We start from the raw sequence: 57,671 nt of genomic DNA on the forward strand, positions 1-57,671 counted from the left end.
AGTTACCTGTACTGATAATGGATCAAGTAGATAAGCAGTTTTCACCAACACTTTTGATTGCTCATCAAGGGCAGCAAGTGAACTTTCCTAATAGCGATAATATTCGCCACCACGTGTATTCTTTCTCTGAAGCTAAACCATTTCAGTTAAAGTTATATTCAGGGCAACCAGAAAATCCGATTACATTTGAAAATCAAGGGGTTGTGGTGCTTGGCTGTAATATCCATGACTCTATGCTAGGGTATATTTATGTTGCAAAAAGCGCTGATGTTTATCAAAGTGATGAGCGTGGAAATGTGCAACTAAGTGGCCTAACTTTGCCAGTACAGCTAACTCTTTGGCATTCTTTACAAAAGAACACACTTGAAGAAAAGCAGTCGCTAACGTTAGCTGTAAATTCGCCTCATAGTTTACAAGTAACACTGCAAACAACTGAGCCTAAGCCACGTAATACTTTTGGTAGTAAGTTTAAGGGTGGGAATGACTAATAGTTTAAAAAATCGCATAACTATTTTATGTGTAGGCTTAGTGTTATTAACTACAGTTATGAGCTTATTTAGTTTCTGGTGGTCGACTAGTCAATTTAATGAAAAAAAGGTCACCCAAGATATTAATGTGGCTGAAAATGTCTATAAGCAGTACTTAGCGTCGAAAGAAAGTTTATTGCTCACAGCTGCAAAAGTATTGACTGCTGATTTTGGTTTTAAACAAGCGGTTGCCACTAAGGATGCAAATACGATTAGTAGCGTATTGTATAATCATAGTCAGCGAATTAATGCTGATTTAATGTTGTTATTGGACTTATCAGGTAAGTTGGTATCAACTAATCGACAACAAGACTTTGATAATAATTTACAAGCGTTAATGAGTGAGTTGCTCAACAATACCGAGCAATCTAGCTTTGTTGTGCTAAATAATGAGCTATATCAGGTTATTTTATTACCTATTAAAGCCCCACGTACTATCGCGCACAGTTTAGTCGGCTTTAAAATTGATGATGAGGTTGCGGTTGAGCTAAAAAACTTAACCGGTATGGATGTAAGCTTTATTGCTAACAGCGATAATTTGGTTAAAAGCTCTTTGTTAGAGCGCCCGACGCCGTTTATTCCGACTGAATATTTTCATAAAACAACCACGCAACGAATTTTTGGTGAACAACTGGTATATCGCAATCGCGATGTACACCTACCTTCCCTTGACGATCATCCCGTTAATGTATTACTGAGTGCTGATCTAACGCAGAGTTACAGTGAATTTGAGCGATTGTTTTACACGCTAGTCATTCTTGCGTCTTTAACGATTTTTATCGGTGTTATTACCAGTAGTTTATTGGCCAAAAACTTAACCATGCCATTATCACAATTAGTGACTTTAGCGCGGCAGTTTGCCCGAGGAAACTACAGTGTTGACGCGATGAGCAAAAAGCAAAGCAATGAAATAGCTACATTAATAGATGCTTTTAAAAACATGGGTAATGATATTAAAGAGCGTGAACAACAAATTAGCTTTGCTGCAAAGCATGATTCTTTAACTGGTTTTTATAATCGTTCTGCAATGCTGGAAGTGTTGAGCGAAAATCTTCAACAAGACCAAGAATATACCTTAGTGGCAATTGATATTCGTGGCCTTAGGCATATTAACGATAAGCTAGGAGCTCGTATTGGCGATGACTGCTTAAAAGCTGTAGCTTTACGTATTGCTGAGTTTTCAGATGAGTTTGGTGGTTTACATGCACGTATTGGTGGGGATGAATTTTTAACCGCTTTTCCTAGTAGTGCGGGGCGTAATCTTAAAAGTGGTATAGTCGGATTAATGGCGCAGTTACAAGCGGGTTATACTATTCAAAAGCTTAAAATCAACTTACGCTTTAGTGCTGGTGTGGTGGAGTATCCTTCGCAAGGGTTACAAGCGGATGATTTAATGCGTCGGGTATTGATTGCTGTGGATAGTGCCGCCAGTGCTCATGAAAATATTCATTACTACCTGCCCGGAGAAGATGAAGCACATCTTGAAAGGCTCATCATGATCGATGAGCTCAAGCAAGCGATTCATGATGATGATGGTCAACTGTTTATGACCTATCAGCCTAAACTACATATCGCTACACAACAAATCAATAAAGTGGAATCGCTCATTCGTTGGCAACGCAAGGATGGTAGTTGGGTATCGCCGGAGCTATTTATTGATCTAGCTGAGCAATCGGGATTGATTGTTGACCTTACCGGTTGGGTGGTAAAAACAGTAATAGCACAGGTCGGACTTTGGCAACAGCAAGGCATTTATATGCAAGCTGCAATTAATGTTTCAGCCCAAGATATCGCTTATCCCGGCTTTCACTCCAATTTAATTCGTACTTTAAAACAGTTTTCAGTTGCACCTGCGCTTATCACGATTGAATTAACAGAGCGCGATATGATTGAAAATGAAGAAAAGGGCATTCACGCGCTGGAGAATCTTAAAGCGATCGGTGTCAAAATATCTCTTGATGATTATGGGGTTGGGCAAACATCGCTAGGGCGCTTGAAAATGTTACCTATTGACGAGCTGAAATTAGATAAATGTTTTATTCTTAAACTTGATGAATCTGAAAAGGATCAGTTTATTGTTGAATCCACAATTACCTTAGGTCATCAGCTTGGCTTCTCTGTCGTAGCCGAAGGGGTTGAAACATTAGGATCGCTAGAGCTGTTACAAAAAATGCAGTGTGATCATGTGCAAGGGTATTATCTAAGTCGTCCACTCAAAGCCGATGCGTTTGAGCAATGGTTGGAGCAGTATAATGAAAAAGCTTAAATTATTATTTTTAGCTGTTATCGCATTATCTGCATTTAATAGCTTTGCCTCAAAAGGCAAGCTGCTAGCAACGCCTGGAGTATCGCAAGTAGAAGGTAGTGGTGGTGGTGGTATCGTGCCTTGGGCGCAGCTTGCGGGTTATGCCAGCGAAGATGAGTTTTCTATTAATGGCTTTTGTAGTCGGGCTGATGTTACCGATTACAGCTTAGATGTATGCGGTGCCCAAGTTAACTTGTTTAATCGCGTTGAGCTTAGCTATGCACAGCAAAACTTTGCTGTGCCGGCGCTAAATACCGAGATAGAACAAGAAATCACCGGTGTTAAGATTAGGCTCTATGGTGATATTATTTATAGTGACTGGCCTCAAGTTACCTTGGGAGTACAACATAAATCACTTGATGATGGTGCAGTCGCTACATTAGTAGGGGCTAAGGATACCTCCGGTACTGATATCTACCTTGCTGCAAGCAAGCTACATTTAGGGGCCATTGCAGGTTATAACTGGTTTTGGAATGTTACCACGCGTTATAGTGAAGCAAATCAGCTTGGCTTACTTGGATACGGTGGAGCGAATAGCAATGAAAAACTCTTATTTGAAGCTAGTACTGCCATTTTTCTTAGTCGAGAAGTTGCTGTTGGAATAGAGTATCGTCAAAAATCAAATAATCTCGGATTGGGTGAGCAAGATTGGCAAGATGTATTTGTTGCTTGGATGCCAAATAAATACGTAAGTGTCACTGCCGCATACCTTGATTTAGGTAGTATTGCTGGAGCAAAAGACCAAACCGGTTGGTACTTATCGGTAACAGGATATTGGTAATGGAAAAAATACTAACAACGATAGTGTTAATAGCCAGCTTAGCTGGTTGTTCATCGGCTTCAAATCTAACGTTTTATCAGCAACTTGATGGTAAAGCAGGGCTACAAAGACTGGTTGATAGTTTCATTAATCAAATCGGTAATGACGAACAAATTATTCATTACTTTGAGCATGCAAATATTAGCCATTTCCGCGAAGGCTTTATTAATCATTTGTGTGTATTAACTGATGGGCCCTGTGAGTACACGCGTGATAGTATGGTTGATATTCATACTGGCATGCACATCACGGAGGCTGACTTTAATCATGTGGTTGATTTGTTAATCAATGCCATGAATGAACAAAATATTAGTCATACAGTGCAAAATAAAATACTCGCGAAAATGGCACCACTGAGAGCTGAAATTATTAAGATTTAGTGATCCAGTAACTTTAAAGCAGCTTCACTGACGTGATGTGGCTTTATTTCGTTAATAATATCTTTTTCAAGTAGCTGATCGCCATTTGCAATTAACGTAATGGCATTAGTTACTTTGGGTGCCACAACACTCCATGGCGAAGTTCCTAAGCCCACAACAGCAACAAAAGGAATATTGAATGCAGCTGCAATATGCATGGGACCAGAATCGATTGTCAGTAATAAATCAAGCTCACCGATAGCGTCTATCATAGTAATAATCGAGGTTTTCCCAGCAAGGACGACAGAGTCAATTTTTTGCTGGTTTAGCCGCTCCTGTAATTGTTGGGTATCTTCAAGCTCACCGTTATCACCAAAAATATAAAATGTGCAGTCAATATTTTTAGCTATATCAACCATTGCAACAAATGAAAGCTCATTAGGGTAATGACGCAAGCCTTTATTTTTTCCGCCAAAATAAACCCCGATAGATTTTTTGTTCTGTTTAGGGATTAACAGGCTCGGCTCTTTTACGATTGCTGTTTTTGGTATAGAGCTAAACGGATTACCATGTGGCTCATTCACAAGTCGGCAGTAGCGAAATATATAGTGGTGATTTTCGTCTAATTTCAGTTTGTGTGTTAACAGTGGTGAGCGACCATTTTTTGCATAACCTACTCGGTATTTGATACTTGCTAAAAAGCAAAGTATTGCTTCAGACAATGAGTTGCGCATAATTACTGCAAGCTCAATGTTAGCATTTTTGAGTATTTTTGCTTGTGCCCACATAGAGATGGGTTTGTTATTATCAAAGCGTTCATCCACGATAACACAGTAGTCAGTCTCGCGTTTAAACATCTCAGCTAAGTGAGGTCTAACAAATAAGATAATGCTTTTAGTTGGATAAAGGTCTTTAAGTAGTTGTAAAGCCGGTGTGCAATTGACTGCATCACCAATAAATTTTGGTAGTACTACTAAAATATTGCCTGCTATTTGGCTGCTTACTATTTGTTGATTATTTTTTTTCATCTAAGTTTAGCCTTTAGAACTGTCAATATTAAGATATTTTAAAATCATCTTTGTATCACATTGTTTGCAATATAATGCCTAGTATAAATGTATATAATTGTAGAAAAAATATTTTTTAGTTTATTCTTGATAATTTAAGTAATTTACAGTGTATATAGAAACTGGCAAAATTATTGTGCAAAATGTACCGTAACTATTTTAATAATAGGCTCTGGTAGAGAAGGCTTAGTAATATGTAACAGAAGTAAAGGAACACAATGAAAAACATAGTAACTTGCCAATGGCTAAACGAGCACTTAAACGACCCAAAGCTGGTTATCTTTGATGCTGGCATGGTGCGCCCAGGTAAGCTGGGTGAGTATAAACCGCAGGCTAAGTTGCCAAATGCACAGCGTTTTGACTTTAAAAAGCAATTAGCCGATCAAGACAATCCGCTACCGCATACCATGTGCAGTGCGGAGCAATTTACTCAGCAGATGCAGTTAATGGGGGTTGATAAAGATTCCTTAGTTATCATCTACGAAGACCAAGGCTTATTTAGTGCTGCAAGAGGTTGGTGGATGTTTAAAGCCATGGGCTTTGATAATGTCAAAGTACTCAGTGGTGGCCTTGCTAAGTGGCAGTCGTTGGGTTATTTAACGCAAATTGAATATAGTCGCCATTATCATAAAGGTAACTTTGTTGCCAAACCGCGAGTTGGTTACTTTATTGATGCGGCTGCAGTCTTTCAGGGCATAGATGATGAACATACCGTACTACTTGATGCACGAGGTTATCAGCGTTATTTAGGTGAAATGGCAGAGCCGAGAGCTGGGATGCGCAGCGGCCATATTCCTAATAGCCGCGCTTTACCTTTTGTTGAATTATTGGATGATGGCGAAGCAAAACCATTCGTTGACATTAAAGCTGCTTTCGAGGCTGTACTTGGCGATCAAGCAGATCTGCAAACTACCTTGCAATTTAGTTGTGGCTCCGGCGTTACTGCATGTATCTTGGCGTTATTTGCCGATGAGTGTGGATATGAAAATCTGCATGTTTATGACGGCTCATGGAGTGAGTGGGGCGGCCGAGACGAACTACCTATCGAAACGGGTCCCTGTCCTTCGCGTTAAACGCAAATCCGTAGTGCTGCCAGTAATCAATGGCTTTTTTATTGATAGGCTGGCGTACTTGTACTTTGCTTGCTGTTGCCGACGGGCTATGTTGTTTATGAAAATCCAGACACTTAACTTGCCAAGGTAAATCACAAAAATCATAGAGCTGTTGCGTGCTTGTGATTGGCTCTGATACTAATGTTTCGTATTGCATAATCATCACATTATCCGGGTGTTTTGCTGCAAAATGATTTATCAAAGAGCTGTAATCTTGATAAAAACTATCGATGTCTTGCAGGTTATAGCTATAGTGATGAAACGCACTGGCTGGGCTGTACAGTTGGCGGTAATTAGCTATACAGCTAGCTTTTCGGCCTCGTTGCATGCAAATGATTTTAGCCTTCGGGAAAGCCGCTAAAATTAAATCGATATAGTAAAAATTAAATGGCTGTTTGTCGCAGCTGCGTAGCTGTGGTGCTACTAGTTGACTAATACGCTGTTTATACTGACTCAACTGCGCCATTAACGCAGCATTTTTATATGCATCATTGAGCACCACGCTATTTAATGCCTGAGCATTATTACCTTGGCAAAGCTGGGCAATATCATTGAGTTCACCAACACCTTGCACCAAATCTGATTGATTCATTATTTTTTCTAGCAAAGTAGTCCCTGAGCGCGGCATACCAACAATAAATATCGGGGTAAAATCGCTGTCGCTTAAGGGCGGCGTATACTCGTGACTTAAGGTTATTAGTTGCTGGCAAAATGCTTTGTGAGCTTGCGCATCATATTTTACATGCTGACAGATCGCTTGCTTACTTGTAGTAAAGTGGGCAAAGGCTTGCTTATAATCAGCGCAGTGCTCGTAATTGAGTGCAATCGCATGGTGCAGAAATTGTTGCTGCATCGGCGTTTTAGCGTATTCGGTTAAAGTTAACAGCTGTTGTAAATGCTGCTTAGCCTGCTTGTTATTGTTAAGTTCAGCGAGCGAGTAGTGAGCTTGAAGATGCTGCGGATGTAACTCTGTAAGTGTACGCAGTAGCTGTATAGCATCATTCAATTGCCCCATGATTTTATAGGCCACAGCTAAGTTATAACTTATTTGCGGATTGTTAGGGGCTTGTTGATAGGCCCGTAATTGCCACTCGAGCGCCAGTGGATAATGGCCTAAACGAGTCAGTACATTAGCAATTAAATCGCATTCAATAACTTCATAATATGGATGTTTTATTGCTTCAGTTATATATTGCTGCGCATCTAACAGCTGCCCGCGCAGTACGGCAAACTTGGCTGAGTGAGCAAAATATAAAGGTAGGGGCGTAATACTAATCGCTTTGTTTAAGAGTTTATTTGCTTTGCTTATATCATTTGCTGCAACATTTACTTGCGCCAGCAAAAAATAGCTAAAGTGATCATCTGGTGTGTTTTTAATATTACTGATCAGTAATAAATGCGCGTCATTAAGCTTGCTATGATTAATAGCGTGCTCAATTTGTTGTTGTAGGTTTTTTTGTATCGATGTCAGCATGGCAATAAGCATAAAAGCCTTGGCGTAAAACACCAAGGCTTTTTTAATTTATAGATAACCGTTATTACAGTTCAAAGTTATACGTAAACTTCATGCCGATAGTACGCGGTGTTGTAGTGTAGTGACCATACACACGTTGTAGTTCAGGAAGTTCTTTCGAATCAATCCAAGACTTATCTCGACGTACAGAGGTGAACGCGTACTTATCGAATAAGTTATCAACATAGAGAGTGGCCGACCACATATCACCGGTTAGCTTGGCAGATAAGTTACTCAAGGCATAGCCTGCAAGCGTTTCACCATCAGCTTTTAAGCCAATTTTAGTGATCGTATCGCTCTGTGCTGTTATACCGTAATTTACGCTTAAAAGTTTATTATCTAATACATCTTGTTCGTAACGCAGACCAAACGAGAATTGATGCTCAGGCGCACCTGGCAAGCGGTCGCCATCTTCACCGCCTTGTACTCCTGCACCAAATACATCAGGAGAATCTTCAGTTAATTGCGCTTTGGCATAAGCGTATGTGGCATAAGCAGTCCAGTTATCCGCGATGATTGCACGGCTTGAAACTTCAACCCCTTTAGAGTTAGCAGTAGCTGCATTTGAGGTAATCAACTCCTGACCATTTACGGTTGTGCTACCGATTTGCGCGTCTTTCCAATCAACATTAAATAATGCCGCGTTAAAGTGTAGGCGGTTTTTAAACCAGCTCGATTTAAAACCAAGTTCATAATTTACAGTGGTATCAGGTTCATAACCAATTTCATTTGGTAGAGCACAGACAATTTGTTGTTCAGGTAACACATCAGGGCAAGGAGCTAGGCCGTTGCCACCACCAATCCTAAAGCCTTCACTAACGGTAAAATAGGCCAGTACACCAGTTTCAAAAGTGTAATTAGCGTTAAATTTAAATAAGTTACCGTTATCACTGGCGCTCGTATTCACCATTGCAAGTTGATCTAATGATGAAAAATCACCTGAATACAACGGTGTGGCTGAGCCTGAAGTAGTGGATACATCATATTCGTAAAAACGCGCACCAAGGGTTACATTGAATTGATCGGTAAACGCATAACCTACTTCACCAAATAGTGCTTTTTCAGTGGTTTCAGAGTCACTGACTAAAATATACTCGAGATCTTGTTGTAGATTAGGAATATCATCGCCCCAAAACTCAGTTAATCCGGGTGTGTATTCGCGATCGTCTGAGTGAGTTTCAAGCTTGTTGTAGTAACCACCGACAATCCAGTTAAAAGCACTATCAGAGCTAGACACTAAACGAATTTCTTGAGTGAAACTATCACGTTTTGATGTATCCAAGGTTTGCGCAACAAACGCTGGAAATTCTGCATAACCAGTCCATATGTCGTAAAGCAAATCAGTTTGATCACGTTGTCCAGATTGCTCATAGCTTGACCAACCAGAGGCAGATACAAGTTCAGCAAAACCTAAATCCGCTTTAATTTCCAAGCTTAATAAGTCGTTTTCTTCTTCACCAGGCTCAAGTATCCGCGCGGCATTTTCATACTGGCCAACCATCCCTTGTAGGCCACTGCTGTCACTTAATGAATTATATTGCGATGTAGAATTACCGCCATTTTCTTGTTTTTGATAAAAATAGTTTAGCGTTGCTTCTACTGCTTCGCTGGCTTGCCAACGAAGTGATACACGACCTGTGGTAATTTGCTCATCATTTACATCACTGACACTGCGCAAGTTAGCACTGACATCTTGTGGGTTGGTAAAATCAGGGTTTGGGTTTGATACGCCTGGGTTTTGTACTACGAAGTTATAATCGATATAACCTGGGTTGGTGTAGTAATTGACGCTAGCGCGGATTGCCAATACATCGTCAATTAATGGCGTATTAAATACTAAACCAAACTCACCGCCAGTGCCGTCACTTTCGTTTAAGCTAAACACATCACCAGTGACTTGGCCTTCGGTAATATCGAGCTGAGGTTGTTTTAATAAGTAACGAATTGCACCACCTAATGTTCCAGCTCCGTATAAAGTACCCTGTGGGCCAATAAGTACTTCAACACGGTCTACGTCAGTTAAGCGTAAATCAATATTTAGTGGAATTTCACCCACGTAAGTGGCAACTGTACCGCCATCAGAAATACGATCAGAAGTATTAGTATTTAAGCCACGGACAATAATCGGTGAACCTTCACGGCCACCTTGATCAGAAATAGTTAAACCTGGCACCCAGCGTGCCACATCTTCAAGATCACCAATGTTTTGATCTTTGATCACATCACCATCAAGGGCGGTAATATTAAGTGGTGCCTCTTGCACTGAGCCCGCACGACGAGTCGCGGTAATTTGAATTGTTTCTATTGCTTTTTCTGCTTGGGTTGTTGACTGCGCAGCAGCAAGATGGTGGCTATTAAATAAAATAGCAGAAACAGCTGATGCAAGAAGTGCTGGCCTAAAGGTGTTCATGTTCATTTTCCGAATAAGTTACAGTGATTTTATGCTTAAAAATCAAGCCAAGTTGATTATTTAAACAAAATACATTGGATATTTAGTGAATTTATATCCAATTATAGTGTATTTTTATTCTTTTCGTCATGCTTTATTTGTATGTTTATGCCGTTATTTTGAATAAATATCTAAGTGTTTTTGTAAGGACAGTTTTTACAGTTGTTTTTACAGCACTTTCCGCGCTTTAAGAAAAACCAACGACTGAATACCATATAACTATTTTGCATTTCATAATCGAGGTGTTCGATTAAATTATCGTTACTGTGAAAAGGCTTTGCGAAAGTAAGTTGTTCTTTGAGAGGGCGTTTATAGAGAGTATTTAGAAATTGGTTCATTTTCGCCAAGATACAATCTCTGCATAAACAGCTGGTGGTTGTACTATCAAGCGGTAAAATAGCAGGCAGCTCATTGCACCAACAGGCATTGATATCATCAACATTGCAGTTAAGAGTCGCTTGGCATTGCGAGCAGGCTAAAATAGTCATTAGATATATTTTAATCTTCAATGAAATAGTCAGTTACAGGATAACAGATAATTAAAAATGAACAGAGCACAAGCGTTAGCAGAATTCGTCACTTTTGGTAAACACAAAGACGAAGCCATAAGTATTATTGTTGCATCAACAATAGATAACCAGGGCCCAATTTACGTATTGACGCTTGCAACTGTTTTGGATGTGCTCACTCGCTGCCAAGCAGATGAGATTGATTTAGATGACCTGGAGTTGTGGGCGAATGTTATAGAATCTAGAACCGATATCGACTATAGCGCCGTCGAAGGGGTTATCTATGCCCTCAGCAACAGCGAACAAATGGGCGAGCTTGATAAGAGTAAAGTGGCGAAGTTGGTTGAATTATTAGCAAGTTAGTAGGGGCTTGGTTCTAGGGATATTGCGGCTAACTTCGCTTTGATATGGCTGAAAATAAAAAACGCGGCATAAAGCCGCGCCTACCATGCGATTGTTACCTGAGGAAATCACTTGCCTAGAGCCTTTTACCTAGCTCCTTTATCCTGCAGTCTATTACTTATGATATCCCAAGCAGGTTTCTACTTCGTTTTTCGAACCTAAAATTACCGCTACGCGTTGGTGGATAGCGTCGGGTTGAATATCCATAATGCGTTCTGTGCCAGTTGAAGCGATGCCGCCGGCTTGCTCGATCAGCATAGCCATTGGGTTTGCTTCGTAAAGTAGGCGTAGCTTATTTGGTTTGTTTGGATCTTTAGTGTCGGTTGGGTAGGTAAAAATACCACCGCGACATAACACGCGATGAACATCACCGACCATGGCGGCAATCCAGCGCATGTTAAAGTTACGCGCTCGTGGGCCTGTTTCGCCAGCCATTAAGTCATTTATGTAGTTTTGCATCGCAGGCTGCCAATGGCGTTGATTTGACGCATTGATGGCGTATTCGTTGGTCTCTTCTGGTACTTGGGCAAAATCTTGAGTTAATAAGAAGCTGCCGTGTGTTTTATCTAGCGTGAAGAAACGTGTACCTTTGCCAGTCGTTAATGCAAGCACTGTAGATGGGCCATATAATACATATCCCGCAGCGACTTGGCTTTTACCCGGTTGCATAAAGATACTTTGATCTGCAGGATCTGAGCCTTCAGGCGCTTTCATTACTGAGAAAATAGTACCAACCAATGAATTGATATCGGTATTTGATGAGCCATCAAGTGGGTCAAACGCAACGATATATTCTGCATTCGGGTTGCCAGCTACGGTGTAGTCTTCTTCTTCTGAGGCTATCGCTTTTACGTAGCCTGACTCCAGTAAAATATCTTTAAGTAGTTGGTTGGTCAGAACATCGAGTTTCTTTTGTGTTTCGCCTTGAATGTTTTCATCAAGCGTTGAACCTAGTACACCGGACAGGGCACCTTGGCCGACGCGGAACGAAATTTCTTTACAGGCCGCTAAAATCGTTCTGATCAATGAGATTAACTCTCTAGGGCAACCGTCTTCAAGTAATACCGGAGGTAGTCTACGCATTCTATTTTCCTGATAACGTTATGGGCCATGATAATCATAGGGTGAGAGGGATCATCACAGCAAGCGCTGAATTTCGTCTTAAATAACTGTATTTTAGGTGCAACATCCTATACTGGACACACCTTAACCGTATTTAAAACGCGAATAACAAAGATAAGATTATGCAAAAAATACCATTGATACGTTACATACTCTTTACTGTGTTGCTAACTATGATAACCCAAGCGCACGCAGCAATTAAGTCTATTAATGATTTTACTGAACAAATGAATCATTTTCCGGGCTACTTCTCTTTTTATTACGACACTCAAAACGGTAAAATTTATTTAAAAGTTGATAAACTCAAGCAGCAATTTTTATTACAGCAAAGCTTGCCTTATGGTGTCGGCTCTAACGATATTGGCCTTGATCGCGGCCAGTTAGGCAATACGCATCTAGTACAGTTTGAGCGCTTTGGCGATAAAGTGATGTTACGGGCTATTAATACCTACTACCGTGCAAATACCAGCAATAAAGCCGAACAAAAAAGTATTCAAGAAGCCTTTGCATCAAGTATTTTAGCGGGTTTTAAAGTGGTTGCACAAAGCCCGCAAGCTGTATTGATTGATTACACGCCCTATTTACTGAGCGATGTACATGGTGTGGGTCGAACGCTTGCTGCACGTAAACAAGGCAATTTTAGCCTTGATGAAAGTCGCAGTGCAGTAAATATGGATCGCTCAAAAGCGTTTATGAAAAATACTGAACTTGAAGCTGTGCTGACATTTAATGGCACTCAACCGGGTGAGTATATTCGTCAGGTCAGTGCTGACCCTTACGCATTAACCGTGCATATGCATCACTCTTTAATACAGTTACCTGATGATAATTACACGCCACGTGCGTTTCATCCGCAATCAGGTTATTGGAGTATTGAACATAAAGATTATGCCGCGCCATTAAGTGAATCAATGTTGGTACGTTATATCCCGCGTCATCGTCTAGCGAAAAAAGACCCAAGCTTACCTATTAGCGAACCCGTTGAGCCGATTATTTATTATTTAGATCCTGGTGCACCAGAGCCGGTAAAAACAGCGTTACTCGATGGCGCAAAATGGTGGGATGATGCGTTTTCTCAAGCGGGTTATAAAAATGCATTTATTGTTAAAGTGTTACCAGATAACGCCGATCCTATGGATGTGCGTTATAACGTGATCCAGTGGGTGCATCGTGCAACGCGCGGTTGGTCTTATGGCAGCTCGGTGATCGATCCGCGTACAGGTGAGATTTTAAAAGGTCACGTTACATTAGGCTCACTGCGTGTGCGCCAAGATATTTTAATTGCTGAAGCACTTGCAGCGCCTTATTTAAAAGGTAATGAAGTGGCAAAAACGTTACAAGCAATGGCACTTGATCGTATTCGCCAGCTCAGTGCTCACGAAATTGGTCACACACTTGGTATAGCGCATAATTTCTCTGCATCAGTGGCTGATCGTGCTTCGGTGATGGATTATCCGCACCCACTAGTGGGCTTTAATGACCAAGGTGAACTCGATGTGAGCCGAGGTTATGCACAAGGTATGGGGCAGTGGGATACGCAAGTTATAAAGTACGGTTACAGTGATTTTCGTAACCTTGATGAAGATGCAGAACTAAGTGCAATTTTAGCGGATAACCAAGCTAAAGGGCTGGAGTTTATTTCTGATAGTGATGCACGAGCGCAAGGTGGCGCGCATCCAACAGCACATTTATGGGATAACGGCAGTTCGCCAAGTGAAGAGCTATTAAGAGTGCTTGACGTAAGACAACAAGCACTCGCTAAATTTGGTATTAACAATATCAAAGAAGGAACCTCACTATCTCAGCTAGAAGAGATGCTGGTGCCGCTGTATTTATTCCATCGTTATCAGGTCGAGTCTGCTGTAAAACTGATTGCAGGTGTTGATTATGATTACGAAGTACGTGGTCAAGGTATGGTAAAAGGTGCACAAGTTGTTGCAAAGGCAACTCAACAGCTCGCTTTAAAGGCCATCTTAGCGACCCTAAATGCTGACAATTTAGTATTACCAGAATCAGTGTTAGCGCTAATTCCACCCAAGGCCTATGGCGAATCTAAAAGTCGAGAAAGCATTGTTGGCCGCACTGGCTTAACCTTAGATGCAATGGCGCTACCCGAAGTGGCTGCACAACATAGTTTAGCGTTATTGCTAAATAGCCAACGATTAAATCGTTTAGCACAGCAACAAGCGCGCAGTAATGCATTTTTTAGCTTAGATGAACTGCTTGCAAAAGTTTATCAGCAGGTGTTTTTGATTCAGAGCAAAAAAGGCATGGCAGGTAAAATCACTCAGCGGGTGCAGTTATTAACAGCAAAGCAGTTTGCTGATTTAGTCGCCAGTGATAAAGTTGCTCCAGAGGTGCAAGCTCAGTTGCGTTATTACTTAGTAAAACTGAGTAAGGCGTATCAGCAAGAGTCTTTACTTAGCAGTGCTGATGTTGGTGAAAGTGCGTTTAAGCAATACTTAGCCGATCAAATTAAACAGTTTCTGGCTACCGGCAATTGGCCTACAAATTTTACTGCATTACCAATTCCACCAGGATCACCAATTTAAATGTTAACTACAAGGCCCTAGAAGCTAGGGCCTAGTTTCTCTTGCATAAAACTGGTTTTTTGTTAACCTAGCCGCCTTCCATTTTTAGTCTTTTTGAGGTGTTTATGGCGTTTTTATCTCGTTCGATATTGGCGATGTCCATAGCACTATCAAGTCTTAATGTCAGCGCTAAAGCCGTGTGTGAAGTAGAGCTAAGGCATGGTTTGATCATCACTGATGATGTCATTCGTATTGTTGATAAGGGCCAAACCCGCGTACAAATAAATAATGATAATCAACTATTTATCCGTGGCTATTGGATTGATCTAACGTCAGATGAAACCCTAGTGTTAAAACAGTTTAGCGCGGGTATTCGCGATACGGTGCCTGAGTTGGTAGAGTTGGCAACTGACGGTGTTAATCTTGGCTTAAGTGCGATAGAGCAAGTTGTTGAAGGTATGTCGGACAAAGAGTCGGAAGTGCTAAAAACGCAACTGCAATATGTTGAGCGCGCTTTAATGGATAAATTTAAACGCGGTGATGATTTCTTTTTTATTGCCCCACAATCACTATCTAAAATTGATGATTTTTTTACCGAAGAGATCAGTCAAAAAATTCACTCTGCCGTTCATGGCTCTCTCGGCGCTATTTTAGTTTCTCTAGGTGATGCATTTAAGTCCCGCGAAGGTAATATTGAAGATCGTATTAATGACATGGGACAGCGCATGGATATTATTTCAAAAGAAATCGATAAGTCACTGCAGAAAAAAGCTCAACAGTTAGAGTTAAAAGCCTCAGAATACTGTGAATGTTTAAACTCGCTTGATGTCACCGAATCACGATTACAAATGATAGTACCAAGTATGGCTGATTTTGATTTAGTACAAATTAAATCTTAACTTAATCAATTCAATTAAAAAGCCCGCGTAATTAACGCGGGCTTTTTAATTTTAGGTAACCAATTACTAGGATCTAAACTTGCCTGTTTCAGCTTCTAAATCGCTCGTCAGTCCTTTTATCAAGTCCGTTGCAGCATGGGCTTGATGCGATAGGTCTGCGGTCTGTGAGGCGGTGTCAGAGATGGTCACAATGCGTCTTGCTGTGTCTTCCCCTGCATCGAGCTGCTCTTTAGCTGCAATGGCTATTTGATGGCTCATTTGTGCGATGGCACTCAAAGATGCAGCAACACGCTGCAACTCTTCACTGGCATCTTTAGATTTCGCTACGGTTTGTTCACTGGTGGCAATACTTAAGTTAACTGAAGTTTTTGCATCTTTCGTGGCGGATTGTAATTTACCGATCATAGTACGAATTTCTTCTGTGCTAGTTTGCGTGCGCTGCGCTAGTTGACGTACTTCATCCGCAACGACCGCAAAGCCTCTTCCTTGTTCACCAGCACGGGCAGCTTCAATGGCTGCATTGAGTGCTAACAGGTTAGTTTGCTCGGCAATACTTTGAATAACAGTAAGCACATTTGCAATATTATTTACTTCATCATCAAGGAGTTGGATGTTATTACCAGCGCTGTCAATTTGTTGCTCTAAAAGAGCTATGGTATTTGCTGCCTCAGCAGTTAAATGACTGGCATTTTGTCCTTGGCTTTCGGCTTCTTGTACTGAAAAGGCGGCTTGCTCGGCATGCTCAACCACTGTTTGCGCAGAGGCTGTTAGCTCAGTGATAGCTGATGCGACCATATGGGTTTCTTCGTTTAGGCTGCGGGTCAGTTTATCAAGCTCAGTTGAGCGGGATTCGTTATCTAAACTCTGATTTTTTAGACTATCAGTAACATCTTTAATACTGCCAACTACACCCCGTAGCCCTTGTTGCATATAGTGCATGGCAGCAATAATGCTTTCAGGTTGGGCGTCAGTACGAATATGCGAATTTAAGTTACCACGAGAAACTTGCTTAACAATACCAATTACCTCAGTGACTTCACCGCCTAACGCGTTGCTTAAAGAAATACCAAAGCGAGCAATTGCAGCAGTTAAAGCAAGGGCAATAAGTAGTGACAAGCCTAGTAACCACTTAGCGGTATTCCAGTAACGCTCATCAACTTCTTTTTCGCTGATCCCGGTACCAACATACCAACCAAAGTAAGGGGTTTTTTGCACCACAGAGGTTAGGTCAACGGTTTCACCATCACGGACAGAATCCCAATGATAGGTAATAATTTTGTTGGTTTGATTACCGACTAATTGTTCAACCATACGACCAATACTGTTACCGCTGGCATCTTTGAAATCATTAAAACTGGTGTTGTGTAGCTGCGGATCGTGAGGTGTAGCAATAAAGTCGAGTTTATCATTCACTACGTAGACATATTCACTGTCGTGGTATTTGTTTTCACGCAACATTTGCGTGGCAAAGTCACGCGCTTGTTGCTCGGTTAGTTGCCCATTTTTAGCAAGTAACTCAAATTGCTCGACAATATTTGTCGTGCTTTTCATGAGTTGATTGATACGGGCAATATTATCGTTTTCACTAGCGTGACGAAGAGATTGTAAGCCCAGTAATGCTATAGCATTGAGTGCTATAAACATTGCTCCAGCGAACAAGATTATTTTAGTTCTTAATGCTAAACCTGACAGCACATCGAGCCCCTTATTATTGTTATGACCATGATTTTCTACCATGTTTGTCGGCTAGATGTTAGCTTTAATTAACAATAATAACGGAATTAGACGTGATTTTTACTCAAGTTTCCACTGTAGGTAATTTAAAGTAAAATTTCTGCTGCGCTTAAGAGTCGATATTCTCCGCTGGCAAGGGTCTCATCAAGCTCGATATTTGCTACTTTTTCTCTATGTAATTCAACTACCTTATTACCGACTGCGGCGAGCATACGTTTAACCTGATGATATTTACCTTCGCAGATCGACAAACGCATACGGTATGTGGCAAGTTGCTCAGCAATTGCGGGTCTGGTTAGCTCTTTTTCGTTGTGTAATTGCACCCCTTGGCGCAGTTTTTCCAGCGCATCATCCGTTAGAGGTTCTTGCGTTTCAATTAGGTAAGTCTTGAATTTGTTATGTTTTGGGGAGGTGATTTTATGTGACCAATCGCCATCATTGGTAATGATCACAAGTCCAGTCGTATCGAGATCAAGCCGACCTGCAACATGAAAATCACTCATGTTAGGTTCATCGAGTAAATCAAATACCGTTGGGTGTAACTCGTCACTGTTAGCGCATACATAACCGACCGGTTTATTCAGCATATAATAACGTTTACCTAAAAAAACTAGCGGCTTACCTTGCCACAATACGTCATCAGTTGCTGTGATTGGATGATCATAAGCGCAGATCACCTCGCCATTTACGCTGGCATCTTTACGCTTTATTCCTGCCCTCGCTTTGGTGCGTGGCGTTTCTGCTAGATGGCTAATAAATTTATCTAGGCGGCAAGGGAATTTCATTGGGTTCACACTTCTAGTCGACTACAATGGCGGCGAGTATAACGGATCGTGATAACGCATGACAGTACACAGCGGACAAATATTAGCATATTATCAACAGCAAATAGCCACCGGTAAATTGCAATTTGATGATGCCCAATTAGCGGCGGTGAATGCACTAGACAATCTCGCAATTGCCATTGATAAACCGCATCATTGGTGGCAAAAATCGATATCTTTGCAGGGCATTTATTTGTATGGACCTGTTGGACGGGGTAAATCGATGCTAATGGATGTGTTTTTTGAGACTGTAGCTATTAAACAAAAAACACGGTTACACTTCCATCATTTTATTGCTCAAGTACATACTCGCCTAGGACAGTTGCAAGGGGTTAAAAACCCGCTGGATAAAATAGCCAATGAGTGGTCAGAAACGCTGAAACTAATTTGTTTTGATGAGTTTTTTGTCTCTGATATTGGCGATGCTATGATCATGGCTGGGTTATTTAAAGCCTTGTTTGCCAAAGGCATCGTTTTGGTTGCTACGTCAAATTGTCAACCTGAGCAGCTTTATTATAACGGCTTGCAGCGAGCGCGCTTTTTACCCACCATAGCGTTAATTAAAGCGCATTGTCATATTATTAATGTCACTGGCACTGTTGACCACCGATTTCGTTTTGGAAAGCACGCGACTCATTATTTTAACAGCTCGGCTAACTCTGAACTGGATGCTGATTTTTTGGCTTTTGCAGATAACTTACAAACAGCAACTGATATTACTATTTACGGGCGTAAACTAGCGTGTTTAAGGCTCAGCAATAATGCCATTATGTTTGATTTTATGGCGTTGTGCTCAGGCCCGCGTAGTACCGCTGATTATATTCATTTAGCAAAGTACTATCAGCGTGTATATATTTGTAATGTACCAGTAATGGGCGCTGCGGCGACAGGTAAGCAAATAGTGCATGGTATTGAAGATAGCTATCAGCGTGAAAAACAAGATTTAAAAGAACATACACTAGACGATGAAGCGCGACGCTTTATTGCCTTAGTGGATGAATTTTACGACCGTGGCAAGTTATTGATACTGAGTAGCGAGGTTGGCATTGCTGATTTATATCAAGGTCAAAAGTTAGCATTTGAATATGCCCGTACAGAATCTCGGCTAATAGAAATGCAAAACTGGTAGTCACTCTATTAATTATAAACCTTTACTATCTACTTATAAGTGAGAGTTGCATTCTCTTTATCTGTAGTAGCTCATATCTGATTTTGCAGTTTTGACGAATAGGTTTAGATTTAATCTGACAGGCAGCTATGAGCGAACAGCGGTCATTCAGGAGACTTGCCGTCAGCTAATTAAGACTAAGAGGGTACTTTCCCCTTTTTTACATATTTAAATAAGTTACATTAAGCATAATATTTATATGTGGCAATAACTTATAGTTTTTGTTATTAATAAAAGCTCATAAAATAAGAATGTTTTCGCGCTAAAATAGGGAAAGAGTCCTTTGATAAAGAATGTTATAAGTTATAGGAAGTAAAGCAGATGTCAAAAGAGCCTGTATCTCATCATTATTTGCCACAGTTTTATCTTAAGTCGTTTGCTTTTGAGTTCACAAAAAAGAAAAAATTATATCGTGTGTACTCCTATGATAAAGAGTTTCACCGTGTTGTAATACCAAAAACAACTAAGGAAATATGTTGCGAAAGGCACAGAAATACTTTAGACATGCTTGGTGAAAAGGACTTTTTTATTGAAAAGTCTTTTTCAGAGCTAGAATCAATAATGTCGGAGTTCTTTAAAGTTACTACGAGTTACTGTAATAAGTTAGAAGAAATAAAAAAAAGAAAGTTAAAAATTAGGGATAAAGACAAATTAAAAGAAACAAGGTATTTATGTAGTCTGGATAAATTAATGGATGAGCCTTATTATTTTAGGCTGTTTAACTACTTTATTTCAGTTTTCTATTGGCGATTGACTATACATGACGGATATTTTGAATTAAACACAACAGAAAGCTACCTATCTGAATCTATTAGCTCTTTTTTGCAAAAGTCTAACCAAATTGAAATCATAGACTTTAACCTTGTTCCTGAGTTTTTGAATGAAATAAAGCATGACATTTATCTTCCATTTGTATTTGGCGAAGAAAAAAATCTCATGAAAGTCTATAAGAGTCTTATTTTTCCATTGTCGGGCGTTTACATTAATAAAAAAAAATACCACAAGTTGTGCCAAGTTTACCTTCCAGAACAAATAATTGTCAGCTCTGATGCTCCATTTATCACTAGTGGTCGCGGGGTAAGCTTGGAACAAGAGTTTATTTTTACTTGGTCACCTAACTTAGCTTATATTAATTTTAATTACCAAGCGCAGTTAAAGATTACGAATGTAGCTGATTGGGCATTTAAGTTATCAGTACTAAATTATTTACAAGCAAAAAGATTTGTATTTTGCAATGATAAGCCAACATTAGAAAATGTGATTAATTATGCGAATCTGAGGTATGGAAATCAAGGGCTTAGTGACTTAAAGAAAGAGTTGTGGGCTCTGATGGAGTAACTTATAACAAACGCTTTAAGACGGATTCTCAACGCTCGGCGGTTTTGGTCTGATTGAGCTTTTGTGTTTACGATGTAACAGTCGAGTGTTGTGGTAGCGTTGCTCACACTTAAGTAGGCGTTAAGCATTTTTCAGGGCATTGAGATAATAAATGAACATTAATTTTTTTTCGGATTTGTCAGATGAGCTTCAAGCAGCTCTTAAGGAATGCGGCTTAAATGTCCCTTCGCCAGAACAATTACGTCAACAAGATAAACGTTCTGATGAATTAAAAGATAAGATCGAAAACTACGACTTACACAATCTATTGCATCACTTTTTTACTGTTTATACTCGGCGTATATCTGTACGCAAATGGAATGTCCATGTATCAGACAAACTGTCGGAGTCGAGTGAAATTATCGAGATAGTTAACAAGCTGTCACATGGTAATGACATAAATATTTTGTCAAGTAATAGAATAAGGAAATTGAATCAATCTAAGTTTGCTGATTTACTTCTCTCAGAGTGGGGAATACATCATTTGCACTTTGATGAGAGTAGAAGTAATGAGCTGCTTTTTATTTACTTTAGTGAAAGTGATGCTTATCTGATCGACATCTTGCAGCATGAAAAAGCTGATGGTTCGGTGGTGACTTGGACTAATACTGATTTAATTCAGGTGATGCATGATAATTGGCCAAGTGTGTTGAAGCCATATGTTTTGAAAACAAACTCTCAATCGCCAGTTTTAACAACTAAGGAAAGAAGAGCCTTAAGGAATAAAGCTGCAAACACTACCATAGTGGTAAACGATGGTACTGAGTATATGCCTATGGGAGGTGGTTACTCAGCAAGTAATCACCCAACCAGTGCTATTGTGCAGTCTGATTCTTTGTATCTAACAGTCAAGCAGTTACAAAAGACTGTTGAAGAAAATTACCCTGCTATTCAACAAGCTCTTTCTCCATATACATCCAGTCCGAATTTGGAGCTAAAACTCGGTACCAACCTAGAAGCAATAGTGGTAGAAGTTGTTCATAAAGTTCAGCTTAATTTGCAATAGGGAAAAACGCATAACAAGCGAGTCAATAAGGGTGTTAGCAAGCTCGCGGCTATTACGTGAGCGTTACCAATGACCGCAATTGGCACATATGCGACTGTCAGATTTGATTGAGTCCTGTTAATCGAATCTGACAGATCAAGTTAAGATTTATTCACTTTTATCTGACGCGACCAAGGAAGGCATTTAAGACCACCTTCTTTCGAAGATGGTGCTGTTATTGCAAATTGATTAGAGATTGAAATTTACTTTAAATATTTAACACTTTCGGTAAATTTCGTGTTCCATATCGTGAACATTAACACTTAAGCTGTCTGATTCTCGGCAGTATATTTTTAAACAGTCTAACAACTGCTCGCTGAGTTGTTGCTTTTGTTTAATCGTACGCCCTTGCATAATGTGTGCGCCAATATGGATAAAACCTTCCTTACCATCGCCCAATTGATAATGTGTATAGGCTATAGCGCGAGTTTTAATCGTTGCTAATTCAAACAAGCCACTGTTAAACGTTGCTTGATGAATTTTTTCAACCAATACCTGCGGTAATACCGGTAAATCTTCAGAATGTTCAATGATGATATGTGGCATGTTATCTATTTGCTCCCCTAAAAACGATATGTGAAACCTAAGCTGGTTTGAAACTGATTGAGTACATCACCATCAAAATGCCACAAGCATTGCTTGTTTTCGTCTGTTGGTAATGCACATGAAACGTTACTGGCATTATTGACGATCGTTGCAAGCCAGCGAGTTTCAAATAAGATGCGAGCTTGATCGCTAAATAAGTATTCTAAACCGCCATACAGGCCGCTGGCAAAGAAAGTATCAGAGCTGGTGAAGTTAGGACTTATGTAATTTGCACCAATTTGTGCGCCGACATAACTATTAATGTGGTTGCTTAAAGGGACTTCAACAGCACTTTGAAACATAAAATACTGCATTTCAACGTTTTTATCAGGGGAGGATTGAAAGTCACTTTCGGTGTTTGAAAAGTAAAAACCATAACGAGCTGAGTCAATTGTTCTATCAATACTAAAAGCAAGATGGTTACTATCTTTGAGCTCTATAGCTAAACCGTTTTTAGTTTCTAATGATTGATTAAAGCTTTTACCAGTATAAAGACTCAGTGAATAACCAGCTAACGCACTCTGACTTACTAACAGTAAGCACAGTAAAACAAATACTTTTTTCATGGTGTCGTGCTCGTTGTTGTGATTAATTTAAGTTAGTATTGAAACATAGCTGAATATTAAATGTAAGCCACGAATCGTTTACCCCTACATGGAGCAAGTAATATATGAAACCTATAATGATAGGCGTATTGACAGGTTTATTGATCACCTTAGCGGGCTGCTCTGATGATGTTGCATCAGTTAGTTTGGGATTATTTACCACTAAAGATATTAAAGTTAACTCGCAACAAGACCCTCTAGTAAAAGGCGTAACCTGTCATATTAGCCATATCGAAGCGAACTTAGATTTTGCTGATCCTTCTGATATGTCTATTTCGTGTCGCCAAACTGGACCAATTACTGCCGACCAATTACAAGCGATTGACCGTAGTAAGTCGGGTGAGGTGGTATTTAAATCATCAAAAAGTATTTTATTTAAATCATTAAAAGTGCGTCGAATTTATGATGCGCAAACGCGAACTCTGTTATATCTGTCGTATTCAACTAAAGAGTCAACCGGCAGTCATCATCATGCGTTATCCACTGTGCCATTGTATAACACCCAAGCATGGGCATGGGCACAAGAGCAAGAATAAGCAAAAGAGCAAACTATGTTAGCGTTATTTAAAAGCAAACCTTTATTAGATGAACAAGAGCAGCAATGGCTGATTGATACTTTTGTGTGGGCGGTGGAAAATTTTGACAGCGATTATTTCATTAATAACTCGCAATTAGTTTTGCCAAACCACCAATGCTTTCCCGATGCAGTTTCAAGCATTGAAGAAATGGCCAGTAAAGTGTTTGAGCGAGTGGTTGGCTATGCGGGGCTGCAAGCTTGGCCAATTACGCTGGTGGCTCCACAGCAATTGCAGCCGCAAGTATTTCCTCATTTTGCTTTTAGTAATCAGTTACGTGGTGATAATAGCCAATTAATTGTGCCGCCAAGCCATACGGTTAATGTGTCATTTAATCCAAATCAAATTAATCAGCCACAAGATTTAGTGGCCAGCTTTGCCGGTACTTTAGCGACAATTATGATCCACCATGTGGGCGTGTTACCACCAGGCGGTAAAGAGTTTTTACCACAAGCCGCCGATGCCGTGGCATGTTTTTTAGGTTTTGGGGTAATGATGAGCAATACGGTGTATCAGTTTAAAGGGGGCTGTGGCTCGTGTTACAACCCCTATGCGAACAGGCAAGCTGCACTTAGTGAACCGCAAACCTTATTTATGCATGCCCTTATTTGCCACTTTAAAGGCTATAAAGATTCTAAAAAGCATTTAAAGCCGCACTTACGCAGCCAATTCAAAAAGGCGCAAAAAGAAATAAAAGCCTTAGTTAATAGTACTGCTAATCCGTTGTTGTTAGCGCTTGATGATAAAAAAGCGGGGTAATCGTGGCTTATTTAGATGAGTTTTTATTGATTGCACTGGCACACTTTTTTGCTGTAGCAAGCCCTGGCCCAGATTTTGCCATTGTGCTTAAACAAAGTGTTCAGCAGGGGCGTCGTAATGCATTGTGGACCAGCTTTGGGGTAGGCCTGGCTATTTTATTACATGTTAGTTATTGCTTACTCGGGGTTGCGGTTTTATTAACGCAATCGCCAAACGTATTTATGGCATTAAAATATTTAGCGGGTGCATACTTGGCCTACATTGGTGTGCAAGCGCTTAGAAGTGCTAGACCGGCGCCAGCGCAGCAAGAAACTGTTCTTCAATCTCAAGGTGTTGAATCCAGTTGGATTGCATTTCGTCGCGGCTTTTTAACCAATGCGTTAAACCCAAAAGCCACGTTATTTTTTATGTCGTTGTTTACTTTAGTGATCAGCCAGTCAACGCCATTAATTGTGCAAGCAGGCTATGGGCTGTATATGGCATTGGCAACGTGGGCGTGGTTTTCGTTTCTATCCTTGGTGCTATCAAAGCCTAGTGTTCGCGGTTTTTTTCAAAAAAGTGGCTATTGGTTTGACCGTGGTATTGGCGTGATTTTGATCGCTCTAGCAATAAGAATTGTAGTGTAAGTGTTGTTTTAACAGAAATCTGTAGTAGGTGAATATGGCTGTATATAATTTTTCGTTTGGTTCAAATATGTCGTCGAGTCGTTTATTGGCGCGTTTACCAAACGCTACTCGTATTGGTACGGCAATACTAGCCGGTTACGAGTTAACCTTTGATATGGTAAGTACTGATGGCTCAGGAAAAGGCAATGTACGCCCATCAAATGATAAGAACGCGCAAGTATATGGCGTGGTATATCAACTCAATGACGCAGAAAAAACGATTTTAGACGCCATCGAAGGGCCCCGTTATGACTGCGTGGATATTCAAGTAACATTACTTGATGGGCAACAAGTAGCGGCGCATTGTTATATTGCCAACACCACTGATGCGCAGATACTGCCTTACGATTGGTATATGCAGCACGTTCATCGCGGTGCGCTTGAAGCTGGTGTGCCAAATGCGTACAGTGATGCCATAAAGTCTCGGCCAACCTGCCAAGATAGTGACAGTGCGCGTGCAGCCATTGAGTTTGCTGTACATCAAAAATAAAAACTAAAATGATAACTCCAAGGATTGTTATGAAATTAACTAAACTAGCGATTGCGGCCACCTTATTAGCAGGCTGTGCATTTAATAGCTATGCCGATATTGATACCAAGCACATCAATCAAGTGATTGAAAATTCAATGGCGCGCTTTGATGTGCCGGGTATGGCCGTGGCGATTGTTGAAAACGATAAGGTTATTTTTGCTAAAGGCTTTGGTGTTAGTAACTTAGATACTGGTAGCAAGGTGAATAAAGACACCTTATTTGGTATTGCATCAAATACTAAAGCATTTACGGTTGCGGCATTGGCAAAATTAGTTGATGAAGAAAAGCTTAGTTGGGATGACAAGGTAATTGATCACCTTCCTGAATTTCGTTTATACGACCCTTATGTAACCCGCGAAATGACGATCCGTGATTTATTAAGTCACCGTAGTGGTTTAGGGTTAGGCCAAGGGGATTTAATGATTTGGCCTGACACCGATAAATCAATCGAAGAAATTCTCGCAGGCCTTAAATATTTAAAACCAGCTAGTAGCTTTCGCAGCACATACGCTTATAACAACTTGATGTTTGTGACCGCTGGCGAGGTAGTCGCGCGGGTCTCAGGTATGAGCTGGAATGATTATATTGAAAAGAATATTCTCCAGCCTTTGCACATGGATAACTCACGCGCTGGTTTTTCGCGTATTCCAAAAAGTAATAATAACTGGGCAACGGGTCATATTCCTATGGATGGTCAATTACATCCATTTTTCGTTAATTACTTAGAGGATTTTCGTGGTGCCGGCGCGATTGCATCCAGTGTGAATGATATGAGCCAATGGCTACGTACACAATTAGCCCATGGTAAAATGCCAAATGGCGAGCAGTTGTTTAGTGAAAAACAACAAGAGCAAATGTGGCATCCACATATTACCTCACTGGCGTCAAAAAGCGCTTATGAGGCTTATCATCAGCAATTTAGAGGTTATGGTTTAGGTTGGAGCATTGAAGACTACCACGGTATTAAAAAATTAGGCCATGGTGGTGGTATTTTAGGAATGGTATCGCAGGTGACGTTATTGCCTGAGAAAAACCTCGGGATTGTTATTTTATCTAATCAGCAAGCATTCGGTGCGCTCTCTGCTATTACTCATGAAGTGCTTGAAGACGCCCTTGAACTTGAAGATAAAGACTGGGTAGCAGAGTTGGCTAAAAAGCATTTTGAAGGTAAGCAAAAAGCGTATGCTAATGCTAAGCCGGACGCTCCTGCAGACTATCAACCACAGTTACCAAATATTAGCTACACCGGCACTTTGCATGATGATTGGTATGGTGATGTTATTATTGAAGAGCTGGACGGTAAGCTACGTATTGATTTCACGCATACTAAACGTTTAAAAGGGCAGCTTGAGCATTACACGGGCAACACATTTATCGTCAAGTGGGATGAAAAGCTACTCGAAGCTGATGCGTATATTAGCTTTGATATGAGCACTAAAAATCGTGTGAATGAAGCGACAATGCGTGCAGTATCAACAGCGGTGACTGATTTCAGTTTTGATTTTAGAAATCTTCATTTGCAAGCTAAATAGTAAACCAAAGTCGCAAAGCCACCAAAGGGTGGCTTTGTTATAGTTACAGTCGTTAACTCATTTGGAGCATTTATGCGTACTGCGATTATTTCTCATCCTTTTTGCCGTAAACACAAAATGATCGCGGATCATCCAGAGTGTCCTGAGCGCTTAGATGCTATTACCGATCGTCTTTTGGCCAGTGGCTTGGATATTGCCGTGCAGCAAAAGCAAGCGCCTAAAGCATTACGTGAGCATTACTTATTAGCCCATGATGAGGCCCTTGTATCGCTGGTGGAAAACACCCTCCCGGAACAAGGTTTAGTATCACTTGATGGCGACACTTGGTTATGCCCAGAGTCATTTTTGGCAATTGAGCGGGCAGTAGGGGCAGGGCTATTAGCCGTCGATGAAATATTAGCGGATAATCTCGATGCCGCATTTTGCTCCGTACGGCCACCGGGTCATCATGCAAACCGTACAACCTCTGCCGGCTTTTGTGTGTTTAATAACTTAGCAATCTCGGTGAAGTACGCGCAAAGTAAAGGGATTAAGCGCATTGCGATTGTCGATTTTGATGTTCACCACGGTAATGGCACGCAAGACATTTTTATCGATGATGACAATGTGTTGCTTTGCTCATTATTTCAGCATCCTTTTTACCCTAATACCGCCGTTGAAAATAACGATACATTGGTTAATTCACCGTTGCCCATAGCCAGCGATGGCAATGATTTAAAAACGTTGTATAACCAACAGTGGTTACCTAAATTAACAGAGTTTAAGCCAGAGTTATTGTTTATCAGCGCAGGGTTTGATGCGCATTTTGAAGATGATATGGCAAGTCTCAAATTTGTTGAGGCCGATTATGCCTGGTTGACACAACAGCTGTGTGACATGGTAAAAAGTACTGGCTGTAGAGGGATTATCTCTTATTTAGAAGGAGGATATAATTTATCAGCGCTAGGGCGCAGTGCTATAGAACATATTAGAGTGTTTACACAAGCAGAAGAGTAGCTTTATATTCATTCTACAATTAAGTAAAAATATTGGTTGTTGTATGATACCAATACCACTAATTAAACAAGGAAGATAATGTCTGTAGTAATTAATATCTTAGTCACGTTGGCACTGTGCTTTTGGGGAAGCATGATGATGATGTCGCCGATGATGTTCGGTGCCCCTGGCGCGACGAATAATAAGCAAAAAGTGTTCTCTGCCATACTCATATTAAGTTTTCCAGTACCATTATTTTTGCTTATTGGTTTATTTGGCGGCAGTTATTTTGGTATTGATAGTTATAAAATGGCGCTGATAAGTGCTGTTGTTATTGGGTTTTTCTTTGTGATATTTGGCTATACGGGTATGATCAGTAATCTGCTTCGAGGTATTGCCAATGCGGGTTATTGCGTTGTTGACCAGCATGTTTACTTTAATGCTAAGTTAATAGAAAACGCTGACGCTGAAAGCTTTACTACTTACAGTTTAGCCAATTTGAATACCTATGACGCTGCATTATACGCCAAAGATAAACAGCACCTTTACTATTGTGGTAACGCCATTAGCGGTGTTAACTCTAATAATCTAAAGGCTAAGATTATTGGTACTGATCTTTATTGGATTAATGATTCGCAAGTGGTTAAAGGCGAGCGTATTGTTGCAGGAGCTGATCCTAAAAGTTATAAGGCCTATTCTTATAGCTTTTGGAATATCTCTGGAAGGAAAGGCCGACAAGTCATTTACCATAACGATGAGCCAGTGCCTGAAATAGATGCGCAGTCATTTAAACCTATCGATGATAGTTACGGTAAAGACCAGCAACATATCTTTTACGCAAATATAGCCATCTTAACTGACATTGATGTAGATACCGCTAGTTTTACACGATTAGACGAGAACTTTGCTAGCGATAATCAGCATATTTTTTACTTAAATGGTGAAGATAGTCATGTATTGATGGGGGCTGATCCCAGCAATTTTGAAATTTTTCAACGCGACTACTATCGCAGTGGTGAGACTGTTTATTACGTAACTCAATATAAGTCGGCAAAGCCGATGACACAAGTCGATGCTGACAGCTTTAAAGTCACTCAATATGATGAACAAACTCATTCGGATGCTTACGATAAATATCATTATTATTTTCGCGGTGAGATTGTTGCAACGCGCTAAGTTTAGAAAAATATAGGACCTGTTAGGGCGTTGCGATGAACGAGGTAATTTGCTGTTGAAAATGATTAAACAGAAGGAAGTTTATTCATACTCTTTGGTAACTTGCCTACGTTTGTTTGCGTTGCATCAACTTGGTTTATATCGATAAAATTAAGCTCCCCGTTAGCGATGATCTGCTCACCATTACTCAGTTTTAATCGTGTAGGGGCAAAACCCATGCGGATCTCCCGACTCCAATTACAAGCATGCGTACCGTTTTGGCAGCGCGAAAGTGCTTACTGTTATACTCAATAATACTCCCTAAAAAAATGCATAATATAGCTGAACTTTAATCAGCACTTAGTTTTGCAGCTCATTGAACTTTACAGGTTTAAGACTGCTTAACTGTAGTAGCTGCTCGGCGCAGTAAGCTGCTTTTAAACGATGTTCTGGCCCAGAATTACTTAAAAAATGGCTCAACGTGCGCAGTCCTAATTTTTGCGCCATTTCACTGTGTGATTGCTGAGGCATGCTATGGCTTTGCGCTAATTCATCGAGCACTTTTAGCAAAAATTGCTGCACTTTATCTCGTCTTGGCGATGACAGTTGCGGCTGTGGAGATTGTTTTGCAAGCCAGTTGCTAAATATATTAGTTGTTTTGTTGTCGGTTAAATCATCAAAATAGAGATTAATCCAACGATCCAGTTTTACAGCAATCGGACGTAGCTGCCACTGCGTACTATCGCGCTCAATACGTGCCACAATAAGTTGTGGTAATTGCTGCTTAAATAGCATCATATTATTGATCGCATGGTGTGTCAGCTTAGTGTAGGGCTGGCTAAAAAAGAGCGTATTGCGTTGCGTATCTTGGTAACTGAGCAACATGCATTGCGTGGCTTCATCAAATGTGTGTTGGTGAACATGACTAGGAGCAAAGCATATATAGTCGCTTTGCCAATCAATTTCGGTTATATCACTAATAGCCTGTGGCTTTAGTGGCTGTTCGCTTGGTTCAACATAGGTCTTTTTAAGTTGGCGAAGACGTTGCCAACCATTGAGCTGAGCGTTTGAAATACGTTGTGTTTGCCCAAACCAATTGCTGCCAGAAGGCGCACCTTCAAGTAATTGGTTTGCTTGCCAGATTTGGCTATAGTTAAGTGTTTGCTCGGTTGTTGTGCGACTTTCGGCAAGCGTAATAAAGCGGCCGTATTCGTCTTGTAAAACCAACGTCAATCCATGTGCGCCACTGCTACGACGCCACGGATAACCGCCTAAACATAACAACTGCTGTGGAGGACAAATATGTTCAACATCTTGCGTTTGTGTTTGCTCTTGGCGTTCAAGCATCACCAAAACGTGTGCTAGTTCAAGCAAAACAGTGCGTTTGTCTCGCAGATGTTCACCACTAAGATAGCGTGCGAGTGTGCCGCATAAACGTTTTAGTGGTGCAATGTTAAAGCCTGCCTTTTCCATCGGGATCTGCAGTAATTCAATAGTGAGCAGTGATTCACTGCGCAGTTGCGCTAAGGGTACTCCTGCAAGCATAATGAGCTCAGCGTAGCATGCCTGCTTAAGCTGCGTTTGTGTTTGGTTTAATAGTGTTTTTTGGTGCTCTTGTTCTAGTTGCAACCAGTCGGGCCATTGCAGCATTTCACCTTGTTGCTCAAGCCACAAGTAAACGCCCAGTAGTGCGTATGCTTGGCTATCTTCATTGCAGATAATATCATTAATTGTGTTTACGTTAGTAAAATGGAGCGTGTGCTCCTTGATAGTAATGCAAACCTGCGCACCTTGTTGCACGATGTCAGCTTGCCAACGACGCTGAACTTGACGATAAAGCTGGCGTATTTTTACTTTGCCAGCACTGGCTAATAACGTATTAGTATCGATTTGCGGCACTTCATTTTCTTCAATCGTTGCTGCAGATACTGGCGCTTGTTGCCAAGTAAATATGCTGGCTGCAATGATATGCTTACAAATACCATTTGCGGCGCAATCACATTGGCTATTATTAGGATTATGTAAATCCAGTACACCTTGCTGACCTTCGAATGTAAACTGAATTGGCGAAGCGTCACTTATATGTGGGCTGGATTTATCGAGCGCTTTTTGTGCTCGGCGGACTAACCCCGCACTGGCGAGGGTTTCAAAAATACTGATATCCATTATTGTTTTATGCTCATGCTGCTCATTTTTGTAATCCCATCGTGGATGCTAGCCAATTTGCAAAGTGGTCAGGCGTTAATGAAGCAATCTGCATTTTCATACGGCTAAGTTTGGCTGTTGCGTTAGTATCATAAAAAGGTATTGATTCAGGGCTCAATGCGGTCATGCCTAACATTGTCACCCCACTATCAATAAGATGCTGAGCTTGTTGAAACATTGCTTGCTCAGGGCCACCTTCACAAAAGTCAGACACGGTAGCAATAATGGTACGCGAAGGAGTCTCGATTAGCTGCTCACAGTATTGCCATGCTTTAGCAATTAAAGTGCCACCACCAAGTTGAGTCGAGAGCAATACTTTCACTGGGTCGTCAGCTTGCTCGGTCAGATCTACGACTTGTGTATCGAATACCACCAGCGAGAGTTTAATACACGGTAGTTGTTTTAAAATACCAGCGATCACCGCTGAATACACCATAGAACTGGACATAGAGCCTGATTGGTCGATACATAAAACAACGTGCCAAGGCAATTGTGGTTGCTGGCGAGCATGAAAGTAAATGCGCTCAAATAGCACGCGTTTGCCATCAAAGTGTTTAAGGTTCTTGCGAATACTTGTTTGCCAATCTAAGTTAGCAAGTCGTTTTTGTGGACTGTGCGCTTGGCGATTTAGCTTACCATTGAGCTTGTTATTAAACAGTGGTCGTAATTGCTTTAGCAAATCCTCTACTACAGTTGTAATGATTTGTTGCACTTGCTGCTGTAATTTAGGGTTGGTATGCGCTGAAATACTCATTAATTGCTTTAACAACCCCATAGAGGGTGAAATATTTTGTAGTACTCGTGGTTCTTCTAACAGCTGCTTAAGATTAAAGCGCTCTAATGCTTGATGTTGCAAGGTGTCATTAACACTTTTAGGAAACAGCTTTTCAGCGTTATCGAGCCACTGTACTACCGATGGCTGGCTTGCTTCTAAGCCGCCAGAGATTTGAAGGCCGCGCTCTTTTAAACCCTGTTGGTAGAGTTGCTCAAGGACTTGGTCTTGTTGATTTTGCTCACTTGATAAACTGGTATCGAGTGATTCAGCATAGCGCCCTAATACTAGACGCCAGCGCTGTTTTAGCGAGTAGTCCATGCACTTAATCCTTGTTCAAGCAGTTGCTGTTGTAATTGTTTATCTAATAACATTGCTTGGTTTACATCATGCTCGCTGATATCTTCATTGAGCCAATTTAATTGCTGTTGCCATTGATTAAGTGTACCGAGTTGCTGGCTAATACCATCAATTTCCCGTGCATCTTTATCGCAAAATAGCCCACGTAATTGTGGTAACTGCTCAACAAACTGCTCATCATCGAGTTGCTCAATACTGTGATTGAGTAATGACAATAGCCCGTTTTGATGATTGAGCCAATGGGGCACAACCGTCAGCAGTGTGTGCAAAATAGTGAAACGGTCGCCGCTATAGCGTTGTAGTTCATTTAATAAAGAGGCAGGGTCTAACTCATCTAAGTCTACAGCCAACGCTTTAAGCGCAAACCAAAGGGTAGGGGTGTGTTCATTGTGTTCTATTAGCCAGTGTAAACGCTCACGCCAAGGTTGTTTAAGTACATCCATTTGTTGGCGTGCAATAGCTTGTAATGACAACAGTACTTGTAGCGCTTCATCTTCAGGTAGTTGATTTAACGAGGGCAAGTGAAAGCTTAATTGACGCCACAACGGTGTAATTAATGCGTCGAGTTGCTGGTGGTAGTCATTGAAAAGCGGGTGCTTACTGGTGCGATATAACTTAATGAAGCTATCTGATAGTATTTTTATGGTACTGCAATCGTTTATTTCACGGGTTATTGCAACCGAGTTAAATTGATATTGCACGCCTAATTGAAGTGACAGTATTAATTTATCAAGCATTTGTGGCAAATCGCTTTCACTTTGTTGCGCCAAGCGATGCTGTACAACTGTTTTGAGAGTGCCGCCTAAAGTACTTAATTCAATTAACGCCACTTCTACTGAAGGGGTCCAATGGTAGCGCCAGCTTTCGTGCTTTGCGGCTGTATGTACATTATAAAAGGCATGCATGCTTTGTTCGTATTGGCAAAAGCCGATGTCTAAAAATAGTAATTGGCTCAATAGTTGGCGGCGCTGGCGTTGCCGCTCGGTTAATTCATATAAAGAGAAATGACTGCGATTAACAGTGCCGATTGTCAGCTGCACACGTTTGCAATGGGCTAATACATCATCGACTAATGGCAAATTACGTTGATTTGCTGGTAGTTGTCCCATGTTTTCGCCACGCAACAGCTGCTGCCAAGGTCGATAGTCGCGCGAGCTACTTTGTTGTTTAAATTGGCAACTTCCTAAAGAATCGAGTAGATCATAGCAACCAGCGCGCACAATTCCCCGCAACTGAGAGAGTTGACTTAGATGCTCAAAAACATTTTGTTTAGCTATAAGCGTTAACTTAGGCATTTGTGCTAATAAATACAGTAGCCAATCACTGGCTGATAATGAACGTTGTTCAAACAGCCAACGGCAAAACGCAGGGTAGGGCATTCCCGCCTGGTAGCCTTGATGAGCATCAAGTAAAGAATCGCTGTAACGGATCACAAAACTATCCTCAGTACTTTTACGAATAGAAGTTGATTCTTGCTCGTAATCAAACAGTGCACTGGTATGGAAACCGCCGGTCATTACCGCGATGCGTTGATAATCATGACTAGCTGCGCGAATGCAGGCACGCATTTGTTTCTCGCGGTCTAGATCGCCTAGTTGCTGCAAACTTTTTTGATCATAATAAAGGCGGCTAGCAGCACAAAATAGTAATACTTGCTCAAAAAAATCATTCGCACTTTCAAAATTTTGTAGCTCAAATAAGCGCAGCCAAAGCTCATCGGCATCACGGCAACCCATGGTTTGTTGTAGCTGACGACTATAGCTTGAGCTTAAAATACGGGCATCGCTGTAGCGATCAAGTGGTTCTTCTTGCTGCTCGTCAGTGCTGTCTAAGTCAATAAATTGTACTGGCACGTGGTTGTCGCCAGCCCAGCGCAGTGCTTGCCACTCAGGGCTATTTTCAGCGAAAGGAAAATAGCTTTGCTGTTGATAAACTGCAATCGGTGGCACCACCTGCTTGTTTTGCAATAGGCCAAGGTGTTGCCCAAAACTGTGCGGTGCTTCAATCAATACAACATCTGGTTGCCAAGCGTTTAATTGAGCTAAAGCAAAATGCGCACAAGCAGGACTGTGATGGCGCACAGGTAACCAACGTACTTTTTCATCATGTAAATAACGTTGGCTGAACTTTGCTAATGCTTGGCTAAAGCCGTTGTTATCTGGTGTTATTTCATCCACAACGCTTTACCTGCATCAAAAAAAGCACGCCACTCTTTGCGTTCACGTACAACAGCATCAAGATAGTGAGCCAATTTTTTAATGTCATCGGGTTTATCTTTAATCAAGGTGCCGTGCATCTGTTGTACTAACTGCTCAGCACTCATGGGTTGATGCCAATAGAGGCTATGTAAGGCACAAGAATGCACAATATTGACCGCTTCGGCAGTTGATAAAGTAGCATCTAAAGATTGTGCACCAAGGTTGTTACGCAAGTCATGAAATACCTGTACTAATAACTGTACTAACTCTTCATTAATTTGTGGTTGCTGTGCTTCGTTAATAAAGCGGGCATTGACCTGAGATAAAATAAGCTCTTGCTCTAGTTTTACATCATTAAGTACTGGCACTGTTTCAAAATTAAAGCGACGTTTAAGGGCGCTCGACATCTCATTTACGCCGCGGTCGAGTAAGTTGGCGGTGGCAATTACATTAAATCCCGGTTTGGCTTGAATGGCGATCCCCAGCTCTGGGATCGTGAGTGTTTTTTCCGACATTAAGGAAATAAGCACATCTTGGATTTCCTGCGGGCAGCGAGTGATCTCTTCAATACGCACTAATTTACCTTGCTCCATAGCAGTATAAATAGGACTTTTTAGTAGCGCATCAAAGCTTGGGCCATTGGCTAGCAGCATGGCAAAATTCCAACTATATTTAACTTGCTCCTCAGTCGTCCCCGCAGTACCTTGGATCAATAACTCGCTGGTGCCACTTATCGCCGCCGCGAGTAGCTCTGACAACATTGATTTTGCAGTACCTGGTTCGCCAACCATCATTAGGCCATTGTTGCCCATTAGGCTGACAATCGCACGTTCAACAAGTGCATCATCACCATAATATTTACGGCTGATATTGTGCTGTTTATCGCCACAAATAAAGCGTTTTACGGCACTTGCTGAAAGCTGCCAGCCGCTCGGGTGAGCACCACTATCAGTGGCAATGAGCTGTGCTAATTCAACTTGATAGCGTTGTTCGGCGCGAGCACGAATAATCTGTTCATTCATTAGGTACGTCCTTTACTACAGTTCTGACTGTATATAGCGTTCTTTACCGGAGTCAGGGCAAACAACGAAGTATAAATAACTTTATTACCACGGTAGTTTTGATAGCCAATTAGGATCTGCATGGCATTTTTTTGCAACATGTTGATAATCCAGTGCGATAGCGTTGAGTAGATTTGCTGGCGCTTGCGCAAGTGGTATCGTTTTATAGCGATTACGCGTGCTAGAACCTTGAATTTGCTGCAATATTTTGCAGCCATAAATGGCAACGGGTTCATTTTCCTCTGGTAAATAGTTACCACTAAACTCAAATTGAATGCGAAGTCCTACCTGCTCAAATGATTTTTCGTAGTAATTAAAAAACGCCCCATCTTCTGTTTCACCGCGTTGGTAACCGAGTTTGGTTAGTAAACCGCGCAGAGTAAAAGCATCACTCATAAGGCCCAAATGATGCTCCAATGAAATTTGCTTAGGTGTAACACTAATATCAGCGGATTTGAGCTGCTCAAAAAGTGGCTTTATTTTGTAATCTTTTAAGTGTAGCTGCCATGCTTTAAGGGCGGCTTTATCAAGCTGATTAGCACTGAGCAAACGAATATTTGCACCCGATATTAGCGTAACCTCGTCATCATTTACATCGACTAAACTACCATCTTCAGTCGGGCGAAAGGTATGCCAATCATTATCAAGTTGTACTTGCCATAAGGTGCGTTGTAGTAAGCGAAACATCACCGGATGTTGGTGCAAATATTCATGCCACTCATTTAAAGGCCAGTGACGCTCGGTGATCATGGCAGCATATAGGCGGGCATGTTGTTGTTCAATCACTTGCTTTAGCTCTTTTTTACAACCACTAAACCATTTTTTAGTTTGGTTGATCTGCTCTTCGCTATCCTCTTTGCGTGGTTGTGGCAGCGATTTAATCACCTTGCCTTCTTCGTTTAGTAGTTGCAGCTTAAGTGAGTCGCTCAGTTGCAGTTGTAAAGCGCGATTGCCAAAGCTAAACGGTGTTGGATCTTGTATATGCTCTAAGCCAGCGGTTTGGATGGTGCGATCTGCCAATTCATCATTCGTCCAGCTGTTACGCTTTGCAATTTTGCCAACTAACTCGCGCGCCAACGCTTGTATTGATTGGGTACGATGTTGGCGGGCTATCGACAGCATAAATTGAATAATCACCGTATCGTTAATGTGGGCAAGAGCGCTGATCATCGCCTCTATTTGTGTACGGCGCAGATAGTGTTTTTTCATATACGGCTGGATCAGTGCTAGCAACGCTTGGGGATTACCACCATTGATTAATGCCAGTAAGCCTTTTTCTTTAATAGCCGAGCCATGCAATTGAGATTTATATAAGTTGTAACATGCATTGTAAGCATCGAGTAATGTGCGTGTAGCGTATTCTTGGCCCCAATCATATTGCGCTAAATCTTGGTACCTGTTGTACTCGCGTTGCTTATTCGCTTGCGCATAGTCATGCGCCTGTTGATCAGAAGGGGCAAGCGTATCTTGACTTATAAAAGCTGATAATAAAAAGTGGCCTAGGCGAGCCTGACTGTCATCATCGAGTAGTGATAAATATAACCTTAATAGGTTGCTCCCTTGGGGTTGTTTAAGCTTTACGGCTAACACACACCACCAATAGATAATGCTTGGCTCCACAGGGTCGCCATGACGAAAGTGGCAGGTGGGTAACATCGCTTGTTGTAGCCAGGCCATATGTTTAGGGGCTGCTTTTTTGAGCCCTGTAGCTGCTTCTTCAGCTAAAATAGCGGGGGTGATGAAATAGCTAATATCACCGCCGCATTGTTGTAGCGCATCCAATAATTGGTTACGAGTAGTGGTATCTTTTTCTGTGGTGATCGCGTCTTGCAGTGCGGGCTTCGCATCAGGGTGTTGCAGGTGAGTTAACCACTGTGCAGTGAGGCTGCGGGTTTCTTTATTGCTTGATGCTAAACCTGTCGTTATTTTTTCAATGAGCAATTCATGCTGCTGCACGGCGTATTGCGCTAACTTGCGCACTTGTTTGCGATTATCAAAGGCGAGTTGATATATGCGTTCGAGCCAATAGGGGGGTATCGCTGGAAAATCAGCTAATAAAGCCAAGGCTTGTTCAGTAATGCGCGTGCTATCGATACGATCATTGAGAAGTGGCTCGATGGCCCATGTTCCGGTGTCTTGATTAAATACAGAGTTGCTGAGTTGGCCATCAAGTGCTAGCGCCATGGTTTGTGGATAGTGTGCAAATAGCGGCCATATTTCAAATGACTCTAAAGCTATCGGGAGGCTGCCACTAGGTTCATGTCTAATATCAAGGATGTAATTAGTTAAATCGCTAGGGCTAATACCAAAAGGGTGCAGTACTGGCTGTAACTGGCGTATATCTTTGATATCACGTTGGATCAATTTACTAGGGTGAGGCTCTTCGAGTACCGTTGAAAGCCCATAAAATAAACCAGTAGCTAATAGGAAAAAGTGCACTAGTTGAGCATCACTTTGGTTCATCAGTTTAGCTTCGCCAATAATTTGGGCTGCGTATTTATTATCAACTAGCCTATAAATAATATCGTAGCCGGGCTGTGTTTGTATTTGGCGTTGCTGTAGTTGCGCAAGCGCTTGGGCAAGTTGTTCTGGCGTAAGTGAGCGCAGCCCTTGTAAGTCGTCACGATCAGATGCCAAACTTTGCTGCCTTTGGTGACAATTTTGCGGATAATCCAAAAGTGCTTGCTGCGCCGTTGCAATTTCTTGTTCCGCTTTGGCTATTTCAGTGCTTAACACTTGCTGGCAAACATCAAGCCAACGCTCTGGAAAATCATGGCTGATAGAAAGGGGGGGGAGGCTTGGCAGTGGCCAATCAAAATACTGACTTTTTTGTATCAGCTGATATTCATGCTGTGCTTGTGTGATCTGTTGCTGCAACACGTTACTTTTTGTTTCACTTAGCCATTGAGTTAAAAGTGGTTGCGCTGCATCATAACGGCTAATAAGCTTAATCCAATGGGCTTGGGTGGTGGTGTTAGCACTTTGATAGTGTTTTTTAAGGTAGTTGACCCACATTGCTGTATCAAGGCGTGTGAAGGCAAGCGCCGCCGCCTGACGTACTTTGTTGGTGGAATCATCCGCTAATGTCATTACTAGCGGTAGTAAGGTGTTGGGTAGTTCACAGTACTTTGTCAGTTGACAACAGAAAATGTAACGACCTTCGCTATGAAGTTGTTGTAGCTGTTGGTCGAAATCAGGCTTGTTGCTGACACTTAGCCAGTTGGTATGTGCGAGTAAATATTGGGCATACTCTGCTGGAACATACTTGTTATTACGCTCTAATATAAAAGCATCAATATACCAGCTAGGTAATTGATATACTCTTAATAATTCCAGCAGTGTGTGTCGATTGGGTAATTGCTCTACAGATGACGCTGTATGCGTTTTAAATTGTCTGTTCAGGAAGTTTAGAAGATAGGCAAACCAGTTATCAAAGCTCGAAAGTACATGGCTAAACGCATCAAAATAGGGCTCGTTAAAACAAGCAACGACTAAACCTAAGCGATGCAAAAAGTCCAGTTGCTGGCTTTGAGTAGACATGAGTACTTGCCACATCGCTTCTGCTGCTTCCCAGTCATAGCAACCAGGTGCCTGTTTACTTTTTGTATCGGGAAGCTGTGCTAAAGTAGTTAAACAACGGGGATTTCCCCCATGTAATAAGTAATGTGTAACGTTATGAGCGAGACCTGATTCTGCTATTTCATAGCCTTTACAGGCAAGAGTTAATAGCTCAGCAATGTCTGTGTTCGGAGGCGTGTTTAACGTATTAAGCATAAAACGTCCTTGCTAGATAGATCATCTTGATTTCTAAACGCTGGCCATCGTTAATGTGGCCAGCATTTACTGTTATAGCGGCTAATTAAACGGTAGCTTTTGCTGCCACAGTGGATCTGCATGACACTTTTTCGCCACCTCTTCGTAATCCAAGGCGATAGCGTTAAGCAGATTAGCAGGGACTTGAGTAAGCGGTAATGCATCATAGCGGTTCCAGCCACGTGCTTTTGGATTAAATTGCCATACTGTGATGCTATAAATAGCTGCAGAAACATTCTCTTCGGGGACACAGTTACCACTGAAGTCAAATTGAACTCTAAGTCCTAATTGATCAAACAGTTTATAGTAATGATCAAAAAATCCTGCGTCTTCAGGGTCGCCTTGCTTGTAGTCTTTTTTGGTCAATAAGCTGCGTAGTGTGAAGGTATCAGTCATCAAGCCTTTATGATGATCCAATGCTAACTGTTCTGCAGCTATATTTACTTCAAGCGACTTGAGTTGCTCAAACAGCGGTTTAATTTTGTAATCTTTTAAGTGGGCCTGCCAAGCTTGGCTTGCTTCACTATTGAGTTGATTACCACTTAGCAAGCGGATACTAGCCTGGGCTGGTAATTCAATTTCATCATCTTCTGTATCAATGAGTGCGCCATCTTCTGTGGGGCGAAAACTGTGCCAACCATCATCAAGCTGTACTTGCCAAAGCGTACGTTGCAGTAAACGAAACATGATAGGATGCTGATGTAAATATTCTTGCCAGTCGCTCGCAGGCCAATGACGCTCAGTAACCATAGACTCATATAGACGACTAGTTTGTTGCGTTATTACCTGTTTTAGCTCTTTTTTACAGCTGCTAAACCATTTTTTAGTTTCGCTGATGGCTGCATCGTCATCATCTTTACGCGCTTGCGGCAGTGACTTAAGCACCTTGCCTTCTTCGTTGAGTAATTGAAATTTAAGATCATCGCTTAGCTGGAGTTGCAATGTACGCAGACCTAAATTAAAAGGTGTTGGCCCTTGCGTGTTTTCAAAGCCTGCAGTTTGAATAGTGCGATCGCCTAGTTCATCGGTCGTCCAGCCGTTTCGCTGGGCAATTTTATCAACTAACTGACGTGCTAACTCTTGTATTGATTTGGTGCGGTAACGTCGCGATAACGACAGCATAAATTGAATAATTATCGGATCATTAATATTGGCGATAGCACTCAATATTGCTTCAATCTGCGCTCGACGTACATAATACTGCTTCATGTAGGGTTGTAGTAGGGCTAAAAGCTCATTCGGTTTACCGCCAATAATTAAGGCGAGCAAACCTTTTTCTTTAATAGCACTACCTAATAGCTCTGACTTTTTCTGTTTGTAACACGCATTATATGCATCTTCCAAAGTATGCGTTTTGTACTGTTTCCCCCATTCACTTTGAGCCCAACGTTGATACATATCAAATTCTTGCTGCTTATGAGCTTGGGCGTATTCATGCGCTTGTTGCTCGGTGGGGCAAAGTGTATCTTGGGAGATAAATGCTGATAATAAACAGTGAGCGAGTTGTGCTTGGCTATTATCATCAAGCAGTGATAAATACAAATGTAGCAAGTTACTGCCTTCAGGCTGTTTTAGTTTAACGGCGAGCACACACCACCAATAAATAATATCAGTGTCGACTGCTTCACCATTAACAAATTTACAGCTAGGTAGCCTATCTCGTTGCAGCCAAAGCATATTTTTAGGCACTGCTTTTTGAAGCCCTGCAGCTGCTTCTTCAGCCAATGCGGTTGGTGAGGTAAATTCACTAATATCACCGCCACATTGCTGCAAGGCATCTAACATTTGCGCACGAATTGCGGTATCTTTTTCTTTTCTAATTGCTTGTTGTAGTGCTGGTTGGGCATCACTGAGCGCCAGTGTTTGCAGCCATTTTGCAGCAATACTGCGAGTATCATTGCCGCTTGATAGTAATTCTTTGCTGACTCGCTCAACAACGATGCCATGCTTTTGTGCGGTCGCTTGTGCCGTGAAGCGCACTGATTTTCGACTATCAAACGCTAATTGATAGATGCGTTGTAACCAATGGGGAGGAAGTTTAGGAAAATCAGCTAATAAAGCCAGCGTCTGGTTGATAACCATATAGTTATCATAGTTATCCTTGGAGTCGAGGCGATCGATAATCGTTGGCTTTGTGTCATCTCCTTGCTGGATGAGCTTTGTGTATAGGCCATCAAGTGCGTAATCTATTGTTTCTGGGTACTCGGCGAATAAGGGCCACACATCAATTGATTCTAACGCCAATGGGCGAGTACCCAACTCTTCACCATGGGAACTTACAAGTATGTTCGTTAAGTCACAAACGCTAAAATTAAATTCTGCTAGTAATGGCAGTAATTGGCGAACATCGCTAAGATTCTCTTGCAGTAATTTGCTCGTATTGGCTGCATTTAACAGATTATTAATGTGCCATCTGCCAATTTTCTGCAGTTGAAAAAAATGTGCTATTGCAATGTTTGGCTGTTTGAGTAACTTAGCTTCATCGATAATGTCATAAAAGATGTCATTACCAAGCTTTTGACCTTGTTCTAGAGCGTTTAAAGCTTGAACAACATCATCTTTAGTGATCGTTTTATATACCGCAAGCTCTTCTTTTTCACGCTCTATCGCCTTTGCCCAGTAGCTGCCGGGTGCTTCGGGCTTGCTGTTTTTTATATATCGTTCAGAACGCGCAATTAGCTTTTCTAAGCTTTGCATACAGTCTTCAACCCAATGCGCTGGGAAATCACCGTGAAAGTTCACGTTTGTGTATGCAGGCAACTGCCAATCAAAGTTGTCGCTTTGCTGCTTTAACTGATATTGCTCAATGGCGAGTGTAAGTTTAGTGTGTACTGATGCTGTTTTTTCAGTGGCTTGCCATGTTTCAAGTAATGTTAATGCATTACTACACTCAACCACACTGCTTATCCAGTGAGTTCGTGTGCTTGCATTAGCCTTTTCATAATGTTCAGAGAAAAACTCAAGGCATTGTGCATCATCGATTTTACGGATCACACTGTTCGCTGACAGACGTACTTGATTGGACTTATCAGCGCTAAGCTGTGCTAAAAACGGTAATAACGAAGTTGGAATTACCGGCTGCTTAAGTAGAAACTGGCAAAGCGTATTACGACCGCTGGCGTCGATTTTTTGTAGTTGTTGGCATTTTTCAGGTGTTGAACAAATCGTTATCCAATCACTATTAGCTAGCAAATGATCTGGATAGATAAAGCCTCTTTGTGCATAGGAGCGCTCAAGAATATAGGCATCAATATACCACAGCGGTTGGTCATACGTTTCTAGCAGCGTAAGCAGTTCATCACGACTAGGGAATTGAGTTGCCTTGGTGTCATATTCAAAATCAGTGTGTTGGTTAAAATAAAACAGTAAGAAGGCAAACCAGCCTGTTAGTTTAGACTCCATATGATTTAAATAGTGATGCTTTGCAATCGCCTCTGTTACTAAACCTAAACGATGTAAAAAGTCGTTTTGATGGCCTGTAGCTGACTTTAAAACATGCTGCATGGCTACTAAAGAGCGTCTATCATACTCGCCATTATTATTTACCGAGTAGTGGCCTGGCAGTTGCGAATGGCGCGAATTAGGTAGTTGATTTAATATGTTAAGACAATCAGCTCCTTCTCCTGTTACTAAGTAATGAGCAACCTTAGCGGCTAAGCCTGTTTGCGTATGGTTATAGCCTTGGCAAGCAACTATTAATAAATCTTTGATGGTTATTTGTTTATCTTCACCGAAAAGCTTACTAGTAAATTTTTTGAACATAGTACTTCCTTGATTATTCAAAGTTGTGGTGATTATTGACTCTTTTTATCGGTTATCTATGAGCAATATTTGTAAAAACACAGCAAACATTACTTATCCCCACTCTATAAAACAAGACAAATTATGATTTACGAGATCAAGTTTTGTTTTTTAATTTTTGCGCATGTAACACGTTAAGATATTTACGTAGGTTTAAACTAAGCCAATATAGGGTTAGCGTGTTCTAAAATGTTACATGCCCAAAAAGTGACAACGGTTATTCTTTTAACCACTGTGCAACTTGTTTTGTATAATAACTCACTATTAAATCAGCGCCTGCACGTTTGAAGCCGGTCAGTGTTTCAAATACCACTTTTTTTTCATCAAGGGCACCTGCTAATGCTGCAAATTTAATAGCGGCATACTCACCACCAACTTGGTAGGCAGCTAAAGGTAAGTTTGTTTTCTCTCTCAAGCTGCTAAGGACATCAAGATAGGGCGTGCCTGGTTTCACCATTAGAATATCAGCGCCTTCTTGTTCATCAAGAAGGGCTTCTTGAAGCGCTTGACGAATATTTGCGTAATCCATTTGATAGCCTTTGCGATCACCGCTTAATTCACAATCAACAGCAGCTCTAAATGGACCATAGAAAGATGAAGCAAATTTAATGGCGTGAGCTAAAATGGCAACATGTTCAAACCCTGCATTATCAAGGCCTGCTCGAATAGCTTTAACTTGACCATCCATCATCGCAGATGGGGCTAGCATATCGGCACCTGCTTTTGCTGCGCACACACTCTGCTTTACAAGATTAGCAACAGTTTCGTCGTTACAAACTTGATTATCTTCAACAACGCCACAGTGTCCATGATCTGTATATTCACAAAAACAAATGTCGGGTATTACCATCATCTCGGGGCATGTTTGTTTGATTGTTTTAATCATACGTGCCAGTAAACCATCATCGTGCCATGTATCACTGCCAACACTGTCTTTATGATGCGATATGCCAAAAGGCATAACATACTGAATTCCTAATCTATGCAGTTCAGTAATTTCTTGGGCTAATGCATGTTCAGGAATGCGCTGTATACCAGGCATAGTGGATATTTCTAGACTTTCAGTTAACGACTCTTCGATAAAAATAGGATGGATAAGATCGCCAATATTAAAATCAAATTCGCGTACTAACTGTCGCATTGCGTCACTGTGGCGAAGCCTGCGCATGCGTCTTGATAAATTAGGTGTACTCATTGCTATATGCCTTACTGAGCTGAGTATAACGAGATGTTTATAATATCATTTTTATCACTGTAAACGATATGCGTTAAATCAATATTAAAGGCGTGTTCATGATAGTAAGCTTTTTCTTTATTTGTAATAAATAAACTGTAATTACTAGGTTACCGGTGTAGAAGTCGCTGGTGGGGTTTGCTGTTCTTTATTGTTATCGCTGCCACCACAGGCGACTAAACTCATGGATAAAACGGCTGATGCAACTAAACGTGCTATTTTATTCCTAATAGATCAAATGCTTGGGAAGCTGTTAGGCTGGTTATTTTAGTTAAGCAGCAGTGTCCTTCTTGTGCTAAGTGCTGCGTTACTCTGCGAGCTAACTCTATGTTAGTCAGCGGTGTTGCAAGGTTAAATGCTAAATCAAAATATTCGCCTTGTTTATTCAATATCACACAGTGTTGCTGTTGTTCAGCGGTTAAACTGTGTAGATAGTCATTTAAATCCCGTTGTTCATTAATAATTTCTAGCTCGTTGTCACTACATATCAAGTAAGGGAAGTAAGTATGCATGTATTTATTGTCCTGTATCAAATAGCGCGAGCAATATAATAATATAATTATAGTTCGTATTATACTAAGGACGAATATTATGAAACAAACTCGCCACCCTCAACAGGTATCAGATATCTTTTCAAGGAAATTAGTATGTTGTTCCACCGATACCTCTTTAGTTGATGCTGTACGGTTGATGCAGGTTCATAATATAAGTGCAATTTTTATAAAAAAACGGCAAGAAATCGTTGGTATTTGGACTGAAGCAGATTGCATTAAACTAGATTTTACTGACAGCAACCTTAAACATATTGAAATTCAAAGCGTAATGAGTAGCCCGGTATTGAAAATCTCCTGTCAGCAATTACTGTGTGATGCCGCGCTTATTTTTTATCAACACAGTGTTCGTCATTTATTAGTTGTGGATGATGATGAGCTACCATGCGGCGTTATTAGTATTAGTGATATTGTACGTAATCAAGGGCTTGATCACTATTTACAATTTAGACCAATCAAAGAGCAATATCATAAAGATGTGTTAGTGGTACCTAGTTATTTGACGCTCAGTGAAGGCGTTGAAATGATGCGCGAGCGAACCGCCCAAGTTATTTTAGTGTATAACCAGCAGCAAGACGAACATGGCATTATCACCCAGCGAGATTTACTGCATTTGATCGTCGAACCCGATAGTAATGCGTCATGTTGGAGTTTTGCAAGTCGGCCCTTGTATCGGGTAAGCTCAAAAAGCAGTTTATTCGATGCATATCGGTTAATGTCTACTAACAATGTACGCCATTTAGTGGTCAGTGACGATTTGGAGATTAAAGGGGTGCTCGCCATTGAGCATCTTGTTAATGAAATAGAAAGCGCTTATTGCAGTGATCTTGAAAAAGTACTTGAACAACGTGATATGGATCTTCAGCATTCACAGCGTAATTTGTATCTCGCGAATAAAATAATTGATGCGTCACTTGATGGCATTATGATCACCCAACAAGATGGTGTGATCATGCAAGTTAATCCTGCTTTTACCGCCCTTACTGGCTATCAAGAATATGAAGTGGTCGGCAAACACCCTAGAATTCTAAGCTCCGGAAAGCACGGTAAAAATTTCTACGTAAAAATGTGGCAATCCATTACCCAAACTGGTGTGTGGCAAGGGGAAATATGCAATCGTAAAAAAAATGGTGATTTGTATGTTGAATGGCTAACTATTATTGCTATCCGCGAGCCAAATGATGATGAGCTAGTGTATGCGGCGATTTTTAGCGATATCACTGAACGTAAAACTGCAGAAGACAAAATCGTTCAGTTAGCTTATTTTGATGAGCTAACTGGCTTGCCTAATAGGCGCTTATTTAATGACAGGTTAACTATGGCATTAGCTGCTGCACATCGTAATAATGACATGTTAGCAGTGATGTTTATTGACCTAGATCGGTTTAAGGAAATCAATGATAGCTTAGGGCATAGCGCTGGGGATGAGTTATTAAAAATGGTGGCAATACGGCTGCAAAACGTATTATGTGAAGGTGATACTTTAGCACGTTTAGGTGGCGACGAATTTGTGGTGCTGTGCGAGATTGAAGACATTAGCGCTGTGATTAGTTTAGCCGATCAAATTTTAAATAACTTAAACACTCCTTTTCAGCTCGAAGGGCTTGAGGTAGGCGCGACAGCATCAATCGGTGCAGCGGTCTATCCTGATGATGGTCTCGATAGTGAAACTTTACTAAAACATGCTGATATTGCCATGTATCGCTCTAAAGAAGTGGGTAGAAACTCATTTCAGTTATTTAAAGCATCGATGAATGCACGCTCTTTAGAGCGCTTGGCGATGATGAGCCGGTTTCAATATGCGCTCGAAAATGATGAATTTGAACTATATTTTCAGCCTAAACAGTGTTTAAGAAGTAAAGCTATCAAAGGTGTTGAAGCACTCTTACGTTGGCAAGATCCCGCGCTTGGCATAATATCGCCTGCACAGTTTATTCCATTGGCGGAAGAACTCGGTCTAATTGTAAAGCTGGATCTCTGGGTGCTCAATAATGCAGGCATGCAATTGGCATTATGGCAACAACAAGGAATAACGGCTGGTCGGTTGGCAATTAATATCTCAGCTTGCCATCTTAGTCAGGGAAGTTTATCAAGTAACGTTGAAAAAATGCTCCAGCGCTATAATTTATCGGGAAATTGTCTTGAAATAGAGTTAACTGAAAGTAGTTTTATTAGCTCGTTTAGTCAGGCGAAAAGAGAGTTGTGGCAACTTAAAAAAATGGGCATACAGATTGCGCTAGATGACTTTGGTACCGGCTATTCGGCACTGAGTTACCTTACAAAATTACCCATAGATACATTAAAGATAGATGCCAGCTTTATTGCTAAAGTACCCGATGAATACGGTAATAGTGAGATTGTTGCCGCGATAGTGGCAATGGCGAATAGTCTTAATTTACAAGTTATCGCTGAAGGGGTTGAAAAGCTTGCCCAGTATAGTTACTTATTGGATTTAGGCTGCGATGTGATCCAAGGCTATTACTATTGCCGCCCGTTAGCGCAGCGGCAATGGTTTGAATTTTATCAGCTGCAAAATCAACCTACGGTGATATCGTAAGAAGTAAATTTACGAATGTTGATAACGCCAGTATCAAAGATCAAGTACTGGCCTTTAATACCGTTTAAAATACCACTGACGACCGGTTCTTTATCAAAATTAAATGAACTGATTTTGGTTGGGTAGGTAGTAACTGGAAACTCTAATTCAACCACTTCTTCATCAAGTTGTTCTATCGCTGTAGCACCAAAGAGCTCTGCAAGTTCATTTAGTTTATCGGCAATTTGTGGAATAAGTTCTGCCGCAGCAGCTTTTAAATCAAGGACATCGCTTTGTCCTTTGAGCATATTACGCCAATTGGTTTTATCGGCAATAAATTGTGCTAAGGCAACTTCAACTAATCCTGATTGTAAGCGCGTTTGTACTTTGAATATTGGCAGTGCTTGCGTTGCACCTTGGTCAATCCAGCGGGTTGGAATTTGTGTATGACGGGTGATCCCCACTTTCAGCCCTGACGTGTTCGCAAGATAGACATAATGTGGGATCATACAGTTTTCTTCGCCCCACTGTGGCTCACGACAAGTACCTTGGTCAAAGTGACATGTTTCAGGTTTCATAATGCACATATCGCAGCTAGCAAGCTTACGCATACATACAAAACAATGACCTTGCGAGTAACTTTTTTTGGTTTTTTTACCGCAGCTAGAACATACAATAGCGCCATTAAAAGTCAGTGTAAGTTGCTTGCCAATATAGGCATTAAGATCGACCAACTCATCACCCACAGGCAAATGATACTGAATCGGTTGTGTTAGCGATGATTTTAATTTTTTGATAGTGCCTTGCATCTTTACGCCCCTAAAGATGTGAAAAAGAGGATTCTATCAGTAATCCTTAAACATGTGGCAATTTTACTTAATTAGCTTGTTTATTTTCAGCTAACCACAGCAAATAGTCATCCACAGCGATGGCTTTGGAGTAATAGTAGCCTTGCCCGTAGTCTGCCCCCATGGCCTTTAAAAGTTGTTGTGTTGTGACATCTTCAACTCCCTCGACGGTAACTTTTAAACCCAAACTATGCGCCATTTCTATCGCAGCCTTAACAATTACTCGATTAGCACTGTGAGTAGGGAGACCTATAATAAATGATTTATCTACTTTTAAGGTTGAAAAGTTGTAGCTAACAAAACAATTTAGTGACGAATAGCCAGTGCCAAAATCATCTAAAATCACTTCAATACCAAGGCGGGTTAATTGTTCAACTAAGCTAATCATTTGCTGTTGGTTTGCAATTAAAGCTGACTCAGTAAGTTCAAATTTAAGTTGTTTAGCAGGAACGTTATGTTTGAGTAAAGTGTTTTCAATTTTCTCAATTAAATTATGGATCATTAAGTTTTTAGCACTTAAATTAACGCTTACTTTATGCTTAAAAAAACCTGCGTGATTAAACTTAGCGATATCTTGGCAAGCCTGATCGAGCACCCATAATGTAAGTTCATTGATAAGACCAGTACGTTCAGCTAATAGAATTAAAGCTTCAATATTGATTTGTTCATAAGGAGCATTAGGCCAGCGCAATAAGGCTTCACTGCCAATCGTTTGGCCGCTGCGTAAATCTATTTGTGGCTGATGATAAATAGTTAACTGGTTATTTTTTAAGGCATTTTGGAATGCAGCCGCTAAGCTAATGTTCATAGTGACAGGCATTACTTTTGAGTGATTATTTGGATAGCTTGTTTGTGGCGCTTCGGTTAATGAAAAATAGCCATTTTGCAACCATGTATCAAAGCCACTTTCACCATCTAGGATACAATAACCCATTGCGTAGTTTAACTGTAAATCAAACCCTTGCACTGGATGATGCTTCGGTAAGCTTTTGCGGATTTTGGTTAATTTATCATGCAGTGATTGCGCACTTTGAGTTTTAATTGAAATGAATGCTAGCACACCGTTGCTCAAATCGGCAATCCGCGGATAGGTATCTAAATTGCTATCTAAATTGATAAACTCGCGCTCTTTACTCAGTTGCAGCTCAAGAGATTTAGCTATAGCAACAACGAGCTGACAGCTTTGAGTTTGATTTAAAATATGACTGAGAGAATTAAAATCAGTAATTCTAATTAAGCATAAGCTTGCTGTGCGCTGATTGAGCTGTAAAGTCATATAGGCTTGTTTTAGCATAGCACTGTTTAATAACTTGGTTTGTTCTGTATGAGTGGCGTGGTACAACGCCTTTTCTCGTTGATAGCGCACTCTATCGGCAAGCGCCATAGCCATTAAGATGACTTCACAAAGAATCGCAACCAAAAAAGCATGGCGGGTGGTGAAGCTATATTCTAATACGCCTGTTAGTTCTAAAGGTTGGATTGCAGCGCCAATGATCAGTGGGATCCACGAGATCATATAAAACTTAGCCCAACGAAAGCCGCTAAGTAGTTTGTTGTAAATTAAAATAATACAAACAATATAGAGTAATACCAACACAGCAAAAAATATTTGCGAAGAAATATATTCAACAATGAAAAAGCTGGCGAACCCTAAAACGAACATTAAGCCCAATAGTATTAGGCTTAGTTTATAGCGCCAGCATTTATCTTTATGATAACGTAAAAACATAGTACAAAATGACAGCGTAAAAAATGCGATGGCGTAATTACTTACCACTATATGGAGGTTAAAAAGCTTTTGTAAGGATACTGGCCATAAGTAAAAACCAAAGCCTAATACCGAGCCCATTAGGATCAACGCTGACAGTATGTAGCCAATATAAATAAGATAAACCCGATCACGAATACCAAAATACAGTACTAAATTATATAAAGCCGCCATGATTAGTACGCCAACAAAAATGCCCCAGATAGCGGTTTGTGCACGGAGTAAATCTTTAAATTCAGCCTCGCCATATAAGTTAATTGGGGTTTTACTGATCCCTGTAGTGTCTATTTTTATGACCAAAAAACTCTGGTTTTGTGCGGCAACAGTAAATTCTATATGCGGTACACTGTATTCAAATAAGCTTAATCCTGTTTGCCGATCGCCTAAATTAAAGGTGTTAATTAACTGGCCTTGGTTATCGAGTTGATAAACAGTCAAATAATCAATCATCGGATTATCAAAGTGGGCGTAAAGCTCTTTTGATACTGCTGTCCTATTGTCTAACTTCATCAGCAGCCAATAGTTTTGAGATTTTAGCCCCCATGGAATGGTGTCAAAGGGCTCTGCAATACGTGAATTAGATTCGTCTAAAAATGCTGTAAGTGTTAATGATTTTGATGGATCTATGCGATAGCTTTGCGCTAAATAAACCGCAGCTGTTTTATTGATTGTATAGCGAGTAGGGGTGGCTAAATGATTCGCAAACGTATATACGATGAACAATAGTATGCTCAAAATAAACAATGCAATAATATGGTATTTAAATGGCTGTTGTTCCAAGGTGCTACTTATATGTAATACATCACGGTTTTAGTGTAGCACTAAAAAAGCGCAGATAAACTGCGCTTATTATTAATAGCTGCTGGTTAGACCTATTTTTCGCGAGCAATAGCGCGATAAGCAATATCTGTACGGTATTCCATACCTTGCCAGCTAATTTCATCAACTAGTTGGTAGGCACGTTGCTGCGCTTCGGTAACTGTGTTACCTAGCGCCGTTGCACATAATACTCGGCCACCGGCAGTCACTACGTTATCGCCGTCTTGCTTAGTACCCGCATGGAAGACTTTTTCGCCTTCTGGGTAGGTTACTTTCAAGCCACTGATTGCATCACCTTTTGGGTAGTTATCAGGGTAGCCTTTAGCTGCAAGTACCACACCCACTGCTGCGCGTGAGTCAAACTCAATCGTCGTTTTATCAAGTTCAACACGATTAGCTGCTTCAATCAGTTCAACTAAGTCAGACTGTAAACGAAGCATCATAGGTTGTGTTTCAGGATCACCAAAACGGCAATTGTATTCGATTACTTTAGGGGTCCCAGAGTCATCGATCATCAAACCAGCATAGAGGAAGCCAGTGTAAGGATGGCCTTCGCTTGCCATACCTTCTACTGTTGGGTAGATCACTTCGTTCATAATGCGCTGATGAATTTCATCGGTTACCACTGGCGCTGGTGAGTATGCCCCCATACCGCCAGTGTTCGGACCTTGATCGCCATTATAAGCGCGTTTGTGGTCTTGGCTGGTAGCAAAAGGTAATACGTTTTTACCATCAACCATCACGATAAATGAGGCTTCTTCACCTTCTAAGAACTCTTCGATTACCACGCGGCTGCCAGCTTCACCAAAAGCGTTACCGGCTAGCATATCGCGAATAGCATCTTCAGCCTCAACTTCAGTCATGGCAACAATGACGCCTTTACCTGCGGCAAGACCATCAGCTTTGATTACAATCGGCGCGCCTTTTTCTTTTAAATAAGCAAGCGCAGGGGCGATTTGTTCAAACGTTTGATAATCCGCAGTTGGGATAGCATGACGGGCTAAAAAGTCTTTAGTGAATGACTTAGAGCCTTCTAGTTGCGCAGCGCCTGCTGTTGGGCCAAAGATAGCTAAACCGTGTTCACGGAATTTATCTACCACGCCAAGTACTAATGGTACTTCAGGTCCAACAATGGTTAGCTCAACATTATTGTTTTGTGCAAAGCTAAGTAGGCCATCGAGATCTTCAACGTTAATGGCAACATTCTCAAGCTTGGGTTCAAGCGCTGTACCGGCATTACCTGGTGCAACATAAACAGTGTTTACTTTTGTATTTTGAGCGGCTTTGAACGCAAGTGCGTGTTCGCGGCCGCCGCTGCCAATGACTAATACATTCATGGCGAATATCCTATTTAAAGCGGTTTTTTAAATTTCAGCGTCATGCGGTCGCTTTCACCAATAGCTTTATATTTAGCGGCATCTTGCTCGCCAAGTTTAAGGCTTGGTGGAAGGGTCCATACACCCTGTGGGTGATCGGCTGTATCAAGTGAGTTTGCATTTATGTCACTGCTTGCTGCAAGTTCAAAGCCTGCTTGTTTAGCAAGTTCGATTACCACGCTTTGCTTCATATAACCTGATGACTTTTGCATTTCATCAGCTTGCGCTTCAGGTAGGCGATGCTCAACCACACCTAAAGTACCACCTGGTTTAAGTGCTTTGTAAAAAGACTTAAATGCATTAGCTGCGGCGTCTTTATCTTTGCTCATATACCAATTATGTACATTGCGGAAGGTTAACACCATGTCTGCGCTGCTCGCCGGGGCAATGTCTAAATGTGTTGAAGGGGCGAATTCAGTCAGCTTTACTTTATTGAATCGCTCATCTTCAGCAATTTTCTTTTTAAAGCCAGCTAGAGCTCGTTGGTAATAACCCACCGATGAGTCAGCAGGGAAATGCGCGGCATAATAAGTGCCTTGCTCTTTCAGTGCTGGCGCTAAAATTTCACTGTACCAGCCGCCGCCAGGCGCAATCTCAACAACAGTCATAGTTGGTTTAAAACCAAAAAACTCTAATGTTTCGACAGGGTGGCGGTATTGATCGCGATCACTGCTGCGCTCGCTTGATTTAACTGCATTATTTAATGCTGAATCATGGCCATGCTCATGGCTAATAGCCATAGTTGATGTCATCGCAAGGGTGGCAACAAGTAGAGATTTTAGTGCAAATTTCATCGTCTGTTCCTTCACATTATATTTTTAGAATAGGTTATAGAATAAGCAGAATACGTGAATTTGTAGCAAACAAAAAGAGCTAACTGATGCAGTTAGCTCTTTGTGTGATTAATGGCGGAAGTGACGCATGCCAGTAAACACCATTGCCATACCAGCTTCGTCAGCGGCAGCGATAACTTCTTCATCGCGCATTGAACCACCTGGTTGGATTACCGCAGTAATACCAGCCTCTGCAGCTGCATCAATACCATCACGGAATGGGAAGAACGCATCAGATGCCATTACTGAACCTTTAACTTCAAGGTTTTCATCAGCGGCTTTAATTCCGGCAATTTTAGCTGAGTAAACGCGGCTCATTTGGCCTGCGCCTACACCAATGGTCATACCGTCACGGGCATAAACAATGGCGTTTGATTTAACAAATTTAGCCACTTTCCAGCAGAATAATAAGTCTTTAAGTTCTTGCTCAGTAGGCTGGCGCTTAGACACAACCGTTAAGTCGCCTTGCGTTACCATACCTAAATCACGGTCTTGGATGAGTACACCGCCATTAACGCGTTTGATGTCATGACCTGTCGCTTTGCCTGACCATTGGCCACACTCTAGTAAGCGTACATTTTGCTTAGCCGAAATAATTTGTGCAGCAGCTTCTGATACTTTAGGTGCAATGATCACTTCAACGAATTGACGTGACACAATCGCTTCAGCGGTATCAGCATCAAGCTCTTGGTTAAAGGCGATGATGCCACCAAATGCTGACGTAGGATCGGTTTTGAATGCGCGATCATAGGCTTCAAGGATGTTGTCACCGATTGAAACGCCACAAGGATTAGCATGTTTAACAATAACACAGGCTGGTACATCAAATTCTTTCACACATTCAAGAGCTGCATCTGTATCAGCAATATTATTGAAAGAAAGTGCTTTACCTTGCAGTTGTATGGCAGTTGCAACAGACGCTTCTTGAACGTCGTTTTCAACATAAAAAGCCGCATCTTGGTGTGAATTTTCACCGTAGCGCATGTCTTGTTTTTTAGTAAACTGCATATTGATAGTGCGTGGGAATTTAGTTTCCTCAGCTGCTTCATCAGTGTAATCAGCAACCATCTTACCGAAGTAGTTAGCAATCATGCCATCGTACTGCGCGGTGTGCTCGTAAGCTGCAATGGCAAGATCAAAACGTGTTTTGTATGTAGTTGAACCATTGTTGCTTTGCATTTCGCTGATCACGCGGTCGTAATCTTTGGCGTTTACTACAATAGTCACGTCTTTGTGGTTTTTGGCCGCAGCACGCACCATCGTTGGGCCGCCGATATCAATGTTCTCAATGGCATCTTCAAGGCTGCAGTTTTCTTGAGCGACTGTATTCGCAAAGGGGTATAAGTTAACTACAACGATATCGATAGCTGAGATGTTATGAGCGTCCATTACATCTTCATCTTGACCACGACGCGCTAAAATGCCGCCATGAATTTTTGGGTGAAGAGTTTTTACGCGACCATCCATGATCTCAGGGTGACCTGTGTGGTCAGATACTTCAGTGACTTTAATGCCGTTATCAGCAAGTAATTTACAAGTACCGCCAGTTGATAAGATGTCTACGCCTTGTGATTCAAGAGCGCGAGCAAATTCAACAATACCGGTTTTATCTGACACACTTAGTAGTGCGCGACGAATTGGACGATGTGTATCCATTGTAGTTTGATTACCTCAGTGTTTGAGCTAGCTTAGAAAGGCGCTATTTTAACTGAATATCGCTTAAAAAACGATATTTATACACAAGTCATTTGGGTATACAGAGTGAGGATTTTGCAATTAGACGCTTTTTTGAGGATTTTTAAAGATATAAAAAAAGCACCCGAAGGTGCTTTTTCAAACGAATGTTGTGATAAATCACAACACGGTATTAGTTCATGCCGTATTTCTTTAGTTTCTTACGTAAAGTACCGCGGTTGATACCTAGTAAGATTGCCGCACGTGTTTGGTTGCCACGTGTGTAAGTCATTACTTCTTCAAGTAATGGTGCTTCTAGCTCTGAAAGAACAAGGTCGTAAACGTCTTGCACATCTTGACCGTTAAGCTGTTTTAAATAGTGATGAACAGCTTTCTTCACTGCATCGCGTAATGGCTGCGGTTTCTCGTGTGACTGAACATGAGGGTTAGTGATAAATGGAGAAGTCACGTTTTGTTCGAACATTGTTTATATCTCTTTCTTTCTTAGTTAGCTGCTAGTGTTTTAAAGTATTGCTCTAATGTCTCGATTTGTGCCTGTGGATTATCGAGAGCATTAAATACTCGCCTAAACTGACCGTCACTGTCATGGGTTTGCAAATACCAAGATACATGTTTGCGAGCGATGCGCGCTCCCATTGGTTCGCCGTAAAACGCATGAAGGTTCACTAAGTGTTCCATCAAAATACCACGTACTTCCTCAATTGGAGGCACAGGTAAATGTTCACCGGTTCGCAAATAGTGGTCTATCTCCCTAAAAATCCAAGGGCGACCTTGGGCGGCTCGACCAATCATAATGGCATCTGCACCCGTATAGTCCAAAACCTGTTTTGCTTTTTCAGGAGACGTTATATCTCCATTTGCAACGACAGGTATCGACACTGAACGTTTAATATCCCTAATAGTGGCGTATTCAGCTTCACCTTTGTACATACATGCGCGTGTACGCCCATGTACGGCCAATGAAGCTATGCCATAACGTTCAGCTATTCTCGCAATCTCGACACCGTTACGGTTGTCCTGATCCCATCCTGTACGGATTTTTAGTGTTACAGGTACATCAACAGCGCTAACCACTGCATCAATAATCTCTTCCACTAAATCAGGAAACTGTAATAGGGCTGAGCCTGCGAGTTTCTTGTTCACTTTCTTTGCTGGGCACCCCATATTTATATCTATGATCTGTGCACCATTAGTTACATTGAATTGTGCAGCCTGAGCCATAAGCTCGGGATCAGCTCCTGCGATTTGCACCGCACGTATTCCCGATTCACCACTATGATCCATACGGTTCATCGATTTCTCGGTTTTCCATACCAAAGGATTTGACGATAGCATTTCAGACACAGCTAGCCCCGCACCTAAGCGGCGACAAAGTTGTCTAAATGGTCTATCAGTAATTCCCGCCATTGGCGCCACAATTACATTGTTCTCTAATTGATATGTTCCGATACGCACTGTATTCAATAGGCCTCTTTTCAAGGGGCGCTAAGTTTACGGTTTTTTTTGCAAAAATCAAAGGCTATAAATTGAACAAAAGTGACTTTTTTTTGACTTTTGCGTATTGACATTTGATAACAGTTTGACGAATGGCTTTATTTGTGTGAATTTTATACAGAAGTAATTTGTGGTAAGAAATCATTCTGTTTTTTGGCGTGTAAATAATAGGTAAAGCCTGTTAATTACAGGCTTTACCTGAAGGTTTTACGTTAATACTCTAAATTGCCGATCCCAGTAAGTTAAGCTTTTTTTATGCCACTTACTCGTGTCCATTCACCTTCAACAGCGATATCATCAAGCGCTAAAAAAGGGGCATAAACATCTGCTACCGACTGCGCTTGTTCTTCTAAAATTCCCGACATGGCAATTTTACCACCTGGTTTTAACAAGCCTAATATCACACTGTGTAATTCACGCAGTGGCGCAGCTAAAATATTGGCCACCACGATATCGGCGCTAAACTCAGGCTGATTTTCTGGCAGGTATACTTCGAGTTTATCGGCAACGCCGTTACGCTGTGCGTTATCTAAGCTTGCTTCAAGGGCTTGAGGATCGATATCGATGCCGATCATGCGCTCAGCGCCAAGTTTGATAGCTGCGATACCTAGAATTCCAGAGCCACAACCAAAGTCGACCACAGTTTTACCGGTCAAATCTTGGCTTTCAAGCCATTTTAAGCACAAAGCGGTGGTAGCATGAGTGCCAGTGCCAAAAGCAAGGCCAGGGTCAAGCAGTACATTGACGGCATCAGGATCGGGAATATCACGCCAGCTTGGGCAGATCCATAGTTTTTCACCAAACTGAATTGGGTGGAAGTTATCCATCCATTCACGTTCCCAGTCTTTGTCTTCAAGTTGCTCTATTTTGTACACTAAGGTGTCTTTTAACTCATCATGGCGCTGTAATAGAGCTATCACCGCATTCATATCGTGGTTAGCTTCGAATAAACCAATTACAGTCGTGTCAGCCCAAAACACCACAGTGCCGATTTTTGGTTCGTAAATAGGGGTGTCTTTAGCATCAATAAAGGTAACAGACGCACTACCTGCCTCCATTAATAGATCACTTACTGCATCTGCGGTTGCAGCATTAGCATTGATACGGATTTGGATCCAAGCCATAATTATTTCCTGTAAATAGAAAAAAGGCCGCTACAGC

The 57,671-nt window shown here is 41.2% G+C and carries 45 protein-coding genes (1 of these 45 cut by a window edge); 19 read left to right on the forward strand and 26 right to left on the reverse strand.

The window, feature by feature from the left end:
* The 4 genes in view from H5186_RS03100 to H5186_RS03115 are tightly spaced (each overlapping or abutting the next) and all read left to right on the forward strand, a layout consistent with a single transcriptional unit that may run on beyond the window.
* Nucleotides 1-488, forward strand: partial view of a methylamine utilization protein gene (locus H5186_RS03100; protein WP_182718339.1) — the 3' portion only. 172 nt of this gene lie to the left of the window's left edge; the window shows 488 of its 660 coding nt (coding positions 173-660); its start codon lies beyond the left edge, outside the window; the stop codon is at nt 486-488.
* On the forward strand, nt 481-2,793 hold the full coding sequence (locus tag H5186_RS03105; protein ID WP_182767281.1) for an EAL domain-containing protein: 2,313 nt from the start codon (nt 481-483) through the stop codon (nt 2,791-2,793). The genes H5186_RS03100 and H5186_RS03105 overlap by 8 nt, the downstream gene beginning before the upstream one ends.
* The gene (locus H5186_RS03110; protein ID WP_182794109.1) at nt 2,780-3,613 is read left to right on the forward strand and encodes a DUF3034 family protein; all 834 of its coding nucleotides are present in this window, start codon (nt 2,780-2,782) and stop codon (nt 3,611-3,613) included. The genes H5186_RS03105 and H5186_RS03110 overlap by 14 nt, the downstream gene beginning before the upstream one ends.
* Entirely contained in the window at nt 3,613-4,032 is a 420-nt protein-coding gene (locus H5186_RS03115; protein ID WP_182718336.1) for a group 1 truncated hemoglobin, read from the forward strand. Before H5186_RS03110 ends, H5186_RS03115 begins: the two co-directional genes overlap by 1 nt.
* On the opposite strand, the gene H5186_RS03120 is transcribed toward H5186_RS03115, so the two are convergent.
* Entirely contained in the window at nt 4,029-5,039 is a 1,011-nt protein-coding gene (locus H5186_RS03120; protein ID WP_182718335.1) for a glycosyltransferase family 9 protein, read from the reverse strand. The genes H5186_RS03115 and H5186_RS03120 overlap by 4 nt on opposite strands.
* Before the next feature lie 257 nt (nt 5,040-5,296).
* Here H5186_RS03120 and H5186_RS03125 point away from each other — a divergent pair, with 257 nt between their 5' ends.
* Nucleotides 5,297-6,151: a sulfurtransferase gene (locus H5186_RS03125; RefSeq protein WP_182718334.1), complete on the forward strand. Its 855-nt coding sequence runs from the start codon at nt 5,297-5,299 to the stop codon at nt 6,149-6,151.
* Here the strand turns inward: H5186_RS03125 and H5186_RS03130 are convergent.
* The 3 genes from H5186_RS03130 to H5186_RS03140 all read right to left on the reverse strand — a co-directional run bounded on the left by H5186_RS03130 (nt 6,120) and on the right by H5186_RS03140 (nt 10,640).
* Complete coding sequence (locus tag H5186_RS03130) at nt 6,120-7,664, reverse strand: tetratricopeptide repeat-containing sulfotransferase family protein (RefSeq protein WP_259400275.1); 1,545 nt, start codon at nt 7,662-7,664, stop codon at nt 6,120-6,122. The genes H5186_RS03125 and H5186_RS03130 overlap by 32 nt on opposite strands.
* Nucleotides 7,665-7,728: 64 nt before the next feature.
* On the reverse strand, nt 7,729-10,113 hold the full coding sequence (locus H5186_RS03135) for a TonB-dependent receptor (protein WP_182794111.1): 2,385 nt from the start codon (nt 10,111-10,113) through the stop codon (nt 7,729-7,731).
* A 170-nt stretch (nt 10,114-10,283) separates the two neighbouring features.
* Complete coding sequence (locus tag H5186_RS03140) at nt 10,284-10,640, reverse strand: DUF5522 domain-containing protein (protein ID WP_182761848.1); 357 nt, start codon at nt 10,638-10,640, stop codon at nt 10,284-10,286.
* 57 nt (nt 10,641-10,697) lie between these two features.
* Between H5186_RS03140 and H5186_RS03145 the strand changes: the two genes are divergently transcribed.
* Complete coding sequence (locus H5186_RS03145; protein WP_182794112.1) at nt 10,698-11,024, forward strand: hypothetical protein; 327 nt, start codon at nt 10,698-10,700, stop codon at nt 11,022-11,024.
* A gap of 153 nt (nt 11,025-11,177) precedes the next feature.
* Here the strand turns inward: H5186_RS03145 and H5186_RS03150 are convergent, their stop codons facing one another.
* Complete coding sequence (locus H5186_RS03150) at nt 11,178-12,146, reverse strand: class 1 fructose-bisphosphatase (protein WP_145234740.1); 969 nt, start codon at nt 12,144-12,146, stop codon at nt 11,178-11,180.
* Between the two features lie 161 nt (nt 12,147-12,307).
* Between H5186_RS03150 and H5186_RS03155 the strand changes: the two genes are divergently transcribed.
* Nucleotides 12,308-14,737 (forward strand): zinc-dependent metalloprotease, encoded by a 2,430-nt coding sequence (locus H5186_RS03155; protein WP_182794113.1) that lies wholly within the window; start codon nt 12,308-12,310, stop codon nt 14,735-14,737.
* A 104-nt stretch (nt 14,738-14,841) separates the two neighbouring features.
* The gene (locus H5186_RS03160) at nt 14,842-15,615 is read left to right on the forward strand and encodes a YggN family protein (protein ID WP_149983146.1); all 774 of its coding nucleotides are present in this window, start codon (nt 14,842-14,844) and stop codon (nt 15,613-15,615) included.
* A gap of 66 nt (nt 15,616-15,681) precedes the next feature.
* On the opposite strand, the gene H5186_RS03165 is transcribed toward H5186_RS03160, so the two are convergent.
* Nucleotides 15,682-17,352, reverse strand: a complete 1,671-nt coding sequence (locus H5186_RS03165; protein ID WP_182718327.1) for a methyl-accepting chemotaxis protein — start codon at nt 17,350-17,352, stop codon at nt 15,682-15,684.
* An 83-nt stretch (nt 17,353-17,435) separates the two neighbouring features.
* Entirely contained in the window at nt 17,436-18,134 is a 699-nt protein-coding gene (rsuA, locus tag H5186_RS03170; protein WP_182718326.1) for a 16S rRNA pseudouridine(516) synthase RsuA, read from the reverse strand.
* Nucleotides 18,135-18,192: 58 nt separating this feature from the next.
* Here rsuA and zapE point away from each other — a divergent pair, with 58 nt between their 5' ends.
* From zapE to H5186_RS03185, 3 genes are all read left to right on the forward strand, one after another.
* Nucleotides 18,193-19,302: a cell division protein ZapE gene (gene zapE, locus H5186_RS03175; RefSeq protein WP_182767275.1), complete on the forward strand. Its 1,110-nt coding sequence runs from the start codon at nt 18,193-18,195 to the stop codon at nt 19,300-19,302.
* Between the two features lie 360 nt (nt 19,303-19,662).
* Nucleotides 19,663-20,679, forward strand: a complete 1,017-nt coding sequence (locus tag H5186_RS03180; RefSeq protein ID WP_182794114.1) for a DUF4238 domain-containing protein — start codon at nt 19,663-19,665, stop codon at nt 20,677-20,679.
* 151 nt (nt 20,680-20,830) lie between these two features.
* A complete protein-coding gene (locus tag H5186_RS03185; RefSeq protein ID WP_182794115.1) occupies nt 20,831-21,724 on the forward strand; it encodes a hypothetical protein in 894 nt (297 codons plus the stop codon).
* 255 nt (nt 21,725-21,979) lie between these two features.
* On the opposite strand, the gene H5186_RS03190 is transcribed toward H5186_RS03185, so the two are convergent.
* Together H5186_RS03190 and H5186_RS03195 are read right to left on the reverse strand one after the other, a co-directional pair.
* Entirely contained in the window at nt 21,980-22,309 is a 330-nt protein-coding gene (locus H5186_RS03190) for a 5-carboxymethyl-2-hydroxymuconate Delta-isomerase (RefSeq protein WP_145234757.1), read from the reverse strand.
* Between the two features lie 17 nt (nt 22,310-22,326).
* On the reverse strand, nt 22,327-22,914 hold the full coding sequence (locus H5186_RS03195; RefSeq protein ID WP_182794116.1) for an outer membrane beta-barrel protein: 588 nt from the start codon (nt 22,912-22,914) through the stop codon (nt 22,327-22,329).
* A 104-nt stretch (nt 22,915-23,018) separates the two neighbouring features.
* Between H5186_RS03195 and H5186_RS03200 the strand changes: the two genes are divergently transcribed.
* From H5186_RS03200 to H5186_RS03230, 7 genes are all read left to right on the forward strand, one after another.
* Entirely contained in the window at nt 23,019-23,489 is a 471-nt protein-coding gene (locus H5186_RS03200; protein ID WP_182717226.1) for a CreA family protein, read from the forward strand.
* A 15-nt stretch (nt 23,490-23,504) separates the two neighbouring features.
* Nucleotides 23,505-24,287 carry a hypothetical protein gene (locus tag H5186_RS03205; protein ID WP_145234763.1) on the forward strand — a complete coding sequence of 261 codons (783 nt, stop codon included), beginning with the start codon at nt 23,505-23,507 and terminating at the stop codon, nt 24,285-24,287.
* 2 nt (nt 24,288-24,289) lie between these two features.
* Complete coding sequence (locus tag H5186_RS03210; RefSeq protein WP_182739846.1) at nt 24,290-24,913, forward strand: LysE family transporter; 624 nt, start codon at nt 24,290-24,292, stop codon at nt 24,911-24,913.
* A gap of 34 nt (nt 24,914-24,947) precedes the next feature.
* Nucleotides 24,948-25,442, forward strand: coding sequence for a gamma-glutamylcyclotransferase family protein (locus H5186_RS03215; RefSeq protein WP_145234768.1), 495 nt, complete (start codon nt 24,948-24,950; stop codon nt 25,440-25,442).
* A gap of 29 nt (nt 25,443-25,471) precedes the next feature.
* Nucleotides 25,472-27,016, forward strand: coding sequence for a serine hydrolase (locus H5186_RS03220; RefSeq protein WP_182717224.1), 1,545 nt, complete (start codon nt 25,472-25,474; stop codon nt 27,014-27,016).
* 72 nt (nt 27,017-27,088) lie between these two features.
* On the forward strand, nt 27,089-28,012 hold the full coding sequence (locus H5186_RS03225; RefSeq protein ID WP_182717223.1) for a histone deacetylase family protein: 924 nt from the start codon (nt 27,089-27,091) through the stop codon (nt 28,010-28,012).
* 78 nt (nt 28,013-28,090) lie between these two features.
* A complete protein-coding gene (locus tag H5186_RS03230) occupies nt 28,091-29,167 on the forward strand; it encodes a DKNYY domain-containing protein (protein WP_182794117.1) in 1,077 nt (358 codons plus the stop codon).
* A gap of 65 nt (nt 29,168-29,232) precedes the next feature.
* On the opposite strand, the gene H5186_RS03235 is transcribed toward H5186_RS03230, so the two are convergent.
* The 9 genes from H5186_RS03235 to H5186_RS03275 form a co-directional block, all read right to left on the reverse strand.
* Nucleotides 29,233-29,385: a hypothetical protein gene (locus tag H5186_RS03235; RefSeq protein ID WP_179959234.1), complete on the reverse strand. Its 153-nt coding sequence runs from the start codon at nt 29,383-29,385 to the stop codon at nt 29,233-29,235.
* 121 nt (nt 29,386-29,506) lie between these two features.
* Complete coding sequence (locus H5186_RS03240; RefSeq protein WP_182794118.1) at nt 29,507-31,312, reverse strand: hypothetical protein; 1,806 nt, start codon at nt 31,310-31,312, stop codon at nt 29,507-29,509.
* Between the two features lie 22 nt (nt 31,313-31,334).
* The gene (locus H5186_RS03245; protein WP_182794119.1) at nt 31,335-32,444 is read right to left on the reverse strand and encodes a VWA domain-containing protein; all 1,110 of its coding nucleotides are present in this window, start codon (nt 32,442-32,444) and stop codon (nt 31,335-31,337) included.
* Nucleotides 32,429-34,660, reverse strand: coding sequence for a DUF5682 family protein (locus H5186_RS03250; protein ID WP_182794120.1), 2,232 nt, complete (start codon nt 34,658-34,660; stop codon nt 32,429-32,431). The genes H5186_RS03245 and H5186_RS03250 overlap by 16 nt, the downstream gene beginning before the upstream one ends.
* A complete protein-coding gene (locus H5186_RS03255; RefSeq protein WP_182761835.1) occupies nt 34,648-35,703 on the reverse strand; it encodes an AAA family ATPase in 1,056 nt (351 codons plus the stop codon). The genes H5186_RS03250 and H5186_RS03255 overlap by 13 nt, the downstream gene beginning before the upstream one ends.
* 84 nt (nt 35,704-35,787) lie before the next feature.
* Nucleotides 35,788-39,516: a DUF4132 domain-containing protein gene (locus H5186_RS03260; protein ID WP_182794121.1), complete on the reverse strand. Its 3,729-nt coding sequence runs from the start codon at nt 39,514-39,516 to the stop codon at nt 35,788-35,790.
* 81 nt (nt 39,517-39,597) lie between these two features.
* The gene (locus tag H5186_RS03265) at nt 39,598-43,317 is read right to left on the reverse strand and encodes a DUF4132 domain-containing protein (protein ID WP_182794122.1); all 3,720 of its coding nucleotides are present in this window, start codon (nt 43,315-43,317) and stop codon (nt 39,598-39,600) included.
* 256 nt (nt 43,318-43,573) lie between these two features.
* Nucleotides 43,574-44,551, reverse strand: a complete 978-nt coding sequence (gene hemB / locus H5186_RS03270; protein ID WP_149983125.1) for a porphobilinogen synthase — start codon at nt 44,549-44,551, stop codon at nt 43,574-43,576.
* A 254-nt stretch (nt 44,552-44,805) separates the two neighbouring features.
* On the reverse strand, nt 44,806-45,102 hold the full coding sequence (locus H5186_RS03275; protein ID WP_182717213.1) for a DUF4144 family protein: 297 nt from the start codon (nt 45,100-45,102) through the stop codon (nt 44,806-44,808).
* A gap of 79 nt (nt 45,103-45,181) precedes the next feature.
* Here H5186_RS03275 and H5186_RS03280 point away from each other — a divergent pair, with 79 nt between their 5' ends.
* Entirely contained in the window at nt 45,182-47,698 is a 2,517-nt protein-coding gene (locus H5186_RS03280) for an EAL domain-containing protein (protein WP_182794123.1), read from the forward strand.
* Here H5186_RS03280 and H5186_RS03285 read toward each other — a convergent pair.
* The 8 genes from H5186_RS03285 to prmA form a co-directional block, all read right to left on the reverse strand.
* Nucleotides 47,677-48,486, reverse strand: coding sequence for a DUF2797 domain-containing protein (locus H5186_RS03285; RefSeq protein WP_149983115.1), 810 nt, complete (start codon nt 48,484-48,486; stop codon nt 47,677-47,679). The genes H5186_RS03280 and H5186_RS03285 overlap by 22 nt on opposite strands.
* 67 nt (nt 48,487-48,553) lie before the next feature.
* Nucleotides 48,554-51,073 (reverse strand): EAL domain-containing protein, encoded by a 2,520-nt coding sequence (locus H5186_RS03290; RefSeq protein ID WP_182794124.1) that lies wholly within the window; start codon nt 51,071-51,073, stop codon nt 48,554-48,556.
* 92 nt (nt 51,074-51,165) lie between these two features.
* Entirely contained in the window at nt 51,166-52,449 is a 1,284-nt protein-coding gene (gene purD, locus H5186_RS03295; protein WP_182762204.1) for a phosphoribosylamine--glycine ligase, read from the reverse strand.
* Between the two features lie 14 nt (nt 52,450-52,463).
* A complete protein-coding gene (locus tag H5186_RS03300; protein ID WP_182717209.1) occupies nt 52,464-53,282 on the reverse strand; it encodes a class I SAM-dependent methyltransferase in 819 nt (272 codons plus the stop codon).
* 108 nt (nt 53,283-53,390) lie between these two features.
* Nucleotides 53,391-54,977 (reverse strand): bifunctional phosphoribosylaminoimidazolecarboxamide formyltransferase/IMP cyclohydrolase, encoded by a 1,587-nt coding sequence (gene purH, locus H5186_RS03305; RefSeq protein ID WP_182717208.1) that lies wholly within the window; start codon nt 54,975-54,977, stop codon nt 53,391-53,393.
* Between the two features lie 211 nt (nt 54,978-55,188).
* Entirely contained in the window at nt 55,189-55,479 is a 291-nt protein-coding gene (fis, locus tag H5186_RS03310; RefSeq protein WP_002957804.1) for a DNA-binding transcriptional regulator Fis, read from the reverse strand.
* Between the two features lie 20 nt (nt 55,480-55,499).
* Entirely contained in the window at nt 55,500-56,471 is a 972-nt protein-coding gene (gene dusB / locus H5186_RS03315) for a tRNA dihydrouridine synthase DusB (protein WP_179959235.1), read from the reverse strand.
* Nucleotides 56,472-56,752: 281 nt separating this feature from the next.
* Nucleotides 56,753-57,634: a 50S ribosomal protein L11 methyltransferase gene (gene prmA / locus H5186_RS03320; protein WP_149983109.1), complete on the reverse strand. Its 882-nt coding sequence runs from the start codon at nt 57,632-57,634 to the stop codon at nt 56,753-56,755.
* Nucleotides 57,635-57,671: the final 37 nt, after the last annotated feature.

The sequence above is a fragment of the Pseudoalteromonas sp. SG41-2 genome (genome assembly GCF_014164535.1).
Lineage (GTDB): Bacteria > Pseudomonadota > Gammaproteobacteria > Enterobacterales > Alteromonadaceae > Pseudoalteromonas > Pseudoalteromonas rhizosphaerae.

What these genes read in the sequence shown, in the direction of transcription:
- purD (WP_182762204.1), bottom strand. Translation starts at nt 52,449, where the DNA reads ATGAATGTATTAGTCATTGGCAGCGGCGGCCGCGAACACGCACTTGCG.
- fis (WP_002957804.1), bottom strand. Translation starts at nt 55,479, where the DNA reads ATGTTCGAACAAAACGTGACTTCTCCATTTATCACTAACCCTCATGTT.
- H5186_RS03145 (WP_182794112.1), top strand. Translation starts at nt 10,698, where the DNA reads ATGAACAGAGCACAAGCGTTAGCAGAATTCGTCACTTTTGGTAAACAC.
- H5186_RS03205 (WP_145234763.1), top strand. Translation starts at nt 23,505, where the DNA reads ATGTTAGCGTTATTTAAAAGCAAACCTTTATTAGATGAACAAGAGCAG.
- H5186_RS03130 (WP_259400275.1), bottom strand. Translation starts at nt 7,664, where the DNA reads ATGCTGACATCGATACAAAAAAACCTACAACAACAAATTGAGCACGCT.
- H5186_RS03275 (WP_182717213.1), bottom strand. Translation starts at nt 45,102, where the DNA reads ATGCATACTTACTTCCCTTACTTGATATGTAGTGACAACGAGCTAGAA.
- H5186_RS03245 (WP_182794119.1), bottom strand. Translation starts at nt 32,444, where the DNA reads ATGGACTACTCGCTAAAACAGCGCTGGCGTCTAGTATTAGGGCGCTAT.
- H5186_RS03215 (WP_145234768.1), top strand. Translation starts at nt 24,948, where the DNA reads ATGGCTGTATATAATTTTTCGTTTGGTTCAAATATGTCGTCGAGTCGT.
- H5186_RS03155 (WP_182794113.1), top strand. Translation starts at nt 12,308, where the DNA reads ATGCAAAAAATACCATTGATACGTTACATACTCTTTACTGTGTTGCTA.
- H5186_RS03200 (WP_182717226.1), top strand. Translation starts at nt 23,019, where the DNA reads ATGAAACCTATAATGATAGGCGTATTGACAGGTTTATTGATCACCTTA.
- H5186_RS03150 (WP_145234740.1), bottom strand. Translation starts at nt 12,146, where the DNA reads ATGCGTAGACTACCTCCGGTATTACTTGAAGACGGTTGCCCTAGAGAG.
- H5186_RS03300 (WP_182717209.1), bottom strand. Translation starts at nt 53,282, where the DNA reads ATGAAATTTGCACTAAAATCTCTACTTGTTGCCACCCTTGCGATGACA.
- H5186_RS03255 (WP_182761835.1), bottom strand. Translation starts at nt 35,703, where the DNA reads ATGAATGAACAGATTATTCGTGCTCGCGCCGAACAACGCTATCAAGTT.
- H5186_RS03260 (WP_182794121.1), bottom strand. Translation starts at nt 39,516, where the DNA reads ATGCTTAATACGTTAAACACGCCTCCGAACACAGACATTGCTGAGCTA.
- H5186_RS03280 (WP_182794123.1), top strand. Translation starts at nt 45,182, where the DNA reads ATGAAACAAACTCGCCACCCTCAACAGGTATCAGATATCTTTTCAAGG.
- H5186_RS03110 (WP_182794109.1), top strand. Translation starts at nt 2,780, where the DNA reads ATGAAAAAGCTTAAATTATTATTTTTAGCTGTTATCGCATTATCTGCA.
- H5186_RS03220 (WP_182717224.1), top strand. Translation starts at nt 25,472, where the DNA reads ATGAAATTAACTAAACTAGCGATTGCGGCCACCTTATTAGCAGGCTGT.
- H5186_RS03285 (WP_149983115.1), bottom strand. Translation starts at nt 48,486, where the DNA reads ATGCAAGGCACTATCAAAAAATTAAAATCATCGCTAACACAACCGATT.
- H5186_RS03225 (WP_182717223.1), top strand. Translation starts at nt 27,089, where the DNA reads ATGCGTACTGCGATTATTTCTCATCCTTTTTGCCGTAAACACAAAATG.
- prmA (WP_149983109.1), bottom strand. Translation starts at nt 57,634, where the DNA reads ATGGCTTGGATCCAAATCCGTATCAATGCTAATGCTGCAACCGCAGAT.
- H5186_RS03165 (WP_182718327.1), bottom strand. Translation starts at nt 17,352, where the DNA reads ATGGTAGAAAATCATGGTCATAACAATAATAAGGGGCTCGATGTGCTG.
- H5186_RS03125 (WP_182718334.1), top strand. Translation starts at nt 5,297, where the DNA reads ATGAAAAACATAGTAACTTGCCAATGGCTAAACGAGCACTTAAACGAC.
- H5186_RS03185 (WP_182794115.1), top strand. Translation starts at nt 20,831, where the DNA reads ATGAACATTAATTTTTTTTCGGATTTGTCAGATGAGCTTCAAGCAGCT.
- H5186_RS03115 (WP_182718336.1), top strand. Translation starts at nt 3,613, where the DNA reads ATGGAAAAAATACTAACAACGATAGTGTTAATAGCCAGCTTAGCTGGT.
- H5186_RS03265 (WP_182794122.1), bottom strand. Translation starts at nt 43,317, where the DNA reads ATGTTCAAAAAATTTACTAGTAAGCTTTTCGGTGAAGATAAACAAATA.
- H5186_RS03235 (WP_179959234.1), bottom strand. Translation starts at nt 29,385, where the DNA reads ATGGGTTTTGCCCCTACACGATTAAAACTGAGTAATGGTGAGCAGATC.
- zapE (WP_182767275.1), top strand. Translation starts at nt 18,193, where the DNA reads ATGACAGTACACAGCGGACAAATATTAGCATATTATCAACAGCAAATA.
- H5186_RS03190 (WP_145234757.1), bottom strand. Translation starts at nt 22,309, where the DNA reads ATGCCACATATCATCATTGAACATTCTGAAGATTTACCGGTATTACCG.
- H5186_RS03230 (WP_182794117.1), top strand. Translation starts at nt 28,091, where the DNA reads ATGTCTGTAGTAATTAATATCTTAGTCACGTTGGCACTGTGCTTTTGG.
- purH (WP_182717208.1), bottom strand. Translation starts at nt 54,977, where the DNA reads ATGGATACACATCGTCCAATTCGTCGCGCACTACTAAGTGTGTCAGAT.
- H5186_RS03240 (WP_182794118.1), bottom strand. Translation starts at nt 31,312, where the DNA reads ATGGATATCAGTATTTTTGAAACCCTCGCCAGTGCGGGGTTAGTCCGC.
- H5186_RS03120 (WP_182718335.1), bottom strand. Translation starts at nt 5,039, where the DNA reads ATGAAAAAAAATAATCAACAAATAGTAAGCAGCCAAATAGCAGGCAAT.
- H5186_RS03195 (WP_182794116.1), bottom strand. Translation starts at nt 22,914, where the DNA reads ATGAAAAAAGTATTTGTTTTACTGTGCTTACTGTTAGTAAGTCAGAGT.
- H5186_RS03140 (WP_182761848.1), bottom strand. Translation starts at nt 10,640, where the DNA reads ATGACTATTTTAGCCTGCTCGCAATGCCAAGCGACTCTTAACTGCAAT.
- H5186_RS03180 (WP_182794114.1), top strand. Translation starts at nt 19,663, where the DNA reads ATGTCAAAAGAGCCTGTATCTCATCATTATTTGCCACAGTTTTATCTT.
- hemB (WP_149983125.1), bottom strand. Translation starts at nt 44,551, where the DNA reads ATGAGTACACCTAATTTATCAAGACGCATGCGCAGGCTTCGCCACAGT.
- rsuA (WP_182718326.1), bottom strand. Translation starts at nt 18,134, where the DNA reads ATGAAATTCCCTTGCCGCCTAGATAAATTTATTAGCCATCTAGCAGAA.
- H5186_RS03160 (WP_149983146.1), top strand. Translation starts at nt 14,842, where the DNA reads ATGGCGTTTTTATCTCGTTCGATATTGGCGATGTCCATAGCACTATCA.
- H5186_RS03135 (WP_182794111.1), bottom strand. Translation starts at nt 10,113, where the DNA reads ATGAACACCTTTAGGCCAGCACTTCTTGCATCAGCTGTTTCTGCTATT.
- H5186_RS03105 (WP_182767281.1), top strand. Translation starts at nt 481, where the DNA reads ATGACTAATAGTTTAAAAAATCGCATAACTATTTTATGTGTAGGCTTA.